The organism is Streptomyces sp. CBMA156 (assembly GCF_014596515.1).
GTDB lineage: Bacteria > Actinomycetota > Actinomycetes > Streptomycetales > Streptomycetaceae > Kitasatospora.
Genome location: NZ_MSJQ01000214.1, coordinates 56,151 through 108,802 on the forward strand (window position 1 = coordinate 56,151; position 52,652 = coordinate 108,802).

The 52,652-nt window shown below is 74.1% G+C and carries 47 protein-coding genes (1 of these 47 only partly in view); 13 read left to right on the forward strand and 34 right to left on the reverse strand.

The window, feature by feature from the left end; translation table 11 throughout:
- Both BU198_RS17770 and BU198_RS17775 read right to left on the reverse strand, forming a co-directional pair.
- Nucleotides 1-297 carry the 5' end (the start) of a response regulator transcription factor gene (locus BU198_RS17770; protein ID WP_188297832.1) on the reverse strand. It extends 354 nt beyond the left edge of the window, so the window shows 297 of its 651 coding nt (coding positions 1-297); its start codon is at nt 295-297; its stop codon lies off the left edge, out of view.
- Nucleotides 249-1,700 (reverse strand): histidine kinase, encoded by a 1,452-nt coding sequence (locus BU198_RS17775; RefSeq protein WP_317620177.1) that lies wholly within the window; start codon nt 1,698-1,700, stop codon nt 249-251. The genes BU198_RS17770 and BU198_RS17775 overlap by 49 nt, the downstream gene beginning before the upstream one ends.
- A 278-nt stretch (nt 1,701-1,978) precedes the next feature.
- On the opposite strand from BU198_RS17775, the gene BU198_RS17780 reads away from it, so the two are divergent.
- Both BU198_RS17780 and BU198_RS17785 read left to right on the forward strand, forming a co-directional pair.
- Entirely contained in the window at nt 1,979-2,692 is a 714-nt protein-coding gene (locus tag BU198_RS17780) for an ABC transporter ATP-binding protein (RefSeq protein WP_317620178.1), read from the forward strand.
- The gene (locus tag BU198_RS17785; protein WP_188297833.1) at nt 2,689-5,085 is read left to right on the forward strand and encodes an FtsX-like permease family protein; all 2,397 of its coding nucleotides are present in this window, start codon (nt 2,689-2,691) and stop codon (nt 5,083-5,085) included. The genes BU198_RS17780 and BU198_RS17785 overlap by 4 nt, the downstream gene beginning before the upstream one ends.
- A 183-nt stretch (nt 5,086-5,268) precedes the next feature.
- Here BU198_RS17785 and BU198_RS17790 read toward each other — a convergent pair whose 3' ends face one another.
- The 3 genes from BU198_RS17790 to BU198_RS17800 all read right to left on the reverse strand — a co-directional run bounded on the left by BU198_RS17790 (nt 5,269) and on the right by BU198_RS17800 (nt 8,481).
- The gene (locus tag BU198_RS17790; RefSeq protein WP_188297834.1) at nt 5,269-6,027 is read right to left on the reverse strand and encodes a MerR family transcriptional regulator; all 759 of its coding nucleotides are present in this window, start codon (nt 6,025-6,027) and stop codon (nt 5,269-5,271) included.
- Between the two features lie 162 nt (nt 6,028-6,189).
- Nucleotides 6,190-7,227 carry a DUF2332 domain-containing protein gene (locus BU198_RS17795; protein WP_188297835.1) on the reverse strand — a complete coding sequence of 346 codons (1,038 nt, stop codon included), beginning with the start codon at nt 7,225-7,227 and terminating at the stop codon, nt 6,190-6,192.
- A 117-nt stretch (nt 7,228-7,344) separates the two neighbouring features.
- Entirely contained in the window at nt 7,345-8,481 is a 1,137-nt protein-coding gene (locus BU198_RS17800; protein ID WP_188297836.1) for an SUKH-4 family immunity protein, read from the reverse strand.
- A gap of 313 nt (nt 8,482-8,794) precedes the next feature.
- Here BU198_RS17800 and BU198_RS17805 point away from each other — a divergent pair, with 313 nt between their 5' ends.
- Complete coding sequence (locus BU198_RS17805; protein ID WP_188297837.1) at nt 8,795-9,364, forward strand: hypothetical protein; 570 nt, start codon at nt 8,795-8,797, stop codon at nt 9,362-9,364.
- A gap of 173 nt (nt 9,365-9,537) precedes the next feature.
- Nucleotides 9,538-10,104, forward strand: a complete 567-nt coding sequence (locus BU198_RS17810; RefSeq protein WP_188297838.1) for an AAA family ATPase — start codon at nt 9,538-9,540, stop codon at nt 10,102-10,104.
- 19 nt (nt 10,105-10,123) lie between these two features.
- Here the strand turns inward: BU198_RS17810 and BU198_RS17815 are convergent, their stop codons facing one another.
- Nucleotides 10,124-10,714 carry a DinB family protein gene (locus tag BU198_RS17815; protein ID WP_188297839.1) on the reverse strand — a complete coding sequence of 197 codons (591 nt, stop codon included), beginning with the start codon at nt 10,712-10,714 and terminating at the stop codon, nt 10,124-10,126.
- Between the two features lie 119 nt (nt 10,715-10,833).
- Here BU198_RS17815 and BU198_RS17820 point away from each other — a divergent pair, with 119 nt between their 5' ends.
- Complete coding sequence (locus tag BU198_RS17820; protein ID WP_188297840.1) at nt 10,834-11,673, forward strand: class I SAM-dependent methyltransferase; 840 nt, start codon at nt 10,834-10,836, stop codon at nt 11,671-11,673.
- Nucleotides 11,674-11,716: 43 nt separating this feature from the next.
- Here the strand turns inward: BU198_RS17820 and BU198_RS17825 are convergent, their stop codons facing one another.
- The 17 genes from BU198_RS17825 to BU198_RS17905 form a co-directional block, all read right to left on the reverse strand.
- Nucleotides 11,717-12,289, reverse strand: coding sequence for a dihydrofolate reductase family protein (locus BU198_RS17825; RefSeq protein WP_188297841.1), 573 nt, complete (start codon nt 12,287-12,289; stop codon nt 11,717-11,719).
- A 126-nt stretch (nt 12,290-12,415) separates the two neighbouring features.
- Nucleotides 12,416-13,153 carry an SRPBCC family protein gene (locus BU198_RS17830; RefSeq protein ID WP_188297842.1) on the reverse strand — a complete coding sequence of 246 codons (738 nt, stop codon included), beginning with the start codon at nt 13,151-13,153 and terminating at the stop codon, nt 12,416-12,418.
- On the reverse strand, nt 13,150-13,875 hold the full coding sequence (locus BU198_RS17835; RefSeq protein ID WP_188297843.1) for an ArsR/SmtB family transcription factor: 726 nt from the start codon (nt 13,873-13,875) through the stop codon (nt 13,150-13,152). The genes BU198_RS17830 and BU198_RS17835 overlap by 4 nt, the downstream gene beginning before the upstream one ends.
- A gap of 219 nt (nt 13,876-14,094) precedes the next feature.
- Complete coding sequence (locus tag BU198_RS17840; protein ID WP_188297844.1) at nt 14,095-15,159, reverse strand: DNA polymerase thumb domain-containing protein; 1,065 nt, start codon at nt 15,157-15,159, stop codon at nt 14,095-14,097.
- Nucleotides 15,156-18,593, reverse strand: a complete 3,438-nt coding sequence (locus BU198_RS17845; protein ID WP_188297845.1) for a DNA polymerase III subunit alpha — start codon at nt 18,591-18,593, stop codon at nt 15,156-15,158. Before BU198_RS17845 ends, BU198_RS17840 begins: the two co-directional genes overlap by 4 nt.
- Nucleotides 18,594-18,820: 227 nt before the next feature.
- Nucleotides 18,821-21,319, reverse strand: a complete 2,499-nt coding sequence (locus tag BU198_RS17850) for an amino acid adenylation domain-containing protein (RefSeq protein ID WP_188297846.1) — start codon at nt 21,317-21,319, stop codon at nt 18,821-18,823.
- A complete protein-coding gene (locus BU198_RS17855; RefSeq protein ID WP_188297847.1) occupies nt 21,313-22,053 on the reverse strand; it encodes a hypothetical protein in 741 nt (246 codons plus the stop codon). The genes BU198_RS17850 and BU198_RS17855 overlap by 7 nt, the downstream gene beginning before the upstream one ends.
- Nucleotides 22,046-22,783: a thioesterase II family protein gene (locus tag BU198_RS17860; RefSeq protein ID WP_188297848.1), complete on the reverse strand. Its 738-nt coding sequence runs from the start codon at nt 22,781-22,783 to the stop codon at nt 22,046-22,048. The genes BU198_RS17855 and BU198_RS17860 overlap by 8 nt, the downstream gene beginning before the upstream one ends.
- Nucleotides 22,780-24,024, reverse strand: coding sequence for a cytochrome P450 (locus tag BU198_RS17865; protein ID WP_188297849.1), 1,245 nt, complete (start codon nt 24,022-24,024; stop codon nt 22,780-22,782). The genes BU198_RS17860 and BU198_RS17865 overlap by 4 nt, the downstream gene beginning before the upstream one ends.
- Nucleotides 24,021-25,778: a non-ribosomal peptide synthetase gene (locus BU198_RS17870; RefSeq protein WP_188297850.1), complete on the reverse strand. Its 1,758-nt coding sequence runs from the start codon at nt 25,776-25,778 to the stop codon at nt 24,021-24,023. The genes BU198_RS17865 and BU198_RS17870 overlap by 4 nt, the downstream gene beginning before the upstream one ends.
- A gap of 1 nt (nt 25,779) precedes the next feature.
- Nucleotides 25,780-25,986: an MbtH family protein gene (locus tag BU198_RS17875; protein ID WP_188297851.1), complete on the reverse strand. Its 207-nt coding sequence runs from the start codon at nt 25,984-25,986 to the stop codon at nt 25,780-25,782.
- A gap of 85 nt (nt 25,987-26,071) precedes the next feature.
- Nucleotides 26,072-27,280, reverse strand: coding sequence for an MFS transporter (locus BU198_RS17880; RefSeq protein WP_188297852.1), 1,209 nt, complete (start codon nt 27,278-27,280; stop codon nt 26,072-26,074).
- Between the two features lie 16 nt (nt 27,281-27,296).
- Nucleotides 27,297-32,120, reverse strand: coding sequence for a non-ribosomal peptide synthetase (locus tag BU198_RS17885; RefSeq protein WP_188297853.1), 4,824 nt, complete (start codon nt 32,118-32,120; stop codon nt 27,297-27,299).
- A gap of 152 nt (nt 32,121-32,272) precedes the next feature.
- Nucleotides 32,273-33,469 carry a cytochrome P450 gene (locus BU198_RS43825; RefSeq protein WP_188297854.1) on the reverse strand — a complete coding sequence of 399 codons (1,197 nt, stop codon included), beginning with the start codon at nt 33,467-33,469 and terminating at the stop codon, nt 32,273-32,275.
- Between the two features lie 85 nt (nt 33,470-33,554).
- A complete protein-coding gene (locus tag BU198_RS17895) occupies nt 33,555-34,250 on the reverse strand; it encodes a TenA family transcriptional regulator (protein ID WP_188297855.1) in 696 nt (231 codons plus the stop codon).
- Nucleotides 34,251-34,601: 351 nt separating this feature from the next.
- Nucleotides 34,602-35,084: a hypothetical protein gene (locus BU198_RS17900; protein ID WP_188297856.1), complete on the reverse strand. Its 483-nt coding sequence runs from the start codon at nt 35,082-35,084 to the stop codon at nt 34,602-34,604.
- A 207-nt stretch (nt 35,085-35,291) separates the two neighbouring features.
- Entirely contained in the window at nt 35,292-36,110 is an 819-nt protein-coding gene (locus BU198_RS17905; RefSeq protein WP_188297857.1) for a TIGR03084 family metal-binding protein, read from the reverse strand.
- Nucleotides 36,111-36,293: 183 nt separating this feature from the next.
- Here BU198_RS17905 and BU198_RS17910 point away from each other — a divergent pair, with 183 nt between their 5' ends.
- Nucleotides 36,294-37,070, forward strand: coding sequence for a helix-turn-helix transcriptional regulator (locus BU198_RS17910; RefSeq protein WP_188297858.1), 777 nt, complete (start codon nt 36,294-36,296; stop codon nt 37,068-37,070).
- On the opposite strand, the gene BU198_RS17915 is transcribed toward BU198_RS17910, so the two are convergent.
- The 3 genes from BU198_RS17915 to BU198_RS17925 are packed head-to-tail and all read right to left on the reverse strand — an operon-like array spanning nt 37,063 to nt 39,858.
- Nucleotides 37,063-38,598 carry an AMP-binding protein gene (locus BU198_RS17915; RefSeq protein ID WP_188297859.1) on the reverse strand — a complete coding sequence of 512 codons (1,536 nt, stop codon included), beginning with the start codon at nt 38,596-38,598 and terminating at the stop codon, nt 37,063-37,065. The two genes, BU198_RS17910 and BU198_RS17915, sit on opposite strands and share 8 nt — an antisense overlap.
- 52 nt (nt 38,599-38,650) lie before the next feature.
- A complete protein-coding gene (locus BU198_RS17920) occupies nt 38,651-39,073 on the reverse strand; it encodes a MerR family transcriptional regulator (RefSeq protein ID WP_188297884.1) in 423 nt (140 codons plus the stop codon).
- Between the two features lie 20 nt (nt 39,074-39,093).
- Complete coding sequence (locus BU198_RS17925; protein WP_188297860.1) at nt 39,094-39,858, reverse strand: SDR family NAD(P)-dependent oxidoreductase; 765 nt, start codon at nt 39,856-39,858, stop codon at nt 39,094-39,096.
- Nucleotides 39,859-40,086: 228 nt separating this feature from the next.
- On the opposite strand from BU198_RS17925, the gene BU198_RS17930 reads away from it, so the two are divergent.
- Nucleotides 40,087-40,599, forward strand: coding sequence for a GNAT family N-acetyltransferase (locus BU198_RS17930; protein ID WP_188297885.1), 513 nt, complete (start codon nt 40,087-40,089; stop codon nt 40,597-40,599).
- Nucleotides 40,600-40,603: 4 nt separating this feature from the next.
- Nucleotides 40,604-40,990, forward strand: coding sequence for a VOC family protein (locus BU198_RS17935; protein WP_188297861.1), 387 nt, complete (start codon nt 40,604-40,606; stop codon nt 40,988-40,990).
- Nucleotides 40,991-41,039: 49 nt separating this feature from the next.
- Here BU198_RS17935 and BU198_RS17940 read toward each other — a convergent pair whose 3' ends face one another.
- The gene (locus BU198_RS17940) at nt 41,040-41,822 is read right to left on the reverse strand and encodes a dioxygenase (RefSeq protein ID WP_188297862.1); all 783 of its coding nucleotides are present in this window, start codon (nt 41,820-41,822) and stop codon (nt 41,040-41,042) included.
- Nucleotides 41,823-41,959: 137 nt separating this feature from the next.
- On the opposite strand from BU198_RS17940, the gene BU198_RS17945 reads away from it, so the two are divergent.
- The gene (locus tag BU198_RS17945; RefSeq protein WP_188297886.1) at nt 41,960-42,424 is read left to right on the forward strand and encodes a MarR family winged helix-turn-helix transcriptional regulator; all 465 of its coding nucleotides are present in this window, start codon (nt 41,960-41,962) and stop codon (nt 42,422-42,424) included.
- Here BU198_RS17945 and BU198_RS17950 read toward each other — a convergent pair.
- Together BU198_RS17950 and BU198_RS17955 are read right to left on the reverse strand one after the other, a co-directional pair.
- Complete coding sequence (locus BU198_RS17950) at nt 42,421-43,647, reverse strand: RNA polymerase sigma factor (protein WP_317620179.1); 1,227 nt, start codon at nt 43,645-43,647, stop codon at nt 42,421-42,423. The genes BU198_RS17945 and BU198_RS17950 overlap by 4 nt on opposite strands.
- Nucleotides 43,648-43,777: 130 nt before the next feature.
- Entirely contained in the window at nt 43,778-44,149 is a 372-nt protein-coding gene (locus BU198_RS17955) for a YciI family protein (RefSeq protein ID WP_188297863.1), read from the reverse strand.
- Between the two features lie 251 nt (nt 44,150-44,400).
- On the opposite strand from BU198_RS17955, the gene BU198_RS17960 reads away from it, so the two are divergent.
- Nucleotides 44,401-44,862, forward strand: coding sequence for a molybdopterin-dependent oxidoreductase (locus BU198_RS17960; RefSeq protein WP_188297864.1), 462 nt, complete (start codon nt 44,401-44,403; stop codon nt 44,860-44,862).
- 200 nt (nt 44,863-45,062) lie between these two features.
- Nucleotides 45,063-45,581: a GNAT family N-acetyltransferase gene (locus BU198_RS17965; protein WP_188297865.1), complete on the forward strand. Its 519-nt coding sequence runs from the start codon at nt 45,063-45,065 to the stop codon at nt 45,579-45,581.
- 38 nt (nt 45,582-45,619) lie between these two features.
- Here the strand turns inward: BU198_RS17965 and BU198_RS17970 are convergent, their stop codons facing one another.
- Nucleotides 45,620-46,648, reverse strand: a complete 1,029-nt coding sequence (locus tag BU198_RS17970) for a LacI family DNA-binding transcriptional regulator (protein WP_188297866.1) — start codon at nt 46,646-46,648, stop codon at nt 45,620-45,622.
- Nucleotides 46,649-46,924: 276 nt separating this feature from the next.
- Here BU198_RS17970 and BU198_RS42225 point away from each other — a divergent pair, with 276 nt between their 5' ends.
- On the forward strand, nt 46,925-47,116 hold the full coding sequence (locus BU198_RS42225; protein ID WP_223244548.1) for a DUF4436 family protein: 192 nt from the start codon (nt 46,925-46,927) through the stop codon (nt 47,114-47,116).
- Here the strand turns inward: BU198_RS42225 and BU198_RS17980 are convergent.
- Nucleotides 47,104-47,970, reverse strand: coding sequence for a MurR/RpiR family transcriptional regulator (locus BU198_RS17980; RefSeq protein ID WP_188297868.1), 867 nt, complete (start codon nt 47,968-47,970; stop codon nt 47,104-47,106). The two genes, BU198_RS42225 and BU198_RS17980, sit on opposite strands and share 13 nt — an antisense overlap.
- A gap of 70 nt (nt 47,971-48,040) precedes the next feature.
- On the opposite strand from BU198_RS17980, the gene BU198_RS17985 reads away from it, so the two are divergent.
- Complete coding sequence (locus BU198_RS17985) at nt 48,041-48,898, forward strand: DMT family transporter (RefSeq protein WP_188297869.1); 858 nt, start codon at nt 48,041-48,043, stop codon at nt 48,896-48,898.
- A 69-nt stretch (nt 48,899-48,967) separates the two neighbouring features.
- On the opposite strand, the gene BU198_RS17990 is transcribed toward BU198_RS17985, so the two are convergent.
- The 3 genes from BU198_RS17990 to BU198_RS18000 all read right to left on the reverse strand — a co-directional run bounded on the left by BU198_RS17990 (nt 48,968) and on the right by BU198_RS18000 (nt 52,558).
- Entirely contained in the window at nt 48,968-49,720 is a 753-nt protein-coding gene (locus tag BU198_RS17990; RefSeq protein ID WP_188297870.1) for a GNAT family N-acetyltransferase, read from the reverse strand.
- Nucleotides 49,721-49,830: 110 nt separating this feature from the next.
- Complete coding sequence (locus tag BU198_RS17995; RefSeq protein ID WP_188297871.1) at nt 49,831-50,925, reverse strand: WD40/YVTN/BNR-like repeat-containing protein; 1,095 nt, start codon at nt 50,923-50,925, stop codon at nt 49,831-49,833.
- 172 nt (nt 50,926-51,097) lie between these two features.
- Nucleotides 51,098-52,558: a dihydrolipoyl dehydrogenase family protein gene (locus BU198_RS18000; protein WP_188297872.1), complete on the reverse strand. Its 1,461-nt coding sequence runs from the start codon at nt 52,556-52,558 to the stop codon at nt 51,098-51,100.
- Between the last annotated feature and the right edge of the window lie 94 nt (nt 52,559-52,652).

Sequence of the window (52,652 nt, forward strand, 5' to 3'; positions counted from 1 at the left end):
GCCGCTGCCGGCCAGCAGTTCGCGGGCGTACAGCTGCTCCACGAACTGCGACAGCACCAGGACGGGCAGGCCCGGGTGGGCCTGACGGGCCGCCAGCGCGGCCCGCAGGCCCTCGTCGGTGAAGCCCGGGGGCAGCCGGACGTCGACCACGGCGATGTCGGGCCGGTCCGCGGCCACCGCGGCGAGCAGCTGCTCGCCGTCCTCCACCGCCGCGGTGACCTCCATGCCGTTGGCCTCCAACAGCCTGGTCAGGCCGTCCCGGAGGAGGAAGAGGTCTTCGGCGATGACAACGCGCACGGGATCTCCAGGTTCACGATGGTCGGCCCGCCGGACGGACTGCTGATCGCGAGCACCCCGTCGAAGGCGGCCAGTCGGCGTTCGGTTCCGCTGAGGCCGGTTCCCCGGGACGGGGCGGCACCTCCGCGCCCGTCGTCGGTGACCGATATCCGCAGCAGCCCGTCACTGTGCCCTATCTCGATCCACACGTGCGAGGCACCGGCGTGCTTCACCACGTTGGCCAGCAGCTCCGACACCGCGAAGTAGGCGGCCGACTCCACCGGGGCGGGCGCCCGCCCCGGCAGGGCACCGCTGAAGCTGACCGGCAGCGGAAAGTCCAGCGCCGTCGCCTGCACCGCGTCGGCCAGGCCGCGGTCGGCGAGTACCGGGGGGTGGATGCCGCGGACCAGGTCCCGCAGCTCGCCGAGCGCCTTCACCGAGGACAGCCGGGCCTCGGCCAGCAGCGGCCCGAGGGCGTCCGGGTCCTCCTTCAGCTGTTCGGCCACGGTCAGCAGCATGCCCAGTGCGACCAGCCGGGCCTGTGCCCCGTCGTGCAGGTCCCGTTCGATCCGGCGCAGCTCGGCCGCCCCGGCGTCGATGGTGTCCGCCCTGGTCCGCGAGAGGTGGCTGACCCGGCGGGCGAGTTCGGTCTGCCGGGAGGGCCCGAGCAGGGCCCGGGCGGCCTTCTCGTGGATCCGCAGGACCGGCGGGGCGGCCCACAGGGCGGCCGCCGGAGCGACGCTCAGGCCCATCCCGTAGACGACGCCCAGTGCGAAGAACCGTCCGTCCCGGCCGAAGATCTCGAAGACGACCGGGCTCAGCAGGACGACCGCGGCGGTGAGCAGCACGGCGGCACCGGTGAGCAGCGTCCAGGCGAAGTCCCGCCAGGTCGCGGGGTCGGCGAGCCAGCCGCCGGTCCGCAGTCGCTGCCAGGGCCCGGCTCCGGGCTGACGGCGGTACGGCACCGGGATCGGCCGCCCGCTCCACTTCCCGACGATCCGCCTGCCCTCCGTCGCGCTCCAGCGGGCGCCGAACAGCCCGAGTATCAGCAGCGAGGGCGCCAGCCAGAGCGAGACGGACCGGCCGCCGGGCGCCGCACCGCCGTAGAGCTGCGTCGCCAGCAGCGCCACCGTGCCCGGGCTGAACAGCGCGGCGCCGAGCGCCCGGCCACCGCCCCCGGTGGCCCAGCAGAGTGCCCAGAGCGCGACCGGCGCCATCGGCACCGCCAGGATCAGCGGCCCGCCCGGGTGGAAGAACGGCCGGGGCTCGTCCGGGCCGAACAGCGCGGTGGCCAGCAGGACCGGCCCGGCCAGCAGCGCGAGGAGGCCCGTCACGGCCAGCGTCACCGCGTAGCAGGCACGCACCCCGTCCACGCAGGCCCGGCCGAACCGCAGGGCCATTCCGTTCAGCACTCCCACGTTCACGACGCTCCCCCCTTCCCTTCCGCGGCCCCCGTCGGGAGGCCTCGAACCGCGGCGCCGAAGCCCCCGCCGAGGCCCCGGTTCCGCTCTTTCGATGGGTCAGTCTGCCTCGCCGGGGCGCCCGGCGCTCTAGGCCTGAACACCCAGTTCGAGGTGTATCTGGATACACCCCGCAGAGGCCGTCCAGACGGCTGTCGACACCCCGCCGCCGATTCGTAGCGTGATGTCCCGTCAGCCGGCCCGGGGCTTCCCGGCGCCGGACCCCGAACCGTGGAGGGCCCGTGAACGCGCCGATCATCCGGATCCGCGGCGTCAGCAAGACGTACGACCGGTCCGATGCCGCCCGCCCCGCCCTGGCCGGGCTCGACCTGGAGGTCGGGGCCGGCGAGGCGCTCGCCGTGCTCGGCCGCTCGGGCAGCGGCAAGTCCACCCTGCTGAACCTGATCGCCGGGCTCGACCGCCCGAGCGAGGGCGAGGTGGAGGTGGACGGCGTGCCCGTCCACCGGCTCGGCGAGGCCGGGCTGGCCGAGTACCGGCGGAGGCGGATCGGCATGGTGTTCCAGTTCTTCAACCTGCTGGAGGACCTGAACGTGGCGGACAACGTGATGCTCCCGGCCCAGCTGGCCGGGATGCGGCGGGAGCAGGCCCGCGCCCGGGCGGAGGAGCTGTTGGAGCGGCTGGGGGTGGCCGGGCACGCCAGGGCCTTCCCCGGCCGGCTCTCCGGAGGTGAGCGCCAACGGGTCGCGGTGGCACGGGCATTGATGAACCGTCCGCCGCTGCTGCTGGCCGACGAGCCCACCGGGGCGCTGGACACCGCCTCGGCCGCCGACGTCCGCGACCTGCTGCGCGGGCTCAACGCGGAGGGCCAGACGATCCTGCTGGTCACCCATGACACCGCGCTCGCCGAGGCCTGCGCGGACCGGACGATCGAACTGCTCGACGGCCGGCTGGTCCGGGACACGGCGGCCGTGCCGGCGGCGGGCGGTGGCCGATGAGCGCGCTCGGCAGGGTGGTGCGCGCCGGGGTCGGCCGCAGGCGGGTGCAGACCGTGGTCATGGTGCTCACCACGATGATGTCCGTGACGGCGTGCGTCCTCGCGCTCGGGCTGCTGGTCGCCGCCCGGGGCCCGTACCGGCACTCCTTCGCCGACCAGCACGGCGCCCACCTCAACGTGCTGTACGACCGGACCAGGGCGAGCCCGGAGCAACTCGCCGCGACGGCCCACGCGCCCGGTGTGGCGGCCTCGGCCGGTCCCTATCAGGCGGTCACCGTCCGGCCGCGCTCCGGCCCCGGCAACGAGATCCCGCCGGCCGGCAGCCCGCTGCCGCCGATGACGCTGGTCGGCCGCGCCGCGAGCGGCCCGCTGGACGACCTGCGGATCACCGACGGGCGCTGGATCGCGGGCCCCGGCGAGGTGGTGTTCCTGGACGGGCACTCCCCGCTGGCGGTCGGCGAGAGCATGGAGTTCCCGGAGCTGCCCGGGCAGCCGACGCTCAAGGTCGTCGGCCTGGCGGCCTCGGTCTCCTGGAGCGCGGCCGGCTGGGTCGCCCCCGAACAGGTGGCCGGGCTGACGGCGCCCGGCACGACGCCCGCCGCCCAGTACCTCTACCGCTTCGCCCACGCCGGCAGCGACGCCGAGGTGGAGGCCGGCCGTGCCGCGCTGGCCGCCGCGGTGCCGGCCGGGGCGCTCGCCGAGGCCACCTCCTACCGGCCCGTCCAGGAGGAGGCGAACCGGACGGCCGCCACCTTCGTCCCGTTCGTCACGGCCTTCGGGCTGCTCGGTCTGGCCATGTCGGTGCTGATCATCGGTGTGGTGGTGAGCGGCGCGGTCAGCGCCGCCACCCGGCGGATCGGCATCCTCAAGTCCCTGGGCTTCACCCCGGCCCAGGTGGCGCGCGCCTACGTCGGCCAGGCGCTGATCCCCGCCGGGGTGGGCACGGCGCTCGGGGTGTTCCTCGGCAACCTGCTGTCCGTGCCGGTCCTGGGGCTGGCCCGCAAGGCCCTGCGCGGCGGGCTGCTCGGCATCCCGGTCTGGGTGGACCTCGTGGTCGCGGTGGTGGCGCTGGGAGCGGTGACGGGCACCGCGCTGGTACCCGCGCTGCGGGCCGGACGGCTGCGGACGGTGGAGGCACTCGCGGTCGGCCGCTCGGCCCCGGGGGCCAAGCGGTCGGCCGCCGGCCCGGGCGCGGGGGTAGGGGTGGGGGCGGCGGGCCCGCTGAACCGGGCGCAGGAGCTGTTCGGCCGACTGCCGGTGCCGCGGGCGTTCAGCCTCGGCCTGGCCTCCCCGCTCAACCGGCCCGGCCGCTCGGCGACCACCGCCGCGGCCGTGGTGCTCGGCACGGTCGGGGCCACGCTCTGCGTGGGCCTGACGCTCTCGCTGGGTTCGCTCCAGGAGGGCCTGACGGCCGACCGCGCGGGCAAGGTGCTGGTCCAGGTCCCGATCGAGGGCGCCGCGAAACCCGTCGACCACGTGGACGAGGCGGTCGTGGGCAAGGCCATCGACTCCCGTCCCGGCACCCGGGCCTGGTACAGCAGCGTCCCCACTCCGGTCGCCCTGGCCGGGAACACCGGGCGCTCGGAGGTGGTCGCACTGAGCGGCGACGCTTCGTGGAGCGGCTTCCAACTGGTCTCCGGCCGCTGGTTCCACGGCCCCGGCGAGGTGGTGGTGGCCGCCGCCTACCTACGGGCCAACCAGGCGAAGGTCGGTGACACCGTCACCCTCACCGACCACGGCCGCAGCGCCCCGGCGAAGATCACCGGAGAGGTCCTGACCACCAACGACCTGGTGTTCACGGACCGGGCCACGCTGGCGCCGCTCGGCGGCACGATCCAGGCCGAGGCGCTCTCCTTCCACATCGACCTCACGCCGGGCACCGACACGAAGGCCTACACCGATGGGCTGGATCAGGCCGTGCAGCCGTTGGGCCTCGGCGCCGAGCCCGGCGGGGAGCGCATCAACATCGTGGTGCTGGCGATGAACACCCTGGCGGGCACGCTCACCCTGCTGCTCTCCGTGGTGGCGGGGCTCGGCGTGCTCAACACCGTCCTGCTGGACACCCGGGAGCGAGTGCACGACCTCGGAGTGCTCAAGGCGCTCGGGATGTCGCCCCGGCAGACCGTCGGCATGGTGCTCACCTCGGTCTGCGGCAGCGGACTGGTGGCCGGGCTGATCGGGGTCCCGATCGGCGTCCTGGTGCACCATCAGGTGATGCCCGCGATGGCCCGGGCCGCCGGGCTCGGGGTGCCGGACACCGACCTCACCGTGTTCACCCCGTCGGTGGCGGGGCCGCTGATACTCGGCGGCCTGGTGCTGGCCCTGTTGGGCGCCGCCCTCCCGGCCACCTGGGCCGCCCGCACCCGGACGGTCACGGCGCTGCGCACGGAGTGACGGCGGGGAGGGGCAGGAGGAGTGGCGGTCGCTCCCTGGCCCGGCCTGGGAGCCCCCGTGGCGCTCCCAGGCCAAGGGCCAGAGTCAGGGCCGGGCAGGCCATGTCAGGTCAGGCAGGCGAGGCAGGGCAAGAGCGGCCCAGGCCGACCAAGCTCAGCCCACTCCGGTCAGGGCCGGCCCGGCTCAGGACAGCCGCGCCGCCGCGTACGCCTCCATGGCGGCACGCTGGTACCCGGCCAGGCCCGGGGCGATGGCCTCGTACGCGGCGCTCCACTGCTCGTTCTCGGTGCAGGAACGGGCGATCGCCAGGTACTCCTCGGTCGGGACCGACCGGATGGTGCCGAGCAGCCGGTACTCCTCGTCGATCACGTCCTGCACGGGCTCGGCGTCGGCCGGGTGGCCGGCCGCCATCAGCTCCGCCAGGCGGATCATGCGGGTGGTCCGCTCGCGCTGTCCGGCCTCGATCTCGGCCGGGGTCATCGCGGCGGTCGCGCGCCGGGCCGCTTCGGCGTGCTCGGGGAAGTCGCGCAGGCTCGCGTCGACGTCGTCGGGCTGGATGCCCTCGAACAGGTTCTCGGGGCGGTTGATGGTCATGGGCGTGCCGTCCTTCCGGGAGCGTTCCAGGTCAGCGATCGTGCGGGAAACGGTGCCGGCGAGGGCGTCGAGCCGGTCGCGCTCGGCGACCAGCCGCCGGCGGTGGCCCCGCAGGGCCTCCAGCTCGTCCACCTGATCGCCCAGGATCCGGGCGATCTCGGTCAGCCCCACGCCCAGCGCCCGCAGTACGAGGATCTGTTGCAGTTGGAGCAACTGCCGCTCCTCGTAGTAGCGGTGGCCGTTGGAGCCGATCCAGGCCGGGGGCAGCAGCCCGATCTCGTCGTAGTGCCGCAGGGTCCTGGCGGTCACCCGGGACATCCGGGCCACCTCGGCGATGGGCCAGGCCATGGCTGCCTCCCTCCTCTCCACGTCCCTACGTCCCCACGGTCGCGTGGACCGGGCCGGTTCTCCGGCCCTGGTCATGACGGTAGAAGCTGCCGCTGCGGCAGCTTCAAGTCCGAAGTTCCGGCCCTCTGCTGGCCACACCCCGGCCGACTGAGCTCCTGCCGACTACGCCTCGTCGAACCAGTCCAGCGACTGCCCGTGCGGCCCGGTGAAGGCCACCGGCCGCTCGTCCAGGGCGAGCACGAACAGCCCGGAGCCGGCCGGGGCCGGACGGGGGAGGCGCCGGGCGACGGTCGGCAGAACGGAGACCGCCTCGTTGGAGATCCAGTGCCCGGGCAGTCGGCGCACGGTCGCCGCGAACTCCTCCCGCTCCTCCGGCGACAGGTATGCGAGCACTGCGCTGTGGAACACCACCGGTGTCGCCCCCGCCGGGGCCTGTGCCACCAACTCCCGGACGGTCGCGTTGAGATCGCCGCGCACCAGCAGCGGCGGTTCGGCCCGGGCGACCCGCACGGCGCCGCGCAGCCGCTCCAGCCGATGGGTCTGCTCCGGCCAGACCAGCGACTCCAGCCAGCGCATGTCCTCCTCGGCCCGCACGTCCAGCGGATCGAGGTCGATGCCGGCCCGCCACACCACCTCGGGCAGCCGCACCCGCAGGGGGCCGGGGGAGCCGGGGAACGGAACCGGCCCGCTCACCGCGCAGTCCAGCGTCACCGGGCTCGCCACGGCGCCGAACTCGGCGACCGGAGCGCCGACCTCGCTCTCACGCCCGCCCTCCTCCCGGGCCGGGAAGCGGTACCGGTACCGATACCGGTCCGGGTACAGACAGAGCCCCGCCGAGGCGCCCACCTCGATCAGCGCGAGCGGCTGCGGCAGTGCCGCCAGCAGCGGCAGCAGGGTGGCGCAGCGGCCCGCCTCGTTGGTCTGCGTCCGTCGCTCCAGCATGGTCGCCGACACTCCGGCCCAGTGCTCCGTCGTCCAGTCACGGAAGGCCGGCCAGCCCTCCGTCACCGGCCCGCCCAGGTGCCGGACGGCAGCGAACAGCAGGTTCGGCTGCCGCTTCACGGCCGGAAGGCCGTCCAGCAGGGCGCCCAACTTCCCGTCCCCGGCGACGCGTTCGGCCAGCTCCTGGTAGATCGGTGAGTTGCCGCTCGCCTCCCGCTCCGCGAACGCCCGGTAGAGCTCCCCCGTGTCGCTGCGCATCCCCCGCGTGTCCCTTCCGCGCCCTGTCGAGTGATCGAATCGCCACAGCCCATGTGCGCTGTGGGCGCTGTGCGCCCTGTGGGCTCCGTGCGCCGGACCGGGGGAGGCCGCGGCGGCTCAGCCGAGCAGGCCGCCCATGTGCCCGTCCTCCGCGAGCAGCCGCCAGGAGCAGTCGGGCGAGGCGAACGCCTCCGGGTCGACGCCCTCCACCAGCCGGTCCACCACCGCGCTCAGCAGCGACTGCGGGTCGAACACCGCCCAGATGTCCCGGGCCCGGCCGCGGTCCCAGCGCTCCCACTCGGCGCGCAGCCGCTCGTACGTCCAGAGGGCGTAGAGCAGGGCGGACAGGTCGCGGTTCAGGTAGGCCTCGGGCTGGCCGTCGTCGTACCAGTCCGGCAGCTCCAGCCGGCCGGTGGCGCCGTCCAGGGCGATCGTCAGATCGGTCGGCCAGTCCCCGAGGGCGAGGAAGTCCCGCTGGTACGGGCGCTCCTCCTCGCCGTCGAAGTACTCCGGGTACGCCTCGCCCATGGTGACCAGCGGCTCCTCGCACACCCCGAACATCGCCCCGCCCAGCGGCAGGCCGACCTCGGTCAGCAGCCGCCGGGTCGGCCCGTGCACCAGGGCGGCGGGCAGCGCCTCGGACCGGAAGCGGTGCACCCGGCCCGGGCCGCCGTCCTGGTCCGTCAGCGCCGCGAGCTCCGCCACCAGCTCCGGGGTGATCTCGTACGCGGGCCCGCCGGGCCCGCCCGGCAGCGCACCCCAGCCCAGCGCCCGCACCAGCAGCGCGGTGCCCCAGTGCGGGGGCGGCGCGGAGTCGTCGCCGAACAGCCCGGGGTCGGTCTCCCGCATCCGCTGCCCGGCTTCCGTCAGCACCCCGGCCATCACGGCCGGACCGCGCAGCCCGTCCAGCGCCTCCGGCCGTCGGGCCGCCTCGGCCACCGCGTCCACCTCGCGCACCAGGCCGGCCAGCGCGGTCAGGCCGGAGGCCAGCAGGTCACGCCGCGGACCGCCGTTGTCCAGGAAGACCTCACCGGTCACCCCGTCCAGCAGCACCAGGTCGTCGCTGGCCGCGAACGGCGTGCAGTACTCCGTCTCCCCGAGGACGAACAGCCGCTCCGGCTCCGCGGGGAACGCCGTCAGCTCCCCGTTCCCGAGCGCCCCGAAGTCGAGGAACGCCCCGGATGCGGGCAGCCCCTCCCGCACCAGGAACTCCCGACTCCCCGCGTGCACCACCCCGTCCGGCAGCTCTGCCACCCGCTCACACCCCACGTGCCCCGCCCTTTCCCCGCTCGTCCCCGTGACCCACAGACCCTAGCGGCCCGCCCCGACAGCACCGGGGCACGGCCCCGCGGGCGGCCTGGGGCGTCCGGGAAGCGGTGAGACCCGGTCCGCCCGGTACGGCCCCGCGCGCGGGGGCCTGGATGGGAGTGGTGGCCGGTATCGGCAGGTTCGGATACTCGGGCGTGCGGTAGGGCCATGGTCCGGCCCGCCCGGTCGGTCGGCCGGCCTCGGTGACCGAGGGGATCAGGGCGAAGCCGGCCGTCGCCTCTCGCGGTAGCCTCCGGCCATGAACCGTGGTAGGGGCGAGGACGCACTGGTTCCGGAGGCGCAGGAGATGCTTGCCGCTGGGCGGAGCGAGGAGGGGATCTTCGCCGAACTGGCCGCGAGGACAGGCGAGTTGGGCACTTGCGCGATGGCCGTTTGCCTGGCGCTGGGCGTGCCCCGGTCGGACGCCCAGGCCCGACTCCGCGAGGTCGAACCACTCTTCGCGGAGTTCTCGGTGGGTGAGGAGCAACTCGTCGCCACCCTTCTCACGATGGGGCACGTGTTCATCGTGGACCGAGTCCTTGACGAGCACGACGAGCGCATCCGCAACCTGCTGGGAACCGCCGCCGGTGCGCGCGGAGGCTGTCCAGGCAGCCTGCTCGGGTGGTTTCGTGCCGGGGAGCTCACAAAGATCTTCCTGTACTTCGCCAGGACCCGGTTCCGGGACGGACGGGGCTCGCCGCCCGATTTCTGGGCCGCCATGACCGCGGCCGGCGAACTACTGGTGAGCAAGGACGGCTCGGACCGGGCCGAGGTGATGGCGGGGCTGGAACATTGCCGCACACAGGCTGCTGCCATCGGTGCGGGATAGCGTCATCATCGACGGGCGACCGCCGCTGCGTAGGCGGTCCTGACAGCCCCGGCGGCCCCACGTGCCGGTCGCCCGCCCGAAGCCCTTCGCCACTGCCGCAACGCCACTCGCGCCCTACAGGCCCGGCGCCCTACGGCCCCCCGACCCCGCCGCCGGGCCCGTAGGGTGCGGGGATGAAGCGCTACCTGCTGACCGGCACCCCGGGGGCCGGGAAGACGGCGATCCTGCGGTGGCTGGAGTGCGAGGGCTTCCCGGTGGTCGAGGAGGCCGCCACGGACGTGATCGCCCTGCGGCAGGCCCAGGGCGAGCCGGAGCCGTGGGCGGACCCGTCGTTCGTGGACGCGGTGGTCGCCCTGCAGCGGCTCCGGCAGGAGGGGGCCGCGGGCCCGCCGGGGGAGGTGCGGTTCTTCGACCGTTCGCCGGTGTGCACGTACGCCCTGGCGGTGTACCTCGGCCATCCGGTGAGCCGGGCCCTCGCCCGGGAGCTCGACCGCATCCGGGCGGAAGGGGTCTACGAGCGCCGGGTGTTCTTCGTGGAGAGCCCGGGTTTCGTCACCCCGACCGAGGCACGGCGCATCTCGTACGAGGAGTCGCTGCGGTTCGAACGGATCCACCGGGAGGCCTACGCCCGGTTCGGGTACGAGTGCCTCCCGATCGCCCCCGGGCCCCTCGCGGACCGGGCGGCGGCCGTCGTACGGCACGTCGGCGGGCCCACCCGGCACGGGCGGCGCGGAGGCTGACGCAGCGGGTTTCCCCACCTCAGCCGAGCCCGCCGGCCTTCCTGGCCGCCTGCTCGACGCGGTCGTGGTGGGCCCGCCACCAGTGCGCGTCGCCCTCGGCGGTGTTGATGCCGTCGGGGCGCTGCCCGATGGTGCCGTCCACGAGTTCGCGGACCAGGTCGGCGTGGCCGACGTGGCGGTGGCTCTCGGCGATCATGTGGACGAGGACCCGGTGCAGGGTCTGCTCGGGGCGGTCGCCGAACGGCAGCCGGCCGGTGGCGTCCAGCGGCAGGGCCTCGATGGTGGCGTCCGAGTGCGCCCAGACCCGCCGGTAGCGTCCGACGATCTCCTCGGTGCTCTCGTCCGCCCGCGCCCACAGGTCGGCGTTCGGCTCGGTGTCGCCGATGAACCACAGCGGGGTCGGCTCGGGGAAGGGGCGTCCGAAGGTGTCGCCGAAGTACATCGCCTCGGCGCCCGTGAGGTGCTTGACCAGGCCCAGCAGATTGGTGCCGGTGGGGGTGAGCGGGCGGCGCAGGTCGTACTCGGAGAGGCCGTCGAGCTTCCAGAGCAACGCGTCGCGGGCGTCCTGGAGGTAGATCCGGAGGTCGGTCCTGTCATCCGTCACAGTCATGGGACCAGTCTGTGGAGCGCCGTCGGCCTGTCCACCGATTTCCTGTCCTGACCAGTCGTCAGCACCCGTGCCATGATCGGGACCTTCGGCCGGGAACGAGCCTTCGCAGGGGAGCAGGCATGAGCGGTACCGAATGGACCTGGGACGAGACGCTGTTCGCCGGGACGGCCGCTCACTACACGCGCGGCAGGGTCCCGTACGCCCCCGGACTGGCGGAGGCGCTGGCCGGGGCACTGGGGCTGGACGGTCAAGGGCGGCTGCTCGACGTGGGGTGCGGGCCGGGGACTCTGGCGCTGGAGCTGGCGCACCTGTTCGCCGAGGTCGTCGGGGTGGACCCGGACGCCGGGATGATCGCCGAGGCGCGACGGGCGGGCGCGGCGGAGCCTGGGGCCACCTGGGTGCGGGCCCGGGCCGAGGAACTGCCGCCGGACCTCGGCACGTTCACGCTGGCGACCTTCGGCCAGTCCTTCCACTGGATGGACCGCGACCTGGTGGCGGTGACCGTACGGGGCGTGCTGCGCCCCGGCGGCGCGCTGGCGCACATCTCGGACCTGAAGGGCGAGTCGCGCCCCACCGAGGGGCTGCCGCACCCGCCGGTGCCGTACGCCGGGATCGGCGAGCTGGTCCGGCACTACCTCGGGCCGGTCCGCCGCGCGGGGCGAGGGCTGCTGCCGCACGGCACACCGGGCGACGAGGCCGCCGTCCTCGCCCGGGCGGGCTTCGCCGGCCCGCAGCGGATCGTCGTCCCGGGCGGGCGGCCGCTGGTACGCACGGCCGACGACGCGGTCGCGGGCGTCTTCTCGCTCTCCTCCTCGGCCCCGCACCTCTTAGCCGAGCGCCGTCCTGCCTTCGAGGCGGACCTCCGTGAACTCCTCGCCCGGACCTCGCCCTCGGGCCTCTTCTCGGAGCGGCAGCCGAGCAGCGAGGTGTTCATCTGGCGCACCGCGCAGGAGCGTTGACGGGCCGGGGAAGGCCAGCGGGGGGACGGGGGAGGGGAGACGTTCAGCGGACGACGTCGAAGACCTGCTTCTGGAGGCCGTTCCCGTACACCTCGTGCTCGACCAGCTTCAGCTTCTGGGTGTCCTTGTCCGTCGTGCTGAACAGGCGCTTGCCGGCGCCGAGCAGCAGCGGGAAGACGAGCAGGTGGTAGCGGTCGATCAGGCCGGCGTCCGAGAGGGCGTGGTTCAGGGTGGCGCTGCCGTGCACGATGATCGGGCCGCCCTCGGTCTCCTTCAGCGCGGCGACCTCGTCGAGCGAGCGCAGGATGGTGGTCTCGCCCCAGTTCCCGACCAGGTCGTCGTCGGCGAGGGTGGTGGAGACGACGTACTTCGGCAGCGTCCGGTAGTGGGCGAACTCCGGCATGTCCGGCCACACCGGGCTGAACGCCTGGTAGCTGACCCGGCCGAGCAGCATCGCGGTGGACTCCTCCTGTTCCCGCCCCTTGATCTCGAACGCCTCGGGGAGGAACTCGATGTCCTTGAAGGTCCAGCCGGAGTTGCGGTAGCCGGGCTCGCCGCCGGGGCCCTCGACGACGCCGTCGAGGGAGACGAAGGCGGTGCTGATCAGGGTGCGCATGGGTGGTTCCTCGGTTCTCGTGCGGGTCTGGGTGTGTTGAGTCGGGGTCTGTCGGGTCTGGTGCTGTCGGGTCCGACGGGTTCTGCCCGGCCTGCCGGACGCGGAGGGTCCGGCAAGCCGGGAAGCTCAGGCGAGGGCCTCGGTCAGCCACCGCTGCCAGGCGGCCTCGGCCCCGTCCGGAGCCCGGCCGAAGAGGTGGTGGAACATCAGCACCAGGCCGGAGCCGTGGTGGAAGGTGTAGAGCCCGTCGGCGGTGCGGACCCCGAAACGCTCGTCGTCCGCCCACACCACCTCGCCGTCCAGCGGCGGCAGGCCCGTCGGTCCGCCGTGGACCCGCGCGCCCACGGCGACCGGGAGCGGCAGCGCCAAGGCGCGGGCGAGGGCGGCCCGGACCTCGGGCCCCGGCCGGCCGGCCGACGGCGCGGCGGCGAAGACGGGGACGGCGGTGCGCCCGGGGAAATGGGTGAGGTACTCGCGGAGCGTGTGGAGGTGGAAGGGCCAGCCGCGGCGCAGCGCGTCGTACTCGTCCTGCCAGTCGTCGCCGAGCAGGCCGCTGTGGACGACCCGGAGCACGGTGGCGGCGCCGTCCCGGCCCTCGATCAGGTACTCGAAGGCCATGAACCGGCCGTCCTCGCCGGTGGCCGTACGGGTGGCCAGGCGCTTTCCGGGTTCGCAGGCGGTGACGACCGCCTCCTCGCGGTGGCCCCCGGTCTCCATGGCGGCGGTGCCGCCCTCGCGCGGGTCCAGCTCGTTGCGGCCCATGAACCAGGAGTCGATCCCCGGACCGGTGGCGATCGCCTCCCAGACCTGTTCCGGGCTCGCCGGCAGGGAGGTCTTCAGCCCGATCTCGAACGGGTGGGTCATCGCGGGTTCTCCCGGTTCGGTGCGGTCCCGGTCTCCTCCGCCGCCGGGCCGACGGGCTCCGCGGGGTCGGCAGGGTTGGCGGGGTCGGCGGGCCCCGTCCCAACCCCAGCGCCGGACTGAGTACCGGGCTGAGCGCCGGGCGGGGCGGCGGGGATCTGGTGGAGCCCGACGACCACCCGGTGGCTGCGACCTCCGGGGGCGGACTCGTCGTGGTAGCGGCTGACGAGGGTGGCCACGGACTGTGCCAGCTCCTCGGCGAAGGCGGCCCGGTCGGCGGCGGAGGCGAACCGCACCTGCGCGTCGATGCCGAAGGTGGCGACCCGCTGCCGGGCCCGGGAGGCGCCGGTCAGCAGGGTCCCGACCTCCTGCACCAGCCGGGAGCCGAGTGCCAGCAGCCAGCGGGCGGAGAGCTGGTCGGGGGAGCGGGCGGGGTCCGGGCTCACGGCGGCGAGGGCGCTGGGGGAGATCACGTACGAGGCCGCGGTGGCGCGGTACACCCGTTCGGTGACGCTGCCCTTGCGGCGCTCCTCGGCGAGTTCGACGAGGCCGTGCCGCTCCAGCTCCTTCAGGTGGTAGTTGACCTTCTGCCGGGGCAGCTCCAGCCGGGCGGCCAGCATGGCGGCCGAGCCGGGCTCGGTCAGGGCGGCGAGGAGGCGTGACCGCATCGGGTCCAGCGAAGCCTCGGCCGCGGCGGGTTCTTCGATCACGGCGACTTCCAGCACCGTTCCAGCATCCAGCCGACAAAAAAATTTGTCAAGGAAAAAATACTTGTCGGGAGCCCGAGGGTGAGAATGCCGTACGGCGGTCCCGCGAGATGGTCTGCATCCATCCGATCGTCCAGCACGTCGGGCAGCCGCGCAGGGCGAGCAGCCCTACCGGCAGGAGGGTGAGGCCCAGGCGGGCCGCCCACGGAAGGCCGCCCACGGCGAACGAACGCCCCGTCACGCCCGCCGGGCTCGCGGGCGGCGCGGTTCCACGAGAGCGGCCGGGTGCACGGCGCCGGTGCCGAAGCGCAGGCCGGCCCGGTCGATGACCGGCTCCAGCGTGCGGGCGTTCTCGATGAGCCGGTCGAAGGTCAGCTGCTCGGCCCCGCGGGCCGCCGCGGCCAGTTCGCCGACCCGCACCGTCACCGCCCGCACGCGTGCCCGTTGCAGTGCGAGTGCGGAGAGCAGCTCGTACAGCACCCGTTGCAGGGCCGGGGTGTGGGCGGTCGGCTCGCCGAGGGTGCGTGAGCGGGTGGTGGTGGACCGGTCGGCGTAGGTGACCTGTAGTTCGACGCCGCGGGCGATCTGCCCGGCCGTCCGCAGCCGGGTTCCGAGGTCGGTGGCGGCGGACAGCAGGGCGCGCCGGATCTCGGCCGGGTCGAGGACGTCGCGGTCGAAGCGGTGCGTGCTGGTGATGCCGGCGGGCGGTCCTGCCGGTGCGACGGTGCGCCGGTCGGTGCCGTGGGCGCGCTCGTGCAGGAGGCGCCCGGTGGAGGCGCCGACGACGCGCTGCACGGTGGCCAGGGGAAGGTCGGCGAGGTCGCCGACCGTCTCGATCCCGTACCGGGCCAGCTGGCGTTCCAGGGCGGGACCGATGCCGGGCAGGGCGCGCAGCGGGCGGCCGCGCAGGAACCGCTCCGACTCGGCCCGGTCGGCGGGCAGGACGTGGACGGTGCCGGGCGTGGCGGCGTCGGCGGCCAGGGTGGCGAGCATGCGGTTGGGCCCGATTCCGCCCGTGCTGGCCAGTCCGTAGCGGGCGGCGAGCCGGGTTTGCAGCCGGTCCGCGAGCTGTTCCGGTGCCAGCCCGAAGTAGCGTGTGGCGCCGGCCAGGTCCAGGAGCGCGCTGTCCGGGGGGAGTGCCTGGACGACGGGGGTGGTGTCGCCGAGCACCGTGAACAGTTCGCGGTAGGTCTCGAAGCCGGCACGGTGGACGCGCAGGTGAAGAATCGTTCCCGCGCTGGTGTCGGTGGCGGTCGGCGGGCGCGTGGTCATCCGGTGCGTGGTCAGCGGGCGCGTGGTCATCCGGCGCTCCCCTGGCTGGCGTGCCACAGCCGGCCCGCGCCACGGCCGGCCCTCGGCCGGCCCCTCTCCGCACCAGCCGCACTGTCCGCACCACCCGCACTACCCGCACCGTCCGGGCCGGAGTGCGGTGCGGGATCGGTGGCGAGCAGGGCCCGGACGGCGGCGGTGCCACCGTCCTGGTGGGCGCCGGCGACCTCCTCCAGGTTCCAGGCGTGGCTGCCGATCACGGTGACGGACCTGCCACGGCGTGAGACGGTGCCGCGCGCGAGCAGCAGGAAGTGGTGGAAGAGCGGGTAGGCGGCCTGCTCGTGGGTGTCGTCGAAGTAGGTCAGGTCGACCTGCCCGCCCTTGCCGCCGTCGTCCAGCGACACGAAGACGGTGCGGCGCCCGGAGCGCATGGGCGGGGTCTGGATGGCGACCTTCGCGCCGGCCACCAGTACGGTCGCGCCGGCCGGCTGCTCCCGCAGCAGATGGGAGGGGGTGACGCCGAGTTCGTCCAGCAGCGGGTGGAGCGGTTCCATGAGGTGCCGGGAGGCGTCCAGGCCGATCACCTCCAGTTCGGCCTCCAGCTCCTGGCCGGGTGTCATCGGCGGCAGTCCGCTCGTTCCCGCGGGCGGGGCGACGGGCGGGGCGAGGGTGAGCTGGCCAGGGCCGACGGCGGAGCGGTGGTGCCGGTGGAGTTCGTCGATCTGCAGGAGCAGGTCGCGGCGTCCGCTGCCGGGGGCGAGGGTGGCGAACGCGCCGGTCCGGGCCAGCCGGTCGGCGACCGGGTGGCCGGGCCGGGCGCGGGCCCAGAAGTCGGCGAGGTCGTGGAAGGGCTGGCCCTCCTGGATGCGGGCGGCCTGGTCGGCGGTGATGCCGCGGACGTCGGCCAGCGAGACGCGCAGGCCGAGGCGGCCGTCCGCGAGCCGCTCGGTCCGGTAGCCGGTGGCCGAGTGCTGGACGTCCAGCGGCAGGATCGCCACGCCGCGCCGGCGGGCGTCGGCCAGCACGAGGCGCTTGGGGTACATGCCGGGGTCGTGTTCGAGCAGCCCGGCGTAGAACGGCGCCGGGTGGTGCGCCTTCAGCCAGGCGCTCTGCAGGGTCGGCAGGGCGAACGCGGTCGCGTGGGCGCGGGCGAAGCCGTAGGCGCCCATGTTCTCCAGCATCCGCCACACCTGGTCGACCACCGCCGGCCGGTATCCGGCTTCGGTGGCGCGTTGCCGGTACCAGGCCTGGAGATTCGGTAGGCGTTCGGGCTTCGCCAGGGCGCGCCGGGCCTCCTCGCCCATCGCCAGGTCGGTGCGGGTCATGGTGGCGAACAGGCCGGCCACCTGCTCGTTGTAGATGACCACGCCGTAGGTGGAGCGCAGCCACGGCTCCAGGTCGGGGTGGGGGTAGCTGACGGGCTTCCCGCCGTGCCGGCCGAGCAGGAAGGGCCGGATCATGTCGGCCTGCACCGGGCCGGGCCGGAACAGCGAGATCTCCGCGACCAGGTCGGCGAAGGTCTCCGGCTGGAGGCGGCCCAACAGGTCCTTCTGGCCGGGGGATTCGAGCTGGAACACGCCCAGCGACTCGCCTTCGCGCAGCAGCTCGTAGGCGGCCGGGTCGTCGAGGGGCACCTGGGTGGGGTCGTCCAGGTCGATCCGCTCGCCGGTGGTCCGTTCGATCTCGCGGATCGCGTACGCCATGGACGACTGCATGCGCACGCCCAGCACGTCGAGCTTCAGGAGGCCGAGACCGTCGCCTTCGACGTCCTCCTTGTCGAACACCGTGGCGGGAAAGCCCTCGCCGGCGGTCGGCACGACGGGGGTGCGGCGCAGCAGGGTGGCGTCGGAGAGGATGACGCCGCACGGGTGCATGGCCGTGCCGCGGGGCAGTGCGTCGAGGCCTTCGACCAGGTCCCACAGCCTGCCGTACCGGCCCGCCACGGCGGCGACCTGCCGCAGTTCCGGCAGTTCCCGCAGCGCGGTGCGGGCCGAGCGGGCGGTGATGTGCGGGAACGCCTTGGCGAGCCGGCCGACCTCGTCCGGGGGCAGGCCGAGGGCGAGCCCGGCGTCGCGGATCGCCCACCGCACCCGGTAGGTCTCGGGCATCGACAGGGTGCACACCCGCTCGGTGCCGAACCGGTCCATGATCCGGCGGTAGACCTCCAGGCGGCGGGCGGACTCCACGTCGATGTCGATGTCCGGCAGGGTGCGGCGGCGCAGGTTGACGAACCGTTCCATCAGCAGCCCGTGGTCGAGCGGGTTGGCGAAGGAGACGCCGAGCAGGTGCACCACCAGGGAGCCCGCGCCGGAACCGCGCGCCTGCACCCGGATGCCCATCTCCCGGACGTCGTCGACGATGCGGGCGACGGTGAGCGCGTACGAGGGCCAGCCGAGCGTGTTGAGCACCTGGAGTTCCGCCTCCAGGCGGGCCCGCATCGTGGCGGAGCGGTCGTAGCCGTGGCGGACCATCGCCGCCTCGCACCGCTCGCGCAGCACCTGGGCGGACCGGCCGGGGGCGACGCCGATGACGTGCTCCTCGGGGAAGTGCACCCGGCCGATCCCGAGATCGGCGTACGGGTCGAGGCGGCACTCGGAGGCGGTGCGGGCGGTCGCGGCCAGCAGGTGCGCCGCCCCACCCCGCTCCTGCCCGGCCGCGCGGACGACCTCCTCGGCGAGGCCGGCCATCCCGGCGGCGTCCTTCAGGGACCGCTCCCCGTTGCAGACCCGGCCGGGTCGGATCGGGGTGAGCAGCCGGGCCGCGTCCAGGACGTCGGCGATCGGAGCCCGGTCGCCGGTCGCGTAGCGCACGGCGTTGGTGAGGACCGCCGGCAGGTCCAGCTCGGCGGCGAGGCCCACGGTGCGGGCGGCCAGCCGCAGCGATCCCGGCCCGGTGCCGGTGCGGCGGTGGTGCACGGCCTCCAGCCGCAGGTACGGCCCGAAGACGTCACGCCACGGTGCCAGCAGCTCGGTCGCCAGGTCCGTGCGGCCGTCGGCCAGCGCCCTCACCGGCTCGGACGCCGGACCGAGGAGTACGGTCAGGCCTTCGCCGTGCCGCCGGATCGCGCTCCAAGGCACGATCGGCTGCCCGCCGCCGGCCTGTTCCCTGGCGGCCCAGCCGGCGGTGACCAGCGCGCACAGGTTCGCCCAGCCCTGCCCGTCGCGGGCCAGCAGCGTGACCCGGGGCGCCGAGTCGGCGACGAACGCCCCGCCCCGGGCGGGCGTGCGGCTTCTCCGCGCCGGCTGCGCCCGGCTCAGGAGCGGGACGGCGAGGTCCGCCCCGAACAGCGGCCGGATCCCGGCCCCGGCGCAGGCCCGGGCGAACCGCACCGCCCCGGCCACCGTGTCCCGGTCGGTCAGTGCCAGCTCCCGCAGGCCCAGCTCCACCGCCCGTTCGACCAGCCGGCCCGGCAGTGAGGCGCCGTAGCGCACCGAGTAGCCGGAGGCGACGTGCAGATGCGCGAACACCCGACATCACCTCCGGTTCCCTGCGCTCGGCCCCCTTCGTCGACACCCGGCTCCCCTTCCGATTTCTCCAGCGTAGACCGTATTCGATCGTTTGTTCGACAAGCTCGTCAAGCCGTTACCCCGGGTGGGCCGACCGTGCCGTACGGTGACAGGGCCTTGCGCCGGGCGCCAGGACGGGCCGGTGCGTCGTACCGCGGGCGGAGTGGCGGCGAGGAGGGGCGTGCCGGCTACCGGTCCCCGCCGGCGAGCGCGGCCGCCAGGACGGGCCCGATCCGGGCCAGCGCCGCGGGGCGCATCATCCGCAGATGCGTGGTGGCGATCGCGTGGGTCGTGATGCGGCCGCCGATGTGCGGGCGCCACTCCTCGGCCAGTGCGTTCGGTCCGGCCGTGCACAGCAGCAGGTCGCCGCCGAACCGGCCGGGGGTGAAGCGCTCGCGCAGCCGGCCGGTGTGCCCGAGGGTGGCGGTGATCCGGGTGATCGTCTCCTCCGGCAGGCTGGCATCGCCGATCTCCTCCGCGAGTGCCTCCTCGCGCGTGGTGCCGGCAAGGCCCTCCGCCTGCGCGCCGTCGGTCTCCGCGGCCACCGGCGCCACGTCCAGAACGGCCAGCAGCGCCACCTCCTGCCCCTCCCGTTCGAGCCGGACCGCGATCTCGTGGGCGACCAGCCCGCCGAACGACCAGCCGAGCAACCGGTACGGTCCGCTCGGCTGCACCGTGCGGATGCGGCGCAGGTAGTCCGCCGCCAATTGCTCGATGGTCTGCGGCATGGCGCAGTCGCCGCTCAGGCTCGGTGCCTGGAGTCCGTACAGCGGCGTCTCCGGATCGAGGTGGTGCAGCAGGCCGGCGTAGGACCAGCTCATCCCGCTGGACGGATGGACGCAGAACAGCGGTGGCCGGCTGCCGTGCCCCCGCAGTTCGAGCAGGACGTCCCGGGCCCCGCCCTCGGTGGTGTGACCCGCGATCAGCCGCGCGAGCGCGGCCGGTGTCGGTGCCTCGAACAGGGCGCTGACCCCCAGCTCCACCCCCAGCGCGGTCCGCACCCGGTTCACCAGGCCCGTCGCCACCAGCGAGTGCCCGCCGAGGTCGAAGAACCCGTCGTCCGGGCCGACTTCGTCGATGCCGAGCACGTCGGCGAACACCGTGCACAGCACCGCCTCCACCGGCGAGCGAGGACGGCCGGCCGACACGTCGAACACCGGTGCGGGAAGCGCCCGCCGGTCGACCTTGCCGGTGGGCGACAACGGGAACTCCGCGGAGACCATGACCACCGCCGGCACCATGTGGGCGGGGAGCTGCCGGGAGGCGAACTCCCTTGCGGCCGCGCCCAACCGCGACGGGTCCACCGGACCGGCGGGCCTGCCCGGCGTGACGTGCCCGACCAGGCACCGCCCGCCCCGGCCGTCGGCGCCGGCGACGACCACCGCGTCCGCCACACCGGGGCACCGGGCCAGCACCGACTCGACCTCGCCCAGCTCGATCCGGAACCCCCGGATCTTCACCTGGTCGTCCATCCGCCCCGAGTACTCCAGACCCCAGCGCCCCCAGCGCACGAGGTCGCCGGTCCGGTACAGGCGCTCGCCGGCACCGCCGAACGGATCCGGCACGAACCGGTCGGCCGTCAGCCCTCCGCGGCCCCAGTAGCCCCACCCCACGCCCGCGCCGCCCACGTACAACTCGCCCACCACACCGGGCGGTACCAGGTTCGACCCGTCGTCCAGGACGTAGCAGCGAACACCGGGGAGCGGCCGGCCGACCAGACCGGTCACGGCCGTCCGGTCGTGGTCGAGGGCGGCGTGGGTGACGTGCACGGTGGTCTCGGTGATGCCGTACATGTTCACCAGCTCGGGTTTGCCCGGACTGTGCCGCCCGTACCACTCCTCCAGCCTCGCCAGGTCGAGCGCCTCGCCGCCGAAGACCAGGTAGCGCAGGGCCAGCCGGCCCGAGGTGGCCGGGTCCTCGGCATCGGCCCGCGCCAGCTCGTAGAACGCCGACGGGGTCTGGTTGAGGACGGTGACCCGCTGGTCGGCGAGCAGCCGCAGGAAGTCCGGCGCGGACCTGGCGGTGTCGACCGGGACCACCACCAGCGTGCCACCGTGGAGGAGTGCGCCCCACAGCTCCCAGACCGAGAAGTCGAACGCGTAGGAGTGGAACAGCGTCCAGACGTCCTCGGGCCCGAAGTCGAACAGGTCGCGGGCGGCGGCGAACAGCGCCACGACGCCGGCGTGCGGGACGACGACGCCCTTCGGCCGTCCCGTCGACCCGGAGGTGTAGATCATGTAGGCGGCGTCGCCGGGATCCCGCACGACCGGCGGAGCGCCGTCGGGGGCCTGCGCCAGCCGGGCCGCCACGGCCGGATCGTCCAGCAGGAGCACGGGGCCGTCCCCGGGCCGCGGCACCTCGGACGTGCCGACGACCACGACCGGGTCCGCGTCCCGCACCGTCCACGCGACGCGTTCCCCGGGATATCCCGGATCCAGCGGCAGGTAGGCGGCGCCGGTCTTCAGCACGGCGAGCAGCGCCACCGGCAGGTCCGGGGACCTCGGCAGGCACACCCCGACGAACGCGCCGGGGCGGGCACCGGACCCCGCCAGCAGGCGGGCCAGCCGGTTCGCCCGGCTGTCGAGCTCCCGGTAGGACAGCGACAGTTCACCGCACACCACCGCGACGGCGTCCGGTCGTCGGCGCACCTGCTCCTCGAACAGGTCGATCAGGTTCGCGGTCACCATCGAAGACCTTCCCTTTCCCTCGGCGCCGGATCGGAAGAAGCACTGAGCCGGACCCAGGTGGCCTCCGCCCGGCCGAACTCGGTGCCGTCCGGACCGAACAGCGCGCTGGCCACCCGCGCGGTCCGTCCGACGGTCGCGAGGCGCCTGGCCACGACGACCGTGGGCTCGCCGGGCGGAGGGACCGCGTCGACGCGCGCGGACATCCTGCCGAGCACGTAGGGAGAGCCGCTCTGGTCGAGGGTCCAGCCGCCGGGGCAGTCCAGCACGGCCCACACGGTGTCCAGGTCCTGGTCACCGGGGGTCCAGACGCACGCGACGACATCCGGCAGGCCGTCCACACCCCCCGGAGTCAGACGCAACGCGGCCGGGTCGGTCCTGGCGGTTCCACACACCACGCACTCCGGGAACGGGTGCGCCGCCGCACCCGCGAAGGACCCGCCCGCCCGGTCCGCGGCGGTGGCGGTGACGAACGGCGCCCCCGCCGGCCGGTCGTGCGCCGCGGCGGACACCGTCGCGACGAGCTCGTCCCCGTGCCAGACCAGTGCCCGCCCGCGGTGCGGGCGGACGGCCAGCTCGGTGTCGAGCGGCGGGGCCGCGTGCAACTGGACCACCGCGGCCGTCCCGACCACGCCGGCCGCGGTCCTGGCGAACATCCCGCACGCGTATCCGCCGTTCGCGCTGCCGGGCGGGCCGTTGTGGGTCCGGGGGATCCGGCAGGTCCGCACCTCAGTCATCCGAGGCCATTCCGTCGGCGAACTGCGCCAGCAGCGCGTCCGGGGCGTCCAGGAACGTGTGGTGCACGCCCGGCAGCACCACCCGGTGGACCTTCTCGGAGTACTGGTCCCACCCGCCCATGCGCTCGGGGGCGACCTCGTGGTCGGCCGACCAGCCGATCGTGGTGATCGCGGTGTCCAGCAGCACCGGCCCGGCCGGCCGGTAGGCCTTGTTGGCCTCGACGTCCGCCCGCAGCACCTCGGTGACGAGGTCCAGGACGGAGTCGTCGAGCTCGCTGTCGCTCAACGCGACGAGTTCCGCGCGGAGTTGCTCGTCGGTCATCGTCAGGTAGCTGCCGTAGGGGCCCTCGTGGGGCGCGACTTGGGAGGAGCAGAACAACCGCCGTGGCGTCGGCAGCCCCTCGCGGTGCAGCACGACGGCGACCTGGAACGCGATCAGCGCGGAACTGCAGTGCCCGAACAGCCCGAAGGGGCGGTCCATGGCGGGCAGCAGCGCCTCGACCAGGTCCTCCGCGAGCTGTTCGTAGGTCCCGAAGTGCGGTTCGCGCAGCCGGTTCTCCCGGCCGGGCAGCTGCACCGGGCAGAGGCCGGTACCGCCCGCGGCGTCCGGCCACCGGCTGAACATGGAGGCGCCCGCGCCCGAGTAGGGCAGGCAGAAGATCCGCGACGGGGTCTCCCCCGGTGGCCGGGGCAGCCACCTGCGCAGGGGAACAGCAGGTCCGCTCGTCATGGCCGTACTCCTCGTGCCGTCACCGGCAGGCTGGTGTATCCCGCGATGAAGTTCGACCGCAGCCGCACGGGTTCGCCGACGACCTCGATGCCGGTGAAGCCGGTCAGCAGCTCGTGGAACAGGACCCGCAGCGCGACCCGGGCGACGGTGTGCCCGACGCAGTAGTGCGGGCCGACGCCGAAGGCGATGTGCTTGTTGGGACGCCTGCGGACGTCGAACGTGTCGGGCCGCGCGAACACCGTCTCGTCGCGGTTGGCCGAGCCCAGCCAGGCGACGACCGCGTCGCCCGCGTGGACCGTGACGTCACGGATCCGCACGTCCCGCCTGGCGTAGCGCATGAAGTGCTGCGCGGGAGAGGACCAGCGCAACGCCTCCTCCACCCCGCTGACCAGCAGGTCCGGGTGCGCCGCCCAGTCGGCCAGCGCGTCGGTTCCGGCGAGTTCGAGCAGGGCGGCGCTCGGCGGCTGGGCGGTGGTCACGTTGGCACCGAGCAGCAGGCTGTAGCAGTTGGACACGATCTCGCTCGGCGCGAGTCCCTCCCCGTCGACGCGCATGCCCAGCATCACGCCGATCAGGTCGTCGCCGGGGGCGGCGGCGTGCCGTTCCGCGACCACGTCCTGGAAGTAGGCGAACAGCTCGCGGTGCGCTCTGACGAGCGTCCTCTCCGGGCCGCCCGGGCCGGCGAAGACCGGGTCGTCCGGCGCGATGGACGCGCCCGTCAGCCTGGTCAGATCGGGCCAGTCCGACCGGGGGAGCCGCATCCACGAGCCGATGACCGCCATCGGCACGGCCGCCATCGCCGCGGCGAAGTCGAACACGCCGCCGTCCTTCATGGGGGCGAGCAACTCCCGGACCAGGGACCGGATGCGCGGCAGGTCGCGCTCCACCTCCCGGACCGACAGGGCGCGTTGCAGCGGTTCCCGCATCCTCGCGTGCCGGGGCGGGTCGGTGACCGCCATCTGCCGGCCGCCGGCCGGGTCGCCCTTGCCGAGGAGGGTGAGCAGCGACCCCTGCTCGGAGGTGAACGTGCCGTGGTCGCGCAGCACGTGCTGCACGTCGTCGTACCGGGTCACGGACCAGAACCCGCCGTCGCCGACCGGATGCCAGCTGACCGGCTCCTCCCGTCGCAGGGTGCGCCAGACGGCGTGCACGTCCGTGGTGGCGAACGTCCCCGGCTCGAACAGGTCGACCGCCGGGGCGGCGTGCATCGGGCACCGGCCCGGCTCCACGGCGAGGGTCATCGCTGCGCCCCGCTCCGGATGGCGCTCTCCAGCTCCTCGCCGAGTTCGCGAAGGGTCGGTTGCAGGTAGAGGACGCGTGCCGGGAACGCGACACCGAACTCCGCCCGCACCGAGCCGAGCAGGTCCGAGGCGTTCAGCGAATGGCCGCCGAGGTCGAAGAAGTCGTCGTCGGCGCCGATCGGCTCCACGCCGAGCACGCGGGTCCACAGCTCGGCCAGGCGGTGCTCCACGTCGGTCCTCGGCGCGACGAACTCGTTCGGCACGTTGCGCGCCGTCAGGTCCGCCTCGGGCAGCGCGCCGCGGTCGATCTTCCCGTTGCCGGTCAGGGGCAGGGTTTCCTGCACCAGGACGGTCCACGGGACCATCGGCGCGGGCAGGACCGCGCGCAGCTGTTCGCGCAGCCACTCGCCCCAGTGCGGCGCCGGATCGTCCTCCGGCACGACGTGGGCCACCAGCCGTTTCGTCCCGTCGGCGGCGGTCCGTACGACGACGGCGGTCCGGCTGACCCCGGGCAGGCGGTGCAGCGCGGCCTCGACCGCACCCGGCTCGACCCGGTGACCGAGGATCTTGACCTGGTCGTCGACCCGGCCGACGAACTCGCAGGCGCCGTCGGGCCGCAGCCGGACGAGGTCGCCGGTGCGGTACATCCTCGCCCCCGGCTCGGGCGCGAACGGGTCGGGGACGAACCGGTCGGCCGTGGCACCCGGCCGGCCGAGGTAGCCGAGGGCGAGCCCGGCTCCCGACGCGTACAGCTCACCGCAGGCGCCCGCCTCGACCGGCCGCAGACCGGCGTCCAGCACCGCGATCCGGGTGCCGTTGACGGGCGTTCCGATCGGAACCGTGTCGAGGCCGTCCCCGGCGCCGGCGTCGGTCGTCCAGGTCGTGGTGAAGGTCGTGTTCTCGGTCGGACCGTACCCGTTGGTGAACGTGATGCCCGGATGCGCGGCGAGCAGACGCGCGACCGGACCGGGCTGGATCACGTCGCCGCCCGCGACGAGGTGACGCACGCCGGCGAACGCGCCGATGTCGTGCGCGGCCACCTCGTGGAACAGGCCGGCGGTCAGCCACAGCACCGTCACACCGTGCTCGCGCAGGGTCTGCGCCACCACGTCCGGGGTCATCCGGCCGGCCGGCGCCACCACGAGGTGGCAGCCGTGGGTCAGCGGTGCCCAGATCTCGAAGGTGGCGGCGTCGAACGCCAGGGGAGCCGCCTGGAGGAACACGTCGTCCCGGCGGACGGTCATCCAGTTCATGTCCGTGACCAGCCGGAGGACCGCGCGGTGCGGGACCATCACGCCCTTCGGCTGCCCGGTCGAGCCGGACGTGTAGCCGACGTAGGCGAGGTCGTCGGCGGTGGTGCTCGCCGGAGCGCCGGAGGACGGGCCCGCGGCCGACGGCGAGAGCGTGGTGAACCCGCCGGGAACGCACTCCCGCAGCCGGTCGTCCGCCACCACGAACTCCACGCCGGCGTTCGCCAGCAGGTCGCTCCGCCGCTGTGGCGGGTCGTCGGGGTCGATCCCGACGTAGGCGGCGCCGGCCCGCAGGATCGCCAGCAGCGCCGGGACCAGCTCGGTGGAGCGCCTCATCAGGACACCGACGACGTCGCCCCGCCGGACGCCGGCCGTGGTCAGCGCGTCGGACAGCCGGTCCGCCCGGCGGACGAGCTGGTCGTAGGTCAGGGTCTCGCCGTCGAACGTGACCGCGGGGGCCGAGGGATTCCGCACGGCCTGCCGGACGACGCTTTCGTACAGCATTCTACTTTCCGTCCGTTCGCCGGCGGACACTCAGCGGCCTCATGTCGGTCCACACGAGGTCGATGTGGTCCAGGCACTCCTGCCGGGGCCCGCGGAATCCCTCGACGGCCCACCCCGCCGGAACTTCGCGGCCGGCCAGCAGAATCGAGTACTGTTCCTCGCCGTTGAGCACGACGACGTAATCGACGTCGTCGTCGATGTCCACCATGACCGACCTCCGCATTTCTTCGACAAGCGATGTGAACTGTTGTGGGACACCGTCCGATCGCACGTTTCCCTGCGATCGGACGTCTCTACGTCCGCCCGACGCGAGTCGTCGTCACCACCACGACCGCGACCAGTGGTGCCAGTGCCGCCAGGAGCAGACCCGCCCCGGCGCCGAATCGCGTCACGAGCCAGCCGGCCGCCGGGCTGGCGAGCGCTATGCCCACGTAGCCGATGGCGGAGAAGTATCCGAACGCCTCCGCCAGCCGCGCCGGCGGAGCCTGTTCGGGGACCAGCAGGATGACCGCGCTGTCGCCCGGCGCGAAGGCCACCCCGGCGACCAGGAAACAGACGACGGCGAGCCACAGCCAGGGTGCCGCGGCGGCGCTCGCCAGGACGGCGCCGTACACGGCGATCAGTGCGCACGCCACCGTGCGGGTCCGCGCCTTCCGCAACGGGTTCGTCGACGGCAACGCGGCATAGACCGAACCACTGACCGCACTCGTGGCGAAGAGGCCGGCGAGCACCAGACCGCCGTTCGTCGCGGCCGAGCCGTGACTGGTCATCAGGGCCGGCAGCGACACGTCGAGTGCGCCGAGGTTGACCCCGATCCCCGCGTTGAGCACGAGCGGCGCCCACAGCGAAGCGAGCAACGCGCGCACCGAGGAGTGCTGTTGCGCCGGGCTGCCCGGTTCCCTCCTCGGCAGCGTCCAGCTGAGCAGGGCGCCCGCGGCCGTCACGGCGGCCACGACGCCGATGCAGGCCTGCGGTCCGACCGCGGCGGCGACCACGGCCGCCAGCGCCGGACCACCGATCCAGGCCACCTGCACCGCGACCGCGTCGACCGCGTACGCCCGGGAGAGCTGCGCGGAGGGGAGGAAGTGGGGCAGGACCGACCGGTAGGCCCCGCCCACCCCGGCGCCGGCGGACGCGGCCAGGACGACGAACACCAGCAGCAGCCACAGGGGAGCCCCCGCGGCCGCCGCGACCGACGTGGCGACGAGCCCGGCGGTCGCGGCGAGCAGCGACCACCCGAGGGCGCGGGGCAGCAGGGCCCGGTCCATCTGCCGGCCGCGCCACGGGGCGCACAGCGCGTAGGTCATCGCGCTCGCGCCGCTGAGCAGTCCACTGCCCACGAAGGACCCGGTCATCTCGTGCGCGGTGAGCACCAGCGCGACCGGAAGCGCGGTCTGCGGCAGCCTGGCCAGGGATGCCGCGGCCAGCCACCGCAACCAGATCGGATTGTGCCGCAGTGGCCTGGCCGGCGCGTTCACCGGTGGACTGGCGGTGTCCTGCACGTGCTGTCTCCTCATCTCAGATGGGCATCGCGCCGCTGAGCAGCGCTTCGCGCTCGCTGGGCAGCAGCACGTCGGCGGTGTCGAGCCGGGCAGCCGGATCGGCCACCGCGGCACGCATCACCTGGACCAGCCGCTGGGTGAGTGCCACGACAGTCTCCTGGTCGAAGACGTCGTCGGCGAACTCGACCAGTCCGGCCATGCCTTCGGGGCTGCCGTCGGCGCCGCGCCGTTCGGTGAACGAGAACGACAGGTCGAACTTGGCCGTCTGCACATCGACCTGACGCCTGGTCACCGCTATGCCGGGCAGGTCGAGCGCGGCCTCGCCCGCGCTCTGCAACGTGAGCGTCACCTGGAAGAGCGGGTTGTAGCTCAACGAGCGCGTCGGCTTGAGCGCCTCGACCAGCCGCTCGAACGGCACGTCCTGGTTGGCGTACGCGGCCAGGTTGGTCTCGCGCACCCGCGCCAGCAGGTCGCCGAACGTCGGGTTGCCACCGGTGTCGGTGCGCAGGACCAGCGTGTTGATGAAGAAGCCCACCAGGTCGTCGAGCGCGTCGTCGTTGCGACCGGCGATCGGCGCACCGATCGGGATGTCGGTACCCGCGCCGATCCGGGTGAGCAGACCGGCCAGCGCCGTCTGCAGCGCCATGAACAGGCTGGCGCGTCCGGTGCCGGCGAACCGCGCGAGGCCGGCGTGCAGGTCGGCGTCCAGCTCGAAGTGCACGGTCCCGCCGCGGTGGCCGCGCACGGCCGGGCGCGGCCGGTCCAGCGGCAGCTCCAGCGGCTCGGGCAGGCCGGCCAGCTGCCCGGTCCAGTACGCCACCTCGTCCGTGGCGGCACCGCCGTCGGCGCCGAGGACCTCCCGCTGCCAAAGCGCGTAGTCCGCGTACTGGACCGGCAGCGGCGTCCACCGCGGTGCGCTGCCCGCGCGCCGGGCCGCGTACGCGGTGGACAGGTCCCGCAGCAGCGGCCGCATCGACCAGTGGTCGGTGGCGATGTGGTGCAGGCAGATCAGCAGCACGTGCCGGTTGGGGCCGAGCCGGAAGAGCACCGCCCGCAGCGGCGGCGTGCCCGCGAGGTCGAACCGGCGGTCCACTTCGGACGTCATCGCGTCGGCGATCCCGGACTCCGAGGAGTCCACGGTGGTCAGCACCGGGCTCCCGGGGTCGAGGACGTGCTGCCACGGCTCGTCGCCGGACACCGGGAACGCGGTCCGCAGGCTTTCGTGCCTGGTCATCACGTCACCGATGGCCGCTCGCAGTGCGGTCGCGTCCAGCTCACCGGTCAGCGAGAAGGCCGAGGGGAGGTGATAGGCGGAACCGTGCCCCGCCGACGTCTCCAGCTGCTCGACGAACCACAGCCGGCGCTGCGCGAAGGACAGCGGCACGCGCTCCGGGCGGCGCATGACCCTGGCGGGCGTCCTGTTCGGCGCCAGCTCGTCGATGGCGTTGGCGATGCCCGCGACGGTCTGCCGTTCGAAGATCACTCGCACCGGCAGGGCCACGCCCAGCACCGAACGCACCCGGCTCGCCAGCTTGGCGATCTGCAACGAGTGCCCGCCGAGCTGGAAGAAGTCGTCGTCGACCCCGACCTCGGCGATCTTCAGCACGTCGGCGACCAGCCGGCACAGCAGTTCCTCCTGCGGGGTGCGCGGGGCGCGGCCGCCGGCCGTCCACTGCGGTGCCGGCAGTGCCGCCGCGTCCACCTTGCCGTTGGCGTTCACCGGCATCCGGTCCAGCACGACGAACGACGCCGGGACCATGAACGCGGGAAGGCTGTCGGAGAGGTGGCGCCGCAGCCGCGCCGGTACGAGCCGGGTGCCGTCCACCCCCACCGCGTACGCCACCAGCCGGACGTCCCCCGGCACCGGCTCGACGGCGGTCACGACCGCCTGTGCCACGTCGGGGTGTTCGAGCAGGGTCGCCTCGACCTCTCCCGGTTCGACCCGGTAGCCCCGGATCTTGACCTGGTGGTCGGCCCGGCCGGCGAAGACCAGGGTGCCGTCGCCGGTCCACCGGGCCAGGTCGCCCGTGCGGTACATCCGCGCTCCGGTGCCCGCGAACGGATCGGGCAGGAACCGCTCCGCGGTGAGTCCGGGCCTGGCCAGGTAGCCGCGGGCGACGCCGTCACCGGCGACGAAGATCTCGCCGACCACTCCCGGCGGGACCGGTCGCGACTCCCCGTCCAGCAGGTAGACCCGCTGGTTCCACACCGGACGACCGATCGGAACGGCCGTGGACCGCCCCTCGGCGGCCTCCCGGCCGGACTGGGCGAGCATGCTCACGGCGTGCGTCTCGGTCGGACCGTAGTAGTTGAGCAGCCTGCGCTCCACGGGACCGCCCAGCAGCGTCCGCATGTCATCGCTCAGCATCAGGGCCGATCCGGCCTGCGCGACGTCGGTGAGCGCGGGCAGGCCGAGGCCCTCGGCGACGGCGGCCGAGCAGATGCTGTCGATCATCAGGTTCGGCGCGATGACCATGGTCACCCGGTGCCGGTCCAGCCAGTGCACCAGCCGTACCGGATCGGTGCGCACGTCGGGTTCGGGGATCGCGACCGTGCCGCCGCTGATCAGGGCGGGCAGGGTCTCCTCCAGGGACACGTCGAACCCCACGCTCGCCAGGTGCGCGATGACGCCGTCGGCGCTCCCCGTACCGCGGTCCGCCTGCCAGCACAGCATGTTGAGCAGACCGGCGGCGGGCATGACCACGCCCTTGGGCCGGCCGGTCGAGCCGGAGGTGTAGATCAGGTAGGCCGCGGCGGCGGGGTCGGAGGGGAGACGTTCGTCCCCGGTGAGCGCCGTCGCCGGGTGCCGCCCGATCCGCGCCGTGTCGTCGGGGGAGTCGACGACCAGGGCACCGGGCACCCGGTGGGCGTGCTCGCGGTGGGTCACCACGACCACCGGCGCGGCGTCCTCGACCATGAAACCGAGCCGCTCGTCGGGGTAGTCCGGATCCACCGGCAGGTAGACCGCCCCGGCCTTGACCGTGGCCAGCAGCGCGACCAGGAGGTCCACGGACCGGTCCAGCAGCACCGCGACGACGCGCTCCCGGCCCGCGCCCCGGCTGATCAGCTCCCTGGCCAGCCGGTTCGCCCTGGCGTGCAGCTCCGCGTACGTGACGCTCGCGGTGTCCGTGACGACGGCGACGGCGGACGGTGTCCGTGCGGCCTGGTCGTCGAGCAGGGTCACCAGGTCGGCGGCCGGAAGGGACCGGGCGGAGTCGTTCCACTCCGTCAGCACCCGGTGCCGGCCGGCCGCGGACAGCAGTTCGCCCTGCGAGACCGGCCGGTCCGGATCGGAGACGGCCTGCGCCAGCACCAGGCGGAAGTGCTCGACCACGGCCTCGACGGTGCCCTGGTCGTACAGGTCGGCGGAGTACTCGACCACTCCGTCGATCCCGCACGGCGTGCCGTCGGCGGATCGCCGTTCCTCGACCGAGAAGAACAGTTCGAACCGGGACACCCCGATGTCGACGGGGTCGAACCGGGAGACGACGCCGGGCGCGTCGAGCGCGGGATCGACGTGGGTCTGCACCGCGAGCATCACCTGGAAGAGCGGGTTCAGGCCGAGCGAACGAACCGGGTTGAGCGCCTCGACCACGTGCTCGAACGGCACGTCCTGCGCGTCGAACGCGGCGAGGTCGGTCGCCCGGACGCGCTCGACCAACTCACGGAAGGTCGGCTCGCCTGAGGTGTCGGTGCGCAGCACCAGCGTGTTGACGAAGAATCCGACGAGGTCGTCGAGCGCCGCGTCCGTACGCCCGGCCGCAGGTGCGCCGATCGGCAGGTCGGTGCCCGCGCCGAGCCTGGTCAGCAGGGCACCGAGGCCCGCGTGCAGGAGCATGAACAGCGTCGCCTGGTGCTCCCGGCCGAGATCGGTGAGCCGCCGGTGCAGGTCCGCGTCGAGATGGAAGGGCACGCGTCCGCCGCGGTAGCCGGTGGTGGCGGTACGGGGGCGGTCGGCGGGCAGGGCGATCTGCGCGGGCAGGTCCTCGAGCGCCGTCAGCCAGTAGCCCAGCTGCCTGGCGAGCATCCCGTCGGTGTCGTCCTCGGCGAGTTCCCGCTGCCACTGGGCGTAGTCGGTGTACCGCACGGGCAGGTCCGGCCACGTCGGAGCCGCACCGGCCAGCCGGGCGCGGTAGGCGGTGGACAGGTCGTGCCGCAACGGCTCGAACGACCAGCCGTCGACCGCGATGTGGTGGAACGAGAGCAGGAGGACGTGCTCCCGCGGGCCGAGGACGAACAGGCACGCCCGCAGCGGCGCGTCGACGGTCAGGTCGAAGCCCTCGGCCGCGTGCCGCCGGACCGCCTCCGGCGCCTCGCCGGGCTCGACGTGGACCGTCGGGAGGACGGTGGCCAGGTCGGGAACCTCCAGGACCTCCTGCCTCGGCGTGCCCGACTCGGCCGGGAAGACCGTCCGGAGGACTTCCTGCCGGGAGATCACGTCGCGCACCGCGTGCCGGAGGGCGTCGTGGTCCAGCTCGCCCGACAGCCACATCGCCACCGGGATGTTGTAGCCGGCCCCGCCACCGTCGACCTGGTTGAGGAACCACAGCCGTTGCTGCGCGTACGACAGGGGGACCTGCGCGGGCCGTTGCCTCGGCTCGACGGGCGGACGCGTCGTCCGGTACGAGTCGAGCTTGCCCGTCAGACCGGTCGGGGTCGGCGAGGCGAAGAACTCCCGGGCGGTGACGTCGACCCCGAAGGCGGCACGCAGCCGGCCGAGAAGGCGGGAGGCCAGCAGCGACTGACCGCCCAGTTCGAAGAAGTCGTCGTCCGGAGCCACCGCGGGGAGGCCGAGGAGATCGGCGAACATCGACCGGACGAGATCGGTTCTCGGGTCCATTCCCGATCGCTCCCTCGTGGAGTCGTGATACACGGACATTGACGCCCCCTTGTGCGGTGCAACACGGTGCCGGCCGAATCCGGCGGCTGTTCATGCTTCTGACCGGTCGGACATTTCCTGGAAAGAGTCCGGTCGGGCCGGTCGAATCCCGATCACTCGGAATGGAACGAGAAAGGCAGGAATTCGAGGCTGTTGGTGACGTAGGACGGTTTGCGCCGCGGCTCACCGACCAGCTCGATCCTCGCCACGCCGCGCATCGTCTCCTCCAGGAAGACCCCGGTCATCAGCCTGGCCAGCGGTGCGCCGATGCAGAAGTGGCGACCGCCGCCGAAGCTCACGTGCGGGTTGGGGTTCCTGTCCAGCCGGAGCTCCGTCGGCCGGTCGAACACGGTCTCGTCCCGGTTGAGCGACGACAGCCACACGCTCACCGCCTGACCGGCCCTGATCTCGACGTCGCCGAGGGGCGTGTCGGCCACGGCGGTGCGCATGAGGTGGTTCACCGGCGTGGTCCAGCGCACGAGTTCGTCGACGGCCGACCGGAGCGGGACCGTCCCCGAGCGCAGCGCGGCCAGCTGCGCCGGGTTGTCGAGCAGGGCGAGCAGACCGCCGGACAGCACCTGGCGCGTCGTCTCCCCGGCCGCCACGGCCAGGTTGTCGCAGGTCAGGATGATCTCGTCGTCGGTGATGTCCAGCCCGTCCGCCTGGGCGAGGACGAACGCCGACACCACGTCGTTCGTCGGCCGGGTCCTGCGCTCCTCGATCAACTCGGCGTAGTAGGCGAGCACTTCGAGGTGCGCCTGGTGCGAGACCATCCCGTCCAGGTCCGCGATGTTGTCCACGGCCGCTTCGGCGAAGCCGGCGACCCGCTCCACGTCCTCGCCCTCGACGCCGAGCAAGCCGGCGATGACCTGCAACGGGTACCGCGCCGCGACGTCGTTGACGAAGTCGTGGGGACCGGCATCGACGACACCGCGCAACAGGGACTGCGACACCTCCGTCGCCCTGGCCCGGAATCCGGCGGCCGCCTTGGGCGTGAAGAGCGCGGCGGCCGCCTTCCGGAGCACGTCGTGCCGGGGCGGGTCGGACAGCGTCATCATCACCCCCGCACCCGGGTACGGGTCGGAGAGGTTGGGCCGCAGGAACGTTCCCCCGGCCGAGCTGAACCGCTTCCAGTCGCTCAGGACGGCAAGGCCTTCGTCATAGGTCGTGACCGCCCAGAACGGCTCGTGATCCGGTTCGTCGTGCCAGGAGACCGGGCGTTCCCTGCGCAGTCGTGTCCAGACGGCATGCGGATCGCCGTGGGAATAGAGATGGGGATCGGTCAACCCGGTGATGGCGGGCGAGGCCACGTGTCAGCTCCTTCGCGTGGTGGGCGCCGGTCGCAGGGCGGTGCGAACCGCGTCGGCGATGACGGAATCCACGGCGATCACTTCGCTAGGACCGGACGGAAGGCGCGATCATCCCGGTCTCGACGGCCAGCCGGTCGAAGAACGCGGTCCAGTGACGCCACATCTCCTCGGCGGAGTCGAGGACCGCCTGCTCCTGCTCCGGGGTGAGTCCCGAGAACAGGGCGTTGGTCGCCTGGTCGACGTGGTCGGGCTCCTGGGTGACGTGGATGTCGACCCACGCGTTGCGCTCCGTGCCGGACTCCCGGGTGACCGCCTCACCGATCGCCGAGACCATCAGCAGGTCCGTGACCTCGGTGGCGAAGATGCCGCCGAGCGCGGAGCACCGGTCCGCCGAGCACTTCTCGTACCAGGCCAGCAGCGCGGCGGTCTCCGCGAACGGCGCGGAACCGGTCACCGTCCCGTGGTCGTAGCCCGCCTTCTCCATGCTGTCGGCGTAGATCACCTCGTGGGCGGCCCTGGCCGACCGGGCACCGGCCTCCTGCGAGAGGATCCGTGTGATCGCGCTCTTGGACTCGATGTCGGGCAGGACCGAGATGCAGCGCGCGAGGAAGGTCGGGAAGTAGTGCAGCGGGTGCCACCACTGGCCGAGGAAGGTCTCCACGTGCTCGTGCGAAAGGTCGCGGCTGTGCACCTGCCTGAAGAACTCGTGGTCGACGAAGGCGCGGTGCGCCTCGGTTCCGACGAGCCGGTCGGATATCGATCCAGCGATGTCGACGGTCATGGTATTCGTCTCCTTTTCGAGGCCGGTCCGCACCGTCCGGGATTCCCGATAAAGGTGCGGAACTGGGCGGCTCGCTCACGGCGAGTTCCCCCGCACCGGGGACCAGTATTGGCGCGGCGGTCGAACGGAGACAGACACTTCAGGCTTATCCGGTGTAGTCGCCACGACTACCCGCGGCGGAAATCGGGATTCGGGTCCGGCCGGTATCCGTGGTGACGCCGGGTGCCCGCACGGGAGCACCCGGTACACGAATGTGGGTACCGGGTGCCGGGGGCGTCGAATTTCTGTGGAAACGGCGAATTCCGGTGCGGTCCGCCGCCTCGCCCGAAGGGCGGTGCGGGCCGGCCGGGGTCAGAAGGCCGGCTGGTCGTCCAGGTCGAAGATCCGCAGGTCGGTGAGGTGGACGGTGTACCAGACGTCCTGGCTGCCCCCGTCGCCCCAGAACTCGGTCAGCCGGACGGAGGCGTAGCCCTCCTCCTCCTTGACCTGCTGGGCCGACCAGTCCGCCGGGACGTTCTGCGCGCGGAACACCGGGTCGGCGTCGTTCTGCCGCGCCCAGACGTCCAGCCGGTAGTTCAGGTAGGGGGAGAGGTACTGCCTGCGGACCTGTTCCGGCGTCTCGGCGCTCTGCCCGAGCACGGCGGCGCGGTACGCCTCGACGAAGGTGACCACCTGGTGGGCGGCCGGGGTGCCCGCCCGCACCTGAGCCCCGGCGACCACCGGGGCGGGTGCCGGGGCCGTGGCGGCCTGGGCGGGGACGGTGGCGAGGCCGCCGACGGCGAGCAGGGCGGCGCTGACGGAGAGCGCGGTGCGCATGGTGTGGGTACGAATCATGGGGGCATTCCACCACTCGCCGAAGGTTCCGGACTATCGCCGGAACGAGTGGTTCGATCATGCAGCTCAACGTATATGACGATATGTCAGTTCGGATGCCCGATCTCGGCGGGCTCCTCCGCGCCGGTGTCCGGGGCCGGTCCGGGAGGGCCGGCAGCGCCGTGCTCCGGGCCTGTGGCGGCGCCGTGCCCCGGGCCTGCGGCCGGGCTACGCCCCGGGCCGCCGCCCCTTGCCCGGCGCCCCGGCGAAGGCCTGGGCGATCGGGAGCCAGGCGGTGGCGACCGGCCCGGTGGCGGTGAGGGCGAGGTCGTCCCGGTGGCGGCGCTGGGTCACCAGCAGGCAGAAGTCCAGGGCCGGGCCGGTCACCACGTCCTCGGCCCCGGCCGGGCCGATGGACCAGGACCCGCCGTCGGGCGCGGTCAGTTCGAGCCGGACCGGGCGTCCGGGCGCGGGCAGCCCGTGCAGGCCGAAGACGAAGCCGAGGGTGCGCAGCCCCAGGTGGGCGATGTGCCGCAGCCGGTCGCCGGGCTCGCGGGTGACGCCGAGCGCGTCCGCGACGTCCTGGCCGTGCGCCCAGGTCTCCATCAGCCGGGCGGTCGCCATCGAGGCGGGCTTCATCGGGGGGCCGAACCAGGGCAGCCGGGCGTCGGCCGGAGCGGCGGAGAGCGCCGTCAGCACCGCCTCCCGCCCGGCCCGCCAGCGGGTGAGCAGGGCCGTGGGCCCGGTGGCCGCGCCCTCGCGGGCGCCCTCCTCGACCGGGTCGGCGCCGGCCGACAGCAGCTCGGTGAAGTGCCCGCCGAGCGACGCGGCGAAGCCCTCGGGGTCGCGCGCGGCCAGGGCCGTCCAGTCGTCGGTCCAGGCCAGGTGGGCGATCTGGTGCGCGACCGTCCAGCCCTCGGCGGGCGTCGGGCGGGCCCACTCCCCGGCCGGCAGGCCGGTGACCAGGCCGTCCAGCACCGCGCTCTCGGCCCGCAGGTCCGCCAGCAGCCCGCTCAGGACGTCACCCGGGGCCTTCGGATCGGTCATCGGCTTCCCCTCGGTCGTCGGCTGCCCTCCCGCACCGGGTTTCCCGTCCGGACGGGGCAGTTGCTACCCGTCGGTAGCGTACCGCCGCACCCTACGCCCGGCGCGTCACCGGCGCTCGCCACTCCACGAAACACGCATGTCAGGACTCTCGCCACCGGCCCCGCCACGTGTGACAATTCCGCGATGACCAGGGCTGCGGACCCCCACCTTGCGCACCCCGTCGACGACGCTGCGCAACCCGACGACCCCGAACTCGCCGTGCGCGCCGCCGAGCTGGTGCGGGACGCCGTGCTCGGCGACCTCGCCCGCCGGGTGGTGTCCGAGTGCGGCGCCGACGTCGGCCTGGTCGGGGTGCCCGAGCCGCTGCCGGGGAGCCGCCCGGGCAGCGAGGGCATGGTGCTGCGGCACTGGTCCGGCACCAGGGCCGACCTGCTGCACGACGTGCCCGTCCCGGCCGGCCTCGGCCTCGGCGGCCGGGCACTCGCCGAACGCGCGCCCACCTGGGTGCCCGACTACCGTGCGGCGACCACCATTTCGCACCACTACGACGCGGCCGTGGCCGCCGAGGACCTGTACGCGATGCTCACCGTCCCGCTGATCGACGGCGGCACCGTGCACGGAGTGGTGTACGCCTCGCTGCGCGCCGTCGTCCCGTTCGGGGACGTGCGGATATCCGCGGTCGGCACGCTGACGAGGGCGGCGGCCAGGGCGCTCGCCGGGGCCGCCGCCTGGAGCCGGGCCCGGCCCGGGAGGGCCGCCCCCGTACCGCCGTTGACGCCGCGCGAGCACGAGGTGCTGCGCTGGGCGGCGACCGGCAGGACCAACCCCGAGATCGCCGCCCGGCTGGGCCTGACCTGCAACACGGTGACGGGCTACCTCAAGTCCGCGATGCACAAGCTCGGCGTCCGCAACCGGACCGAACTCGCCCTCGCGGCGAAGGAGTCGGGACTGCTCAGTTGACCTGGCGGTCCCGCCCGGCCCAGTACGGCTCGCGCAGCCGGAACTTCTGGAGTTTCCCGGTGGCGGTGCGCGGCAGGGCGTCCCGGAACTCCACCGTGGTGGGCGACTTGTAGCCGGCCAGCCGCTGCTTGCAGTGCGCGATCAACTCGGCCTCGGTGACCGCCTCGTGGCCCTCCCTGAGCACCACCAGGGCCTTCACCGTCTCGCCCCACTTCTCGTGCGGCACCCCGATCACCGCCGTCTCGGCGACCGCCGGGTGGTCGTACAGGCAGTCCTCCACCTCGATCGAGGAGACGTTCTCCCCGCCGCTGATGATGACGTCCTTCTTGCGGTCGGAGATGGTCAGCTGGCCGTCCGTGAGGGTGCCGCCGTCGCCGGTGTGGAACCAGCCGTCCCGCAGCGCCTCGGCCGAGGCCTCCGGCTGCTGCCAGTAGCCGTCCAGCACGGTGTTGGAGCGCACCAGCACCTCGCCGGACGGGTCGATCCGCAGCCGGGTGCCGAGCGCCGGGGCGCCGGCCCGCACCAGCTTCTCGGCCCGTTCGGCGGCGGGCAGCACGTCCCACTCGGCCCGCGAGCGGTTGACCGTGACCACGGGGGAGGTCTCGGTCAGGCCGTAGAGCTGCATGAACTCCCAGCCCAGCTGCTCCTCGACCTGCTGGATCACCGAGGTCGGCGGCGGGGCGCCGGCCACGATCATCCGCACCCGGTCCCGGCCCGGCACCGGGCCGTCCCAGTCGGCGGCCGCGTCCAGCACCATCTGGACCACGGCGGGCGCGCCGGACAGGAAGGTCACCCCGTGCCGCTCGACCCGGCGCAGGATCTCCGCGCCGTCCACCTTGCGCAGCACGATGTGCCGGGCGCCGAGGCCGGTGAGCGCGAACGGCATGCCCCAGCCGTTGGCGTGGAACATCGGCAGGGTGTGCAGGTAGACGTCCCGGTCACTCGCGCCGTAGTGCAGGGCCATCAGCGTCGCGTTCAGCCAGGCGTTGCGGTGGGTGAGCTGAACGCCCTTGGGGCGGGCGGTGGTTCCGCTGGTGTAGTTGACGGTGGCGGTGTCGTTCTCGTCGACCGCGTACCGCCGCGGGGTGCCGTCGAAGTCGTACAGCACGGCGTCGCTGTCCGCGCCGAGCACGAACCTGTGCTTGGCCACCACGCCGTTCAGGGCGTCGGCGACCTCGGGGTCGACCAGCAGGACGGAGGCCCCGCTCTGCTCGACGATGTACGACACCTCCTCGGCCCTCAGCCGGAAGTTCACCGGCACCAGCACCCGGCCGTACCCGCTCACCCCGAAGAAGGAGGTCAGCAGCCGGGCCGAGTTGTGCGAGACGACCGCGACCCGCTCGCCGGGCCCGACGCCCAGCCGGTCCAGCCCGGCGGCCTGGGCCCGGGCCAGTTCGGCGACCCGGCGGTAGCTCAGCTCGCCCCAGGATCCGGCCGGCTGCACCGGCTCGTCGACGATGCCGACCCGGTCGCCGTAGACCAGCTCGGCCCGGTCGAGGAAGTCCATCACGGAGAGTGGAATCTGCATGCGGCCCACTGTCCTCTCCGGTCCCGCCCCTGCACACCCCCGATCGGGGGTGTCACCCTTCCGTGCCCAGCCCGTCCGTGCCCGCCCGGTCCACGTGTCCGACGTCCGCGTGCCCTGCGTCCGCGCTGACCCCGGCCGCCGCCAGCGCCGCCACCAGCCGGTCCCTGGCCTCGTTCTGGGCGGCGATCCGGCGCTCCAGCACCGCCAGCCGCCGCCGGGCGATCCCCAGCACCCGCTCCGACGGCCGGCCCGCCAGCACGTCCCCGTCCAGGCAGCCGAGCAGCGGCTCGATGTCCTCCAGGGTGAGCCCGGCGGCCACCAGCGCGCGGATGTTGCGCACCCGGACGACCGCCGGCTCGCCGTACTCGCGGTAGCCGTTCGGCGCGCGCCCGGAGCCGATCAGCCCGGCCTGCTCGTAGTGCCGCAGGGCCCGCGCGGTACTGCCCGTCCGGGCCGCCAGCTCACCGATCCGCACCGCCACCCGTCCCCTCCCGGTCAGCCCACCAGCGCGCCGCCGTCGACCGAGAACACTACGCCGGTCACGAACGAGGCCTGCGGCGAGGCGAGTCGGGTGATCGCCCAGGCCACCTCCGCCGGGCGGCCGATCCGGCCCAGCGGGGTGTGCTCGATCTGCCACTTCCGGATCGCCGCCCGCTGCTCGGGGCCGTACCCGGAGTGGTCGCCGATCGGGGTGTCGATCGCTCCCGGTGCCACCGCCACCACCCGGATCCCGCGTGGCGCCAGCTCCACCGCCCAGCTGCGGGTGACGGTCTCCAGCGCAGCCTTGCTCGCCGCGTACACCGAGTTGCCCGGCCAGCCGCGCTGCCCGATGGCGGTGCTGACGTTGACCACCACGCCCCGGCTCTCGCCCAGCGCGGGCAGCGCGGCCTGGCCGAGCAGCACCGGGGCGACCAGGTTGGTGGCCAGCAGCGTCTCGACACCCGCCCGGTCGAAGTCGCCGAGCCCCTGCCGGTTCTGTACGATCCCGGCGTTGTTGACCAGTACGTCCAGCCGCCCGAACCGCTCCAGCGCCGCCCGGACGATCTCCTCCGGCGCCCCGGGCCCGGTCACGTCCGCGGCCAGCGGCTCGATCAGCGCCGGGTACGCCGCCGCCGTCCCGGCCAGCGGCTCGGGCCGCCGCCCCACCGCCAGCACCCGCGCCCCCTCGGCCGCGAAGGCCCGCGCCGTCTCCCGTCCGATCCCCGTCCCGGCTCCGGTGACCACCACGACCCGGTTCCGCGTCCCGCTCTCGTCGCTCATGTGCCCACTCTCCGACCCTGCCGCCAGCGGCAGGGTCAAGCGGGCGCGGGCGGGCGGCGTGGACGAACTGGTGGGTCCGTGGCCCCGGCGACCGGGCCGACCGGCTGTCAGTAGGGTCGCACCGCACGGCGACCACCCAGGGGGGAACAGACCCATGAACGACCGACAGCCCGACAGCACCGAATCGGGAGGGCCGCGCGTGACGGCCGCGCCCCCGACGGCCTGCTGCTGCGCCCCTTCGAGGACGCCGACGCGCCCGCCCTGATCGAGGTCTACCGGGACGAGACCCTGCGCCGCTTCACCCGCACCCCGGTGGACGACGCCGGGCAGGCCGCGTACTGGCTGAGCCTCCAGTACGACGGCTGGGCGGCCGGCACCCGGTACGCCTTCGCCGTCCTGGACGCCGGCGAGCTGGTCGGCAACGTCGTGCTGAAGCGCGGCACCCCGGGCGTGGAGAGGGCGGAGGTGGGGTACTGGACGGCGGGCCCGGCCCGCGGCCGGGGCGTGGCCCCGCGCGCGGTGGAGGCCCTCACCGCCTGGGCCTTCGCCACCTTCGCCGAAGGCGGCCTGCGCCGGATCGACCTGCTGCACGAGGGCGACAACCACGCCTCCTGCCGGGTCGCGGAGAAGAGCGGCTTCGCGTTGGAGGAGATCGTCCCGGCCTTCCCGCCGTACCCGCTGGACGGCCACCGGCACTCCAGAAAATGGCTGGACGGAGCCGAACGACGCGCTTCACAGTAGGCGCATGGCTTCCCTGGTACGACACGTGACGATCGACTGCGCGGACCCGCACGCCCTGGCCACCTTCTGGGCCGGGGCGCTGGACGGCACCGTGGGCGAGGACGACAACCCCGGTGACGACGAGGCGCTGGTGGACTCCGCCGGCGCCTCGCTGCTGTTCATCCGGGTCCCCGAGGGCAAGTCGGCGAAGAACCGGGTGCACCTCGACCTCCAGCCGCAGGACCGCGGCCGGGACGAGGAGGTCAGCCGCGTGGTCGCCCTAGGCGCCACCGTCCTGGCGGACCGCCGCACCCCGGACGGCAAGGGCTGGGTCACCCTGGCGGATCCCGAGGGGAACGAGTTCTGCATCGAGCGCAGCCAGGCCGAGCGCACCGCGACCGGGAACGCCTGAGCGACAGGCCGCGCGGGCGGCCGCCAGGGCACGCCGCCGGGATCCGGGCTCAGCCCAGCTGGACCGAGCGCTTGGCCAGGCCCATCCAGAACCCGTCGATGACGCTGCGCTGGCTGTCCAGGTCGGCCTCGCCGGCACCGAGGGTGACGAACAGTGGGGCGAAGTGCTCGGTGCGCGGGTGGGCCAGGCGTCCGGCCGGGGCCTTGTGCTCGAAGTCGAGCAGTGCGTCCAGGTCGTGGGCCTCCAGGGCGCGCCGGCCCCAGTCGTCGAACTCGGCCATCACCGAGGTGATCCGGCCGTCGTTGCTGAGCGCCCGCAGGTTGTGGGTGAAGAAGCCGCTGCCGACGATCAGCACGCCCTCGTCGCGCAGCGGGGCGAGCTTGCGGCCGATCTCCATCAGCCGCCGCGGGTCGAGGGTGGGCAGCGAGATCTGGAGAACCGGGACGTCGGCGTCCGGGTACATCTCCACCAGCGGGACGTACGCGCCGTGGTCGAGGCCGCGGTCGGGGATGTCCTGGACGGGCGTGCCGGGGGCGCGCAGCAGCTTGCGCACGCGCTCGGCGAGGTCCGGCGCGCCGGGGGCGGCGTACCGGACCCGGTAGTAGTGCTCGGGGAAGCCCCAGAAGTCGTACACCAGGGGGAGGGTGGTGACGGCGCCGAGGGCGAGCGGGGCCTCCTCCCAGTGGGCGGAGACCATCAGGACGGCCTTGGGCCGGGGCAGGTCGGCGGACCAGGCGGCCAGCTCACCCGGCCAGACCGGGTCGTCGGCCAGCGGCGGAGCGCCGTGCGACAGGTACAGGGCGGGCATGCGCTCAGGGGCCGCGGTGCTCATGGCGTCCTCCTCGGGACCGGGTCGGGTGGTCGTTCACCAGAGGGGAGATAGTTCAAATTTGAACGTCTCCACTGCTACCGAAGGTACACCTTTGTTCGAATTTGAACAACAGGAGTAGGATTCACCCCATGTCCTCACTGAACGAACCCCGCTGGCTGGACCCGGACGAGGCGGCCGCCTGGCGGGGCTTCGTCACTGCGAGCAACCTGCTGAACCGGCGGCTGGAACGCCAGCTCAAGGAGGACTCGGGCCTCTCCCACCAGCAGTACGAGATCCTGGTGCACCTGTCCGCCGCCCCCGGCGACTCGCTGCGGATGACCGAACTCGCCGACAAGCTGGTCACCTCCAAGAGCGGCCTGACCTACCAGGTCACCCAGCTGGAGCGGACGGGCCTGGTCGCCCGCCGCTCCTGTCCCAGCGACGTGCGTGGCGTCATCGCCGAACTCACCGACCAGGGGCGGGAGATGCTGCGCCTGGCCGCGCCCGGGCACGTCGCCCTGGTGCGCGAGCTGCTGATCGACGTGCTCAGCCGCGAGCAGCTCGCGATGCTCGCCGAGGGCCTCGGCGCGGTCAGCGCCCGGCTCCGGCCGGACGACGCCTAGGACGCGCCCCAACCCTCGTCGAGCGCCGCCGCCCGCTCCAGCAGCAGCTCCCGCTCCCGCTCGTTGCGGGTCATCCCCGCCGCCCGCTCGAACTCCGCCCTGGCCTCCGCCGCCCGCCCCAGCCGGGCCAGCAGATCGCCCCGCACGCTCGGCAGCAGGTGGTAGCCGCGCAGCGCCGGCTCCGCGGCCAGCTCGTCCACCAGCTCCAGCGCGGCGGCCGGGCCCCGGGCCATCGAGACGGCCACCGCCCGGTTCAGCGCCACCACCGGGGACGGCGACAGCGCGAGCAGCCGCTCGTACAGTGCGGCGATCGTCGCCCAGTCGGTGTCCTGGTAGCGCCGCGCCTTGGCGTGGCAGGCGGCGATCGCGGCCTGCACCGAGTACGGCCCGGTGCCGGCCCGTTGCAGGGCGTCGAAGCCGCGCCGGATCAGCAGCCCGTCCCAGCGGGCCCGGTTCTGCTCGGCCAGCAGCACCGGCCGCCCGTCGGGCCCGGTCCTGGCGGCCGTGCGCGAGGCCTGGAACTCCAGCAGCGCGGCCAGCCCGTGCGCCTCCGGTTCGGCCGGCACCAGCGCGGCCAGCACCCGGGCCAGCCGCAGCGCGTCCTCGCACAGCTGCGGGCGGAGCAGGTCGTCCCCGGCGGTCGCCGAGTACCCCTCGTTGAAGATCAGGTAGATGACCTCCAGCACCGAGGACAGCCGCTGCGCCCGGTCCTCCCCGGACGGCACCTCGAACGGCACCCCGGCCTTCGCCAGCGCCCGCTTCGCCCGGACGATCCGCTGCGCCACCGTCGGCTCCGGCACCAGGAAGGCGCGGGCGATCTCCGGGGTGGTCAGCCCGCCGAGCAGCCGGAGGGTGAGCGCGATCCGCGCCTCCGCCGACAGCACCGGGTGGCAGGCGGTGAAGATCAGCCGCAGCAGGTCGTCGTCGATGCCGTCCGGTTCGGCCGGTTCCGGCGCGGGGACGTCCTCCAGGGACCGCCCCACCTCGGCGAGCTTGCGGGCGTAGACCTCCCGGCGGCGGACCAGGTCGATCGCCCGGTGCTTGGCGGTGGCCGTCAGCCAGGCGCCCGGACTGTCCGGGACGCCCTCCCGCGGCCACCGCTCCAGCGCGGCCACCAGCGCGTCCTGCGCCAGCTCCTCGGCGATGCCGACGTCCCGGACGATCCGGGCGACCCCGGCGATGATCCGCGCGGACTCGATCCGGAACACCGTCTCGACGGCCACCGCCGCGGTCCCGTGGGTACCAGCCCTCTCCGTCACGGCCACCGCCGCGGTCCCGTGGGTACCAGCCCTCTCCGTCACGGCCACCCATCAGAGCAGCCGGCGCGGCGGGAGGCAAACACTGCCACGGCTGTTACTTCGGCGGCTCCGGCGTCTCCTCGATCTGCCGGACCTCGGCCTCGACCGGCCAGTGCACGGGGTGGGCCCTGAGGAAGCGCCGGGTCCACTCCAGGGCCTCGGCGTGGTCCTTGCACTGGAGGACGGCGTAGCCGCCGACGACCTCCTTGGTCTCGGTGAACGGCCCGTCGGTGTAGCCGATCTTCCCGTCGGCCCAGGTCAGCCGGGTGCCCTGGGAGGTCGGGGTCAGGCCGGCGGTCTCCAGCATCACCCCGGCCTTGGTGATCTCCTCGAACAGGGCCCCCATCCGCTGCTCGAACCCCGGGTCGGGCTCCCACCCGTCGCGGGACTGCTCGTCGATGCGGATCAGCGTCATGAAGCGCGGCACGGTGACTCCTCGGTCGTGCGGGCGGGGCCTCTCCCCGCCTCTCACCCCTGCGTCGAACGGGCCGGCGCCGGATCGACACCCGGCGCGAAGATTTCTTCGCCGATTCCCCGCGCTGGTTCCCCGCCCCGCCCACAGCCAGCAGATGCGAGTAGGAATTCACCTGATCCATCGCATCTGCGAATGCGAGCCCGGCGGCTCGGGTACTCCTCCTCCCGGGCCACGACGGCGTGGCCCGGGAGGAGGGAGCACCCATGACCCCGGCCGGACCCACCGTCCGACTCCACGGCCACCTCGACCGCCCCGCCCGGCTGACGGTGGCGGAGCTGCGCGGCCTCCCCGCGCACCGCGTCGAGGTCAGCTTCGACTGCCGGACCGCCGGCGAGCAGCGCCACGGCTACGAGGGCCCGGCACTGCTGGACGTGCTGCGCACGGCCGGGCCCCGGATCGACTTCTCGGGACGCAAGCAGCGGCTGCGCTTCCTGCTCTCGGTGGCCGGCGCCGACGGCCACCGGGCGGTGGTCTCCTGGGCCGAGATCGACCCGGACTTCGGCGGTCAGGAGATCCTGCTGGCCACCAGCATGGACGGTGCCCCGCTGGACGCCGCCGGACCGCAGCTCGTCGTCCCCGACGACCACTGCGGCGCCCGCTACGTCAGCGCCGTCACCGACGTCTGGCTCGGCCCCCTCGGCGACCCGGCGCACCCCACCCACTGACCGCCGTACGGCCCGCCGGGGCCCGGCCGGGCCGCCCGGTCCGGCCGCCCTTGCGGGGTCCGGTCGGGCCGTCCCGTCCCGCGGTCCCGTCCGGCCGCGGGGACAGCCTGCGGCCCCGGCTCCGAGCCGCACCCCGGAAGGGCCGGACGGCGGTCCGAAAACACTCGCCCGAGCCGGGTTTCCGTGCCAACATGCCCCATATGGGGACGATTCTGCATGGCACCTTGGTCACGCTCCGCCCGGCCACCGGCGAGGACATCCCGGCGTTGGCGGCCATCCGCGGCACGCCCGAGGTGTTCGCCCGCTGGCGGGGCGGCGACGACCTGGCCGGCGAGGTCGCCAGCGACCTGGAGTCGCCCGGCACCGAGACCTTCGCGATCGACGTCGGCGGCAAGGTGGTCGGTGCCATCCAGTGGTACGCCAACAACGACGACGAGTACCGGCACGCCGGGATGGACCTCTACCTCGACCCGACGGTGCACGGCCTGGGCCTGGGCACCGACGCGGTGCGCACGATGGCCAGGCACCTGGTGCACGACCACCACTACCACCGGCTGGTGATCGACCCGGCCGCGGACAACCTCGCCGCGATCCACTGCTACACCAAGGTCGGCTTCCGCACCGTCGGCACCATGCGCCAGTACGAGCGCGGCTCGGACGGCACCTGGCACGACAACCTGCTGATGGACCTGCTCGCGGACGAACTGCTCGACGGCTGAGGGGCCGCGGCGTCCCCGGTGTCCCCGACGGCCCGGCGTCAGTCCCGCGCCGCGGCCGGCGGGCAGCCGCATGAGCGCCGGACCACCAGCTGGGCCGGGAAGGTCCTGGCGCCCCGCTCGCGGCGCTCCCGCCCGCCGAGGACGAGGTCCAGCGCGGCGCGGGCCATCTCGTCCTGCGCGGTGGTGACGGTGGTCAGCGCGGGCCCGGCGATCACCGCCTCGGCGATGTCGTCGAAGCCGGCCACCGCGAGGTCCTCGGGCACCCGGATGCCGAGGTCGTCGGCGGCCCGCAGCAGGCCGATCGCCTGGTCGTCCGTCGTGCAGAACACGGCGGACGGCCGGTCGGGCCCGGCCAGCAGCGCGAGCGCCTCGCCGTGCGCCCTGACCCGGTCGAACGGCGCCGGGACGAGCCGTCCCTCGGTGGGCAGCCCGGCCTCCTCCAGCGCGGCGACCCAGCCGGCCGTCCGCCCGGTGACCGGGTCGTGCGGGCTGAGCGCCCGGGTGCCGCCGAAGCAGTGCACCTCGGCGTGCCCGTGCCCGAGCAGGTGGCGGACCACCTCGCGGGCGCCGCCCTCGTCGTCCGCGACCACGGCGACGCCGTCCGGGCTCTCGGCCCGGTGGTGCAGCAGTACCACCGGGGTGCCGTCGGCCGCGTCGAAGCCGGTCAGCCCGGGGGTGGCCGGGTCCTGGGTGACCAGGATCAGGCCGTCCACCTGCATCCCGAGGAAGGCGCGGATGTAGTGCGCCTCGCGCTCGTCGGCGTAGTCGGAGTTGCCGATCAGCAGCAGCCGGCCGTGCTCGGCGGCGGCCTGTTCGACGGCGTGGGCGAGCCCGGCGAAGAACGGCTGGCGGGCGTCCGGCACGACCATGCCGAGCAGGTTGGTCCGCCGTCTGGCCATCGCCTGGGCGACCCGGTTCGGCCGGTAGCCCAGCTCCTCGACCGCCGCGAGCACCCGTGCCCGGGTCGCCGCCGCCACCGGCCGCGGCCCGTCGTTGATCACATAACTCACGACCGCCGTGGACGTCCCCGCCACCCGCGCCACATCGTCCCGTGTCACCCTCGCCATGAGCGTTGAGCCTACACAGCCCCTCCGACCAGCCGGTTTGCCGAGCCCGTGGCGGCCCCGATCGGCGCTCTGCGGTTGCGCTCCGGCCACCGCCGCCCGGAGGGTGACGGAACAGGCGGCACCGGAGCGCCCGGAGCCGCCACCGCCCACCGTGGGAGCAGGCCGATGAGCGTGCCGCCGCACCGGCGGGCCGCCCGGAGCACACGGCCGGGGGCCGGCCGCGGGTCCGCGTCCACGCCCGGGTATGGGCCGCGCGGGCCGCGCGGCATCGGCTGGATGGCGGCCACCCTGTTCGCCCTGGTCGGCCTGCGCAACGCCGCGCCCGGCAGCCCGCCGATCGGTTCGCTGCTGGACTACGCGGCGTTCTTCTGGGCGGAGCTGCTGGTCGCGGTCGGCCTGACCATGGTCGTGGTGCGCGGCGCCCGGATCGAGGGCGGGCACGAGAAGCGGCGCGGTCAGTACGCGTAGTCCGCGGTGACGTCCGCCGAGAGCCCCAGGGCGCGTTCGGCCCGGGGGCCGCGCAGCGCCAGCAGGGTCTGGGCGAGGGCGTCCACGGCGGCCAGGTGGGCCAGCCGGCTGGCGGTGGTCTCCAGGCCGAAGACGAGGTCCTGCCCGCCCGCGACCAGGGCCAGGGTGGCCGTCTCGGTCAGCGGCGAGCGGGCGTAGCTGGTGAGCGCCAGCACCTCGGCCCCGGCCCCGCGGGCCAGCCGGGCGGCGTCCACCACGCTGCGGGTGGCGCCGGTGTGGCTGACGGCCAGGCAGACGGTGCCGGGGCCGAGCCCGGCGGCGGCGAGCTGGGCGGTGATCGGGTCGGCCGGGGCGTCCACCAGTAGCCCGAGGGCGCGCAGCCGGTACCCGAGGTCGAGCACCACCGCGCCGGAGAGCCCGGCCCCGAGCAGCACCACCCGGCCCGCGCCGTCGAGCAGTCCGGCGGCGGCCCGCAGGTCGGCCGCCGAGAGGGTGGCGGTGAGGCCGTCCAGTGCCGCCCGGGCGGCGCGCAGCGTCTCGGTGAGAGCCCTGGCCGCCGGGTCGCCCTCGTCGGCGGGCGCGGGCGCGGCGGCGGGGGCTTGCCGGGCGGCGGCGATCTTCAGCTCCTGGTAGCCGCGGAAGCCCAGCCGCTGGCAGGCCCTGACCACCGAGGAGGGGGCGGTGCCGGCCAGCGTCGCGACGTCGCTGACGCTCAGGTGCACCAGGTCGGAGCCCCGGTCGAGCACCACCTGGGCGACGCGGGCCTCGGTGCCGCGCAGCTCGCCCAGCCGGGCCCGGATCTGCGCCGCCAGCCGCGATTCCAGGGGCGTGAAAAACTCGGAACGCTTTTCCATGAATCCAGGGTACCGTGGAATCCTGTTCCAGACCCGCCGGTTCCGGCGGGCCGTACGAGGGGAGGTCGTGATGGCCGGAGGCGTCCCGGCGGTGCCGGTGGCCGTGCTCACGGCGGCCGTGCTGCACGCCGTCTGGAACGGGCTGGCGCACCGGATTCCGGACAAGCTGGTCGGCTTCACGCTGATCAACCTGACCTACACGGCCTGCGCGCTCGTCCTGGTGGTGCTCAACCCCCTTCCGGCGCCCGCCGCCTGGCCGTACCTGCTGGCCTCGGTCGCGGTCCAGACGGCGTCCACGGTGCTGCTGCTGCGGGCCTACCAGCTGGGGGACTTCGGGCAGATGTACCCGATCGCCAGGGGCAGCCCACCGCTGCTGGTCGCACTGATATCGGCGGTGCTGCTCGGCCGGCACCCGGGCGCGGGCGAGGTGCTGGGCGTCCTGGTGATCTCCTGCGGCCTGATCGGCCTCGCCTTCGCCCGGGGGATACCCGGGCGGGCGCAGCTGCCCGCCCTCGGGGCCGCGGTCGGCACGGGCGTGATGATCGCGGTGTACACGGTGCTGGACGGCAGCGGCGTGCGGGAGTCCGGGACGGTCGGCGGCTACGTGGCCTGGCTGTTCCTGCTCCAGGGGCCGGTGCTGGCGCTGATCGTCCGGGTCCGGCGGGGGCCGGGGCTGCTCGCCGGGGCGGGCCGGGCGGTGCCGCTGGGGATCGTCGGCGGGGTGCTCTCGCTGACGGCGTACGGGCTGGTGGTGTGGGCACAGGCCAGGGGCGACCTGGCGACCATCGCGGCGCTGCGCGAGACCAGCATCGTGATCGCCGCGCTCATCGCCGCCGTGGTGTTCCGCGAGCGCCTCGGCCGGCTGCGGCTGACGGCCGCGCTCACCGTGCTGGGCGGGATCGCCGTGCTGGAACTCGCCCGGCCCTGAGACCGGGGCCGGGCGGTGCCAAGCGGTGCCGAACGGTGGTGCCAAGCGGCGGTGCCGAACGGCGGGACCTCAGGCGGCGTCGGGCACGACCACCGTCAGCGAGGTGTCCTGGAGCACGAAGCCCAGCGCCTCGTAGACCCGGCGGGCCGGGTTGCCCTCGGACACCACCAGGGTCACGTCGGCGAGTCCGCGTACGGCGGCGTCCCCGATCGCCCGGCGCAGCAGGTCGGTGCCGAGGCCGCGGTAGCCCCGTTCCGGGTGGCGGTAGACGTCGCCGATCCAGGGGCGGCCGTCGCGGTCGGTGAGGATCAGCCCGGCGACCACGCGGTCCTCCGCGTCCACCGCGAGCAGGCTGGACGGCAACACCGGGCCGATGACCTTGCCTTCGAGCAGCGGGACGAGGCGTTCGGCCATCACCTGCGCGTCCTCGCCGGGGTAGTGGTCGACGTGGCCGACGGGGAACGCGGCCCGCCAGGCCTCGTAGATCTCCTCGGGCGCGCGGTCGCAGGGCACCGCCCGCAGGCCCTCGCGCAGCGGCGTCCCCGCCCAGTCGGCGGGCGGGGGATCGGCGCGCAGGTCGCGGCGGAAGGTGTGGGCGTGCCGCAGCACCCGCGCGCCCTGCGCCACGAGTTCCTGCCCGAGCCCGGGCGGTCCTGAGACCACCCAGCCGGGCAGCTCGGCCCGGACGAACCCGGCGGCGTCCACCGACTCGTCCAGCACTTCCAGCAGGTCGGCCCAGGGCCGTCCGTCCCGCTCGTCCAGCAGATAGCGCAGCACCGGCTCGCCGTCCGTACCGCGCCTGACCACCCAGTCCTCGGTCATGGCCCACCCCACAATCTCGCTGTCGTTCGTCGGCGGCCCATGGTCACCGAGGCCCCGCCCCGGGGCAACCGGTTTTCCGGGCGACGAGCGAGCGGCGGGCGGCCGGAGGCTCAGGCCACCACCGCGGCCCGGACGCAGAGCACGTCCGGCAGGTGGGAGAGCAGCAGCGACCAGCTCTCGCCCTCGTCCCTGCTGCCGTACACGTCACCGGTCCGGTTGCCGAAGTAGATCCCGGCCGGGTCGGCGTCGTCGGTGCGCAGGGCGTCGCGCAGCACGATCCCGTAGTGGTCCTCGCCGGGCAGGCCCTCGGCGAGCTGCTGCCAGCTGGTGCCGCCGTCGTTGGTGCGGAACACACGGCAGCGGCGGCCGGGCGGGATGCGGTCGTCCGCGCCGCCGAGCGGGAAGAGGTAGGCGGTGTCGGCCCGCCGCGGGTGGGCGGCCACGGCGAAGCCGAACTCGGCGGGCAGCCCGTCCACGATGGAGCGCCAGCTGCCGCCCCAGTCGTCGCTGCGGTAGACGCCGCCGTGGTTCTGGAGGTAGAGCCGGTCCGGGTGGACCGGGTCCGGGGCGATCTTGTGCACGCACTGGCCGAACTCGGGGTACTGGCCCTCCTCCGGGAAGAACTCGGCGCGCAGACCGGTGTTGGAGGGCTGCCAGCTGTCGCCGCCGTCCTTGCTGCGGTAGACACCACCGCTGGAGACGGCGACCAGCAGCCGCTGCGGGTCGCGCGGGTCGGTCAGGATCGTGTGCAGGCCCTGGCCGCCGTAGCCGGCGCCCCAGTGCGGCCGCTGGGGGTGGTTCCAGAGCGACTCGACCAGGTCGAAGCTCTCGCCGCCGTCGGTGGAGCGGAACAGCGCGGCGGGCTCGGTGCCCGCGTAGACGACGCCCGGTGCCTCCGCTCCGGCGGGCTGGAGCTGCCAGACCCTGGTGAGCGAGGTGCCGGTGGGCTCGGGGAAGCGGATGGCCGGCCGCGCGGGCTCGGACCAGCTGGCACCGAGATCGTCGGAGCGCCAGACCGAGGGCCCCCAGTGGCTGCTGTCGGCCCCGGCCAGCAGTCTGGTCCGCCGGTCGCGGCGGTCGATGGAGACGGAGTAGATCGCGTTCATCGGGAAGTGCGGCCCGCTGAACTCCCACGTCAGCCGGTCGCGGCTGCGGCCGAGAAAGAGGCCCTTCTCGGTTCCGACGGCCAACAGCACCTCGGTCATGCCACACCACCTGGTCACGAGCAAGCACGGCCCCCCGGGACGGCCCCCGACTGCCAGTGTCCCGCCGCCCATCGATGGGCACATCTCGCCGCGCCGGTCACCCGGGAGGCCGACGGGGGCGCGGTGGCCCTGGGGGCGTGCTCGCTCGTGGGGGCCGTCCCGCCCGGACCCGCTACCCCCGGCAGTCCTCCAGCAGCCGCAGCCAGACCTCGCTGATCGTCGGGTACGCGGGCACCGCGTGCCAGAGCCGGTCGATCGGCACCTCGCCGACCACCGCGACGGTCGCCGAGTGCAGCAGTTCGGCGACCCCGGGGCCGACCAGGCAGGCGCCGACGATCACCTCCCGGTCCAGGTCGAAGACCACCCTGGCCCGGCCGCGGTAGTCGTCGCCGTACAGCGAGGCCCCGGCGACCGAGCCGATCTCGTGGTCGACGGTCCTCACCCGCAGTCCGGCCGCCTCGGCGGCGGCCGAGGTCAGGCCGACGGCGGCGACCTCCGGCTGGGTGAAGACCACCTGGGGTGCGCCCGCGAGGTCCGCGGACGCGGCGTGCGCGCCGTAGCGCGAGGTGTCCAGCGGGCGCCCCTCGGCACGGGCGGCGATCGCCGCGCCGGTGATCCTGGCCTGGTACTTGCCCTGGTGGGTGAGCAGCGCACGGCGGTTGACGTCGCCGACGGCGTAGAGCCACTCGCCGTCCACCCCGAGCACCGTGCAGCTGTCGTCCGCCTCCAGCCAGTCGCCCGGCTTCAGGCCGACCTGCTCCAGCCCGACGTCGGCGGTGCGCGGGGCCCGGCCGGTCGCGTACAGCACCTCGTCGACGGTCAGCGTCCCGCCACCGCCCCGCCCGTCCCGGGTGGCGAGGGTGAGGGCGACGGGCCCGGAGCCGTCCGCCCGCTCCAGCGCGGTGACCTCGGTGCCGAAGCGGATGTCCACCCCGGCGGCCCGCAGGCCGTCCGCGACCAGCTCACCCGCGAACGGCTCCATCCGCGGCAGCAGCCCGTCGCCGCGCACCAGCAGCACCACCTCGGAGCCGAGCGCCCGCCAGGCGGCGGCCATCTCCACCCCGACCACCCCGCCGCCGACCACCGCCAGCCGCCCGGGGACGGTCTGCGATCCGGTGGCCTCCCGGTTGGTCCACGGGTGGGCCTCGGCGAGCCCCGGCACGTGCGCGGGCAGCACCGGGCGGCTGCCGGTGCACACCGCGACGGCGTGCCGGGCGGTCAGCAGCCGCTCGCTGCCGTCCTCGGCCTCCACCGTCACCGTCCGCACCCCGGCCAGCCGGCCGTGGCCGCGGACCAGTTCGATCCCGGTGTCCCGCAGCCACTGCACCTGACCGTCGTCCTGCCAGTTCGAGGCGAAGGAGTCCCGCCGGGCCAGCACCGCGGCCGGGTCCAGCCGCCGGTCGCCGACCGCCTCCCGGGAACCGGCCACCGCGCGGGCGTCGGCCAGCGCGGCCACCGGGCGCAGCAGCGCCTTGCTGGGCATGCAGGCCCAGTACGAGCACTCGCCGCCGACCAGCTCGGCCTCCACGATCACGGTGCGCAGCCCGGCGGCGACCGTCCGGTCGGCCACGTTCTCGCCGGTCGGGCCGGCTCCCAGAACGATGACGTCGTACTCCTCGGCGGTGCTGGTCATGCCCGGTCCTCCGTCGTCTCGGTGGCCACCCCGGCCGGTGCGGCGGGGGTGGCGGGCGTGCGCCCGCGGGTGGCGGGCAGCCGGGCGCGCCGGT

What these genes read in the sequence shown, in the direction of transcription:
- BU198_RS17785 (WP_188297833.1), top strand. Translation starts at nt 2,689, where the DNA reads ATGAGCGCGCTCGGCAGGGTGGTGCGCGCCGGGGTCGGCCGCAGGCGG.
- BU198_RS17790 (WP_188297834.1), bottom strand. Translation starts at nt 6,027, where the DNA reads ATGGCCTGGCCCATCGCCGAGGTGGCCCGGATGTCCCGGGTGACCGCC.
- BU198_RS17795 (WP_188297835.1), bottom strand. Translation starts at nt 7,227, where the DNA reads ATGCGCAGCGACACGGGGGAGCTCTACCGGGCGTTCGCGGAGCGGGAG.
- BU198_RS17805 (WP_188297837.1), top strand. Translation starts at nt 8,795, where the DNA reads ATGAACCGTGGTAGGGGCGAGGACGCACTGGTTCCGGAGGCGCAGGAG.
- BU198_RS17810 (WP_188297838.1), top strand. Translation starts at nt 9,538, where the DNA reads ATGAAGCGCTACCTGCTGACCGGCACCCCGGGGGCCGGGAAGACGGCG.
- BU198_RS17815 (WP_188297839.1), bottom strand. Translation starts at nt 10,714, where the DNA reads ATGACTGTGACGGATGACAGGACCGACCTCCGGATCTACCTCCAGGAC.
- BU198_RS17820 (WP_188297840.1), top strand. Translation starts at nt 10,834, where the DNA reads ATGAGCGGTACCGAATGGACCTGGGACGAGACGCTGTTCGCCGGGACG.
- BU198_RS17825 (WP_188297841.1), bottom strand. Translation starts at nt 12,289, where the DNA reads ATGCGCACCCTGATCAGCACCGCCTTCGTCTCCCTCGACGGCGTCGTC.
- BU198_RS17830 (WP_188297842.1), bottom strand. Translation starts at nt 13,153, where the DNA reads ATGACCCACCCGTTCGAGATCGGGCTGAAGACCTCCCTGCCGGCGAGC.
- BU198_RS17840 (WP_188297844.1), bottom strand. Translation starts at nt 15,159, where the DNA reads ATGACCACGCGCCCGCTGACCACGCACCGGATGACCACGCGCCCGCCG.
- BU198_RS17850 (WP_188297846.1), bottom strand. Translation starts at nt 21,319, where the DNA reads ATGGTGACCGCGAACCTGATCGACCTGTTCGAGGAGCAGGTGCGCCGA.
- BU198_RS17855 (WP_188297847.1), bottom strand. Translation starts at nt 22,053, where the DNA reads ATGACTGAGGTGCGGACCTGCCGGATCCCCCGGACCCACAACGGCCCG.
- BU198_RS17860 (WP_188297848.1), bottom strand. Translation starts at nt 22,783, where the DNA reads ATGACGAGCGGACCTGCTGTTCCCCTGCGCAGGTGGCTGCCCCGGCCA.
- BU198_RS17865 (WP_188297849.1), bottom strand. Translation starts at nt 24,024, where the DNA reads ATGACCCTCGCCGTGGAGCCGGGCCGGTGCCCGATGCACGCCGCCCCG.
- BU198_RS17870 (WP_188297850.1), bottom strand. Translation starts at nt 25,778, where the DNA reads ATGCTGTACGAAAGCGTCGTCCGGCAGGCCGTGCGGAATCCCTCGGCC.
- BU198_RS17875 (WP_188297851.1), bottom strand. Translation starts at nt 25,986, where the DNA reads ATGGTGGACATCGACGACGACGTCGATTACGTCGTCGTGCTCAACGGC.
- BU198_RS17885 (WP_188297853.1), bottom strand. Translation starts at nt 32,120, where the DNA reads ATGGACCCGAGAACCGATCTCGTCCGGTCGATGTTCGCCGATCTCCTC.
- BU198_RS17895 (WP_188297855.1), bottom strand. Translation starts at nt 34,250, where the DNA reads ATGACCGTCGACATCGCTGGATCGATATCCGACCGGCTCGTCGGAACC.
- BU198_RS17900 (WP_188297856.1), bottom strand. Translation starts at nt 35,084, where the DNA reads ATGATTCGTACCCACACCATGCGCACCGCGCTCTCCGTCAGCGCCGCC.
- BU198_RS17905 (WP_188297857.1), bottom strand. Translation starts at nt 36,110, where the DNA reads ATGACCGATCCGAAGGCCCCGGGTGACGTCCTGAGCGGGCTGCTGGCG.
- BU198_RS17910 (WP_188297858.1), top strand. Translation starts at nt 36,294, where the DNA reads ATGACCAGGGCTGCGGACCCCCACCTTGCGCACCCCGTCGACGACGCT.
- BU198_RS17915 (WP_188297859.1), bottom strand. Translation starts at nt 38,598, where the DNA reads ATGCAGATTCCACTCTCCGTGATGGACTTCCTCGACCGGGCCGAGCTG.
- BU198_RS17925 (WP_188297860.1), bottom strand. Translation starts at nt 39,858, where the DNA reads ATGAGCGACGAGAGCGGGACGCGGAACCGGGTCGTGGTGGTCACCGGA.
- BU198_RS17935 (WP_188297861.1), top strand. Translation starts at nt 40,604, where the DNA reads ATGGCTTCCCTGGTACGACACGTGACGATCGACTGCGCGGACCCGCAC.
- BU198_RS17940 (WP_188297862.1), bottom strand. Translation starts at nt 41,822, where the DNA reads ATGAGCACCGCGGCCCCTGAGCGCATGCCCGCCCTGTACCTGTCGCAC.
- BU198_RS17960 (WP_188297864.1), top strand. Translation starts at nt 44,401, where the DNA reads ATGACCCCGGCCGGACCCACCGTCCGACTCCACGGCCACCTCGACCGC.
- BU198_RS17965 (WP_188297865.1), top strand. Translation starts at nt 45,063, where the DNA reads ATGGGGACGATTCTGCATGGCACCTTGGTCACGCTCCGCCCGGCCACC.
- BU198_RS17970 (WP_188297866.1), bottom strand. Translation starts at nt 46,648, where the DNA reads ATGGCGAGGGTGACACGGGACGATGTGGCGCGGGTGGCGGGGACGTCC.
- BU198_RS42225 (WP_223244548.1), top strand. Translation starts at nt 46,925, where the DNA reads ATGGCGGCCACCCTGTTCGCCCTGGTCGGCCTGCGCAACGCCGCGCCC.
- BU198_RS17980 (WP_188297868.1), bottom strand. Translation starts at nt 47,970, where the DNA reads ATGGAAAAGCGTTCCGAGTTTTTCACGCCCCTGGAATCGCGGCTGGCG.
- BU198_RS17985 (WP_188297869.1), top strand. Translation starts at nt 48,041, where the DNA reads ATGGCCGGAGGCGTCCCGGCGGTGCCGGTGGCCGTGCTCACGGCGGCC.
- BU198_RS17990 (WP_188297870.1), bottom strand. Translation starts at nt 49,720, where the DNA reads ATGACCGAGGACTGGGTGGTCAGGCGCGGTACGGACGGCGAGCCGGTG.
- BU198_RS17995 (WP_188297871.1), bottom strand. Translation starts at nt 50,925, where the DNA reads ATGACCGAGGTGCTGTTGGCCGTCGGAACCGAGAAGGGCCTCTTTCTC.
- BU198_RS18000 (WP_188297872.1), bottom strand. Translation starts at nt 52,558, where the DNA reads ATGACCAGCACCGCCGAGGAGTACGACGTCATCGTTCTGGGAGCCGGC.